44 protein-coding genes and 1 tRNA gene (1 of these 45 only partly in view) are annotated in these 57,671 nt (G+C 43.0%); 16 read left to right on the top strand and 29 right to left on the bottom strand.

What is annotated here, in order from left to right; all coding sequences use genetic code 11:
- The first annotated feature begins 156 nt into the window (after positions 1–156).
- Positions 157–1,395: an alpha/beta hydrolase-fold protein gene (locus CLV59_RS20340; RefSeq protein ID WP_170137839.1), complete on the top strand. Its 1,239-nt coding sequence runs from the start codon at positions 157–159 to the stop codon at positions 1,393–1,395.
- A gap of 304 nt (positions 1,396–1,699) precedes the next feature.
- Here CLV59_RS20340 and CLV59_RS20330 read toward each other — a convergent pair whose 3' ends face one another.
- Together CLV59_RS20330 and CLV59_RS20325 are read right to left on the bottom strand one after the other, a co-directional pair.
- Positions 1,700–3,340: an alpha-L-fucosidase gene (locus tag CLV59_RS20330; protein ID WP_111593919.1), complete on the bottom strand. Its 1,641-nt coding sequence runs from the start codon at positions 3,338–3,340 to the stop codon at positions 1,700–1,702.
- Positions 3,341–3,541: 201 nt separating this feature from the next.
- Positions 3,542–4,552 (bottom strand): zinc-binding alcohol dehydrogenase family protein, encoded by a 1,011-nt coding sequence (locus CLV59_RS20325; RefSeq protein ID WP_111593918.1) that lies wholly within the window; start codon positions 4,550–4,552, stop codon positions 3,542–3,544.
- 335 nt (positions 4,553–4,887) lie between these two features.
- On the opposite strand from CLV59_RS20325, the gene CLV59_RS20320 reads away from it, so the two are divergent.
- Entirely contained in the window at positions 4,888–5,769 is an 882-nt protein-coding gene (locus CLV59_RS20320; RefSeq protein WP_111593917.1) for a helix-turn-helix domain-containing protein, read from the top strand.
- A gap of 13 nt (positions 5,770–5,782) precedes the next feature.
- Here the strand turns inward: CLV59_RS20320 and CLV59_RS20315 are convergent, their stop codons facing one another.
- On the bottom strand, positions 5,783–6,967 hold the full coding sequence (locus CLV59_RS20315) for a DJ-1/PfpI family protein (RefSeq protein WP_170137838.1): 1,185 nt from the start codon (positions 6,965–6,967) through the stop codon (positions 5,783–5,785).
- Complete coding sequence (locus tag CLV59_RS20310; protein ID WP_111593915.1) at positions 6,957–7,889, bottom strand: GlxA family transcriptional regulator; 933 nt, start codon at positions 7,887–7,889, stop codon at positions 6,957–6,959. Before CLV59_RS20310 ends, CLV59_RS20315 begins: the two co-directional genes overlap by 11 nt.
- A 279-nt stretch (positions 7,890–8,168) precedes the next feature.
- Here CLV59_RS20310 and CLV59_RS20305 point away from each other — a divergent pair, with 279 nt between their 5' ends.
- The 6 genes from CLV59_RS20305 to CLV59_RS20280 all read left to right on the top strand — a co-directional run bounded on the left by CLV59_RS20305 (position 8,169) and on the right by CLV59_RS20280 (position 12,567).
- A complete protein-coding gene (locus tag CLV59_RS20305; protein ID WP_111593914.1) occupies positions 8,169–9,047 on the top strand; it encodes a helix-turn-helix domain-containing protein in 879 nt (292 codons plus the stop codon).
- An 87-nt stretch (positions 9,048–9,134) separates the two neighbouring features.
- Positions 9,135–10,193: an alpha/beta hydrolase gene (locus CLV59_RS20300; protein ID WP_111593913.1), complete on the top strand. Its 1,059-nt coding sequence runs from the start codon at positions 9,135–9,137 to the stop codon at positions 10,191–10,193.
- A 22-nt stretch (positions 10,194–10,215) separates the two neighbouring features.
- On the top strand, positions 10,216–10,614 hold the full coding sequence (locus CLV59_RS20295) for a (R)-mandelonitrile lyase (protein WP_111593912.1): 399 nt from the start codon (positions 10,216–10,218) through the stop codon (positions 10,612–10,614).
- Positions 10,611–11,192, top strand: coding sequence for a DapH/DapD/GlmU-related protein (locus tag CLV59_RS29375; protein ID WP_111593911.1), 582 nt, complete (start codon positions 10,611–10,613; stop codon positions 11,190–11,192). The genes CLV59_RS20295 and CLV59_RS29375 overlap by 4 nt, the downstream gene beginning before the upstream one ends.
- The gene (locus CLV59_RS20285; protein WP_111593910.1) at positions 11,189–11,665 is read left to right on the top strand and encodes a cyclophilin-like fold protein; all 477 of its coding nucleotides are present in this window, start codon (positions 11,189–11,191) and stop codon (positions 11,663–11,665) included. Before CLV59_RS29375 ends, CLV59_RS20285 begins: the two co-directional genes overlap by 4 nt.
- A gap of 215 nt (positions 11,666–11,880) precedes the next feature.
- Positions 11,881–12,567 carry a type 1 glutamine amidotransferase domain-containing protein gene (locus CLV59_RS20280; RefSeq protein WP_111593909.1) on the top strand — a complete coding sequence of 229 codons (687 nt, stop codon included), beginning with the start codon at positions 11,881–11,883 and terminating at the stop codon, positions 12,565–12,567.
- A gap of 56 nt (positions 12,568–12,623) precedes the next feature.
- On the opposite strand, the gene CLV59_RS20275 is transcribed toward CLV59_RS20280, so the two are convergent.
- The 7 genes from CLV59_RS20275 to CLV59_RS20245 form a co-directional block, all read right to left on the bottom strand.
- Positions 12,624–13,088 carry an immunity 26/phosphotriesterase HocA family protein gene (locus tag CLV59_RS20275; RefSeq protein WP_170137837.1) on the bottom strand — a complete coding sequence of 155 codons (465 nt, stop codon included), beginning with the start codon at positions 13,086–13,088 and terminating at the stop codon, positions 12,624–12,626.
- 10 nt (positions 13,089–13,098) lie between these two features.
- Complete coding sequence (locus CLV59_RS20270; RefSeq protein WP_111593907.1) at positions 13,099–17,520, bottom strand: DUF6443 domain-containing protein; 4,422 nt, start codon at positions 17,518–17,520, stop codon at positions 13,099–13,101.
- Positions 17,521–17,573: 53 nt separating this feature from the next.
- A complete protein-coding gene (locus CLV59_RS20265; protein ID WP_111593906.1) occupies positions 17,574–20,810 on the bottom strand; it encodes an RHS repeat domain-containing protein in 3,237 nt (1,078 codons plus the stop codon).
- Positions 20,811–20,958: 148 nt separating this feature from the next.
- A tRNA-Lys gene (locus tag CLV59_RS20260) sits at positions 20,959–21,031 on the bottom strand.
- Positions 21,032–21,107: 76 nt separating this feature from the next.
- Positions 21,108–22,154, bottom strand: a complete 1,047-nt coding sequence (locus tag CLV59_RS20255) for a sialidase family protein (protein ID WP_111594200.1) — start codon at positions 22,152–22,154, stop codon at positions 21,108–21,110.
- Between the two features lie 10 nt (positions 22,155–22,164).
- Positions 22,165–22,839 (bottom strand): class I SAM-dependent methyltransferase, encoded by a 675-nt coding sequence (locus CLV59_RS20250; RefSeq protein ID WP_111593905.1) that lies wholly within the window; start codon positions 22,837–22,839, stop codon positions 22,165–22,167.
- 32 nt (positions 22,840–22,871) lie between these two features.
- Positions 22,872–24,569, bottom strand: a complete 1,698-nt coding sequence (locus CLV59_RS20245; protein ID WP_111593904.1) for a hypothetical protein — start codon at positions 24,567–24,569, stop codon at positions 22,872–22,874.
- 230 nt (positions 24,570–24,799) lie between these two features.
- On the opposite strand from CLV59_RS20245, the gene CLV59_RS20240 reads away from it, so the two are divergent.
- Entirely contained in the window at positions 24,800–27,928 is a 3,129-nt protein-coding gene (locus CLV59_RS20240) for an AsmA family protein (RefSeq protein ID WP_111593903.1), read from the top strand.
- 36 nt (positions 27,929–27,964) lie between these two features.
- On the opposite strand, the gene CLV59_RS20235 is transcribed toward CLV59_RS20240, so the two are convergent.
- Together CLV59_RS20235 and CLV59_RS20230 are read right to left on the bottom strand one after the other, a co-directional pair.
- Positions 27,965–29,206: an RNA polymerase sigma factor gene (locus CLV59_RS20235; protein ID WP_211323991.1), complete on the bottom strand. Its 1,242-nt coding sequence runs from the start codon at positions 29,204–29,206 to the stop codon at positions 27,965–27,967.
- 3 nt (positions 29,207–29,209) lie between these two features.
- Positions 29,210–29,545 (bottom strand): YciI family protein, encoded by a 336-nt coding sequence (locus CLV59_RS20230; RefSeq protein WP_111593902.1) that lies wholly within the window; start codon positions 29,543–29,545, stop codon positions 29,210–29,212.
- 167 nt (positions 29,546–29,712) lie between these two features.
- Between CLV59_RS20230 and CLV59_RS28980 the strand changes: the two genes are divergently transcribed.
- On the top strand, positions 29,713–29,850 hold the full coding sequence (locus tag CLV59_RS28980) for a hypothetical protein (RefSeq protein ID WP_170137835.1): 138 nt from the start codon (positions 29,713–29,715) through the stop codon (positions 29,848–29,850).
- 76 nt (positions 29,851–29,926) lie between these two features.
- On the opposite strand, the gene CLV59_RS20225 is transcribed toward CLV59_RS28980, so the two are convergent.
- Genes CLV59_RS20225 through CLV59_RS20210 form a run of 4 tightly spaced genes read right to left on the bottom strand, consistent with a single transcriptional unit; the run spans position 29,927 to position 39,086 of the window.
- Entirely contained in the window at positions 29,927–33,196 is a 3,270-nt protein-coding gene (locus CLV59_RS20225) for an efflux RND transporter permease subunit (protein WP_111593901.1), read from the bottom strand.
- Complete coding sequence (locus tag CLV59_RS20220; RefSeq protein ID WP_111593900.1) at positions 33,193–36,453, bottom strand: efflux RND transporter permease subunit; 3,261 nt, start codon at positions 36,451–36,453, stop codon at positions 33,193–33,195. The genes CLV59_RS20225 and CLV59_RS20220 overlap by 4 nt, the downstream gene beginning before the upstream one ends.
- A 28-nt stretch (positions 36,454–36,481) precedes the next feature.
- Positions 36,482–37,684 (bottom strand): efflux RND transporter periplasmic adaptor subunit, encoded by a 1,203-nt coding sequence (locus CLV59_RS20215; RefSeq protein ID WP_111593899.1) that lies wholly within the window; start codon positions 37,682–37,684, stop codon positions 36,482–36,484.
- 28 nt (positions 37,685–37,712) lie between these two features.
- Positions 37,713–39,086: a TolC family protein gene (locus tag CLV59_RS20210; RefSeq protein WP_170137834.1), complete on the bottom strand. Its 1,374-nt coding sequence runs from the start codon at positions 39,084–39,086 to the stop codon at positions 37,713–37,715.
- A gap of 337 nt (positions 39,087–39,423) precedes the next feature.
- On the opposite strand from CLV59_RS20210, the gene CLV59_RS20205 reads away from it, so the two are divergent.
- Positions 39,424–39,861 carry an RrF2 family transcriptional regulator gene (locus CLV59_RS20205; RefSeq protein WP_111593897.1) on the top strand — a complete coding sequence of 146 codons (438 nt, stop codon included), beginning with the start codon at positions 39,424–39,426 and terminating at the stop codon, positions 39,859–39,861.
- A 247-nt stretch (positions 39,862–40,108) separates the two neighbouring features.
- Positions 40,109–41,617, top strand: coding sequence for a c-type cytochrome (locus tag CLV59_RS20200; protein WP_111593896.1), 1,509 nt, complete (start codon positions 40,109–40,111; stop codon positions 41,615–41,617).
- A 29-nt stretch (positions 41,618–41,646) separates the two neighbouring features.
- On the opposite strand, the gene CLV59_RS20195 is transcribed toward CLV59_RS20200, so the two are convergent.
- Positions 41,647–42,933: an MgtC/SapB family protein gene (locus CLV59_RS20195; RefSeq protein WP_111593895.1), complete on the bottom strand. Its 1,287-nt coding sequence runs from the start codon at positions 42,931–42,933 to the stop codon at positions 41,647–41,649.
- 180 nt (positions 42,934–43,113) lie between these two features.
- On the opposite strand from CLV59_RS20195, the gene CLV59_RS20190 reads away from it, so the two are divergent.
- Positions 43,114–43,542: a DUF2147 domain-containing protein gene (locus CLV59_RS20190; protein WP_111593894.1), complete on the top strand. Its 429-nt coding sequence runs from the start codon at positions 43,114–43,116 to the stop codon at positions 43,540–43,542.
- Positions 43,543–43,560: 18 nt separating this feature from the next.
- Here the strand turns inward: CLV59_RS20190 and CLV59_RS20185 are convergent, their stop codons facing one another.
- Both CLV59_RS20185 and CLV59_RS20180 read right to left on the bottom strand, forming a co-directional pair.
- Complete coding sequence (locus tag CLV59_RS20185; RefSeq protein ID WP_111593893.1) at positions 43,561–44,493, bottom strand: NAD-dependent epimerase/dehydratase family protein; 933 nt, start codon at positions 44,491–44,493, stop codon at positions 43,561–43,563.
- 84 nt (positions 44,494–44,577) lie between these two features.
- Complete coding sequence (locus tag CLV59_RS20180) at positions 44,578–45,147, bottom strand: Crp/Fnr family transcriptional regulator (protein WP_111593892.1); 570 nt, start codon at positions 45,145–45,147, stop codon at positions 44,578–44,580.
- A 137-nt stretch (positions 45,148–45,284) separates the two neighbouring features.
- Between CLV59_RS20180 and CLV59_RS20175 the strand changes: the two genes are divergently transcribed.
- Positions 45,285–45,626 carry a HopJ type III effector protein gene (locus CLV59_RS20175; RefSeq protein ID WP_111593891.1) on the top strand — a complete coding sequence of 114 codons (342 nt, stop codon included), beginning with the start codon at positions 45,285–45,287 and terminating at the stop codon, positions 45,624–45,626.
- Positions 45,627–45,720: 94 nt separating this feature from the next.
- On the opposite strand, the gene CLV59_RS20170 is transcribed toward CLV59_RS20175, so the two are convergent.
- The gene (locus CLV59_RS20170; protein WP_111593890.1) at positions 45,721–48,030 is read right to left on the bottom strand and encodes a T9SS type B sorting domain-containing protein; all 2,310 of its coding nucleotides are present in this window, start codon (positions 48,028–48,030) and stop codon (positions 45,721–45,723) included.
- Positions 48,031–48,282: 252 nt separating this feature from the next.
- On the opposite strand from CLV59_RS20170, the gene CLV59_RS20165 reads away from it, so the two are divergent.
- Entirely contained in the window at positions 48,283–48,729 is a 447-nt protein-coding gene (locus CLV59_RS20165) for a GNAT family N-acetyltransferase (protein WP_111593889.1), read from the top strand.
- A 55-nt stretch (positions 48,730–48,784) separates the two neighbouring features.
- On the opposite strand, the gene CLV59_RS20160 is transcribed toward CLV59_RS20165, so the two are convergent.
- From CLV59_RS20160 to CLV59_RS20135, 6 genes are all read right to left on the bottom strand, one after another.
- Entirely contained in the window at positions 48,785–49,426 is a 642-nt protein-coding gene (locus CLV59_RS20160) for a response regulator (RefSeq protein ID WP_111593888.1), read from the bottom strand.
- Entirely contained in the window at positions 49,423–51,426 is a 2,004-nt protein-coding gene (locus CLV59_RS20155) for a tetratricopeptide repeat-containing sensor histidine kinase (RefSeq protein WP_170137833.1), read from the bottom strand. The genes CLV59_RS20160 and CLV59_RS20155 overlap by 4 nt, the downstream gene beginning before the upstream one ends.
- 487 nt (positions 51,427–51,913) lie before the next feature.
- Positions 51,914–52,348 carry a hypothetical protein gene (locus tag CLV59_RS20150; protein ID WP_111593886.1) on the bottom strand — a complete coding sequence of 145 codons (435 nt, stop codon included), beginning with the start codon at positions 52,346–52,348 and terminating at the stop codon, positions 51,914–51,916.
- A 65-nt stretch (positions 52,349–52,413) separates the two neighbouring features.
- Positions 52,414–53,286, bottom strand: a complete 873-nt coding sequence (locus CLV59_RS20145; RefSeq protein WP_111593885.1) for a DMT family transporter — start codon at positions 53,284–53,286, stop codon at positions 52,414–52,416.
- A gap of 254 nt (positions 53,287–53,540) precedes the next feature.
- Positions 53,541–54,101, bottom strand: a complete 561-nt coding sequence (locus tag CLV59_RS20140) for a hypothetical protein (RefSeq protein ID WP_111593884.1) — start codon at positions 54,099–54,101, stop codon at positions 53,541–53,543.
- A 266-nt stretch (positions 54,102–54,367) separates the two neighbouring features.
- Complete coding sequence (locus CLV59_RS20135; protein WP_111594198.1) at positions 54,368–55,045, bottom strand: ArsR/SmtB family transcription factor; 678 nt, start codon at positions 55,043–55,045, stop codon at positions 54,368–54,370.
- A 117-nt stretch (positions 55,046–55,162) separates the two neighbouring features.
- On the opposite strand from CLV59_RS20135, the gene CLV59_RS28975 reads away from it, so the two are divergent.
- Positions 55,163–56,470: an alpha/beta fold hydrolase gene (locus CLV59_RS28975; protein ID WP_170137832.1), complete on the top strand. Its 1,308-nt coding sequence runs from the start codon at positions 55,163–55,165 to the stop codon at positions 56,468–56,470.
- A 150-nt stretch (positions 56,471–56,620) separates the two neighbouring features.
- Here CLV59_RS28975 and CLV59_RS20125 read toward each other — a convergent pair whose 3' ends face one another.
- Together CLV59_RS20125 and CLV59_RS20120 are read right to left on the bottom strand one after the other, a co-directional pair.
- A complete protein-coding gene (locus tag CLV59_RS20125) occupies positions 56,621–56,992 on the bottom strand; it encodes a hypothetical protein (RefSeq protein WP_111593883.1) in 372 nt (123 codons plus the stop codon).
- A gap of 86 nt (positions 56,993–57,078) precedes the next feature.
- A protein-coding gene (locus tag CLV59_RS20120; RefSeq protein ID WP_170137831.1) for a universal stress protein crosses the window boundary here: on the bottom strand, positions 57,079–57,671 show its 3' portion. It continues 220 nt past the right edge of the window; the window shows 593 of its 813 coding nt (coding positions 221–813); the start codon falls outside the window, past its right edge — the gene reads right to left on this strand; its stop codon occupies positions 57,079–57,081.

Genomic DNA, 57,671 nt, shown 5'->3' with positions numbered 1-57,671 from the left:
AACAATTCGCTTAAAAAATAATATTTTTAATAGGCGCTTATGCCGATCCATAAATACATTTCCTTTCTGTTGAGAATTTGGGGGCACATGTTTCCGGAATACAAATACGGTCGGCAAAAGCCAACATCTGCGGACATACTACAATCCTTTATTAGCATGATTTTCAGCAATCTATTAAAGCGTTATCTCAGCAATAACATTATATTTATTTCCATAATATTATCCATACCCAAAAGCCTGGTTGCTCAAACTGATCCGGTATTCAACCCCATTTCGGCAGATATTATTAAGCTTTCATCTAAGGTTTTGGGAGAAGAGCGGAAAATTTATATTTATGTACCGCCCGCAGATACTTTACAGCCCAATAAGCGTTATCCTGTACTATATGTATTGGACGGGGATAATCATTTTAGCATAGTGGCAGAATATTGCAAATATCTTAGTCGCCAGGATGTAAATATCGTGCCTGAAATGATTATAGTCGGTATTCCAAATACCAATCGCACAAGGGATCTTACTCCTACCAAGAGTATTTTTGACTATGAAGGGAAAGCGGATACCAGCGCAAACTTCCGGTATAAGTCGAGCGGCGGCGGCAATAATTTTTTGAAGTTCATTGGTACTGAACTAATCCCATATATCGACCTACACTACAGAACAGAACCTTTTAAAATTTTTGCAGGACATTCATTCGGTGGTATCACTACGATCAATTGCCTGTTAACGCAGCCAGATCTATTTGGGGCGTATATAGCCATTAGTCCGTCCTTTTGGTGGGATAAAGGCTATTTACTTAGTCTGGCTGATGAGAAGCTGAAAAAAGATCGGGTAATTAACAAAATGATCTTTTATAGTGATGCCAACGAAGGATTATCAGGCAATGAATCATTCTTCCATACCGATCTTTTAAAGTTCGACGCCATCATCACTCAAAGAAAGATATCGGGATTAGACCATAAGTATGTTTGTTATCCTGAAGACACGCACATGACGGAACCTATAAAAGCCTATTATGACGCTTTACGGTTCATTTTCAGGCAATGGGATCTGCCACTCACAGATATGAAATCCTTGAATGCTAAACATGTAAAGCAACACTATCAGCAATTATCTCAACGGTATGGATATACTATTACACCGCCAGAAGTAAACATCAGCAATTTAGCGATGTATTTAATATCCGAGTATGGAGCGTTGGATAATGCAATAAGTTTACTGGAAATGAACACCCAAAACTATCCTGCATCCGCCACCGCCTATAGCCAGTTAGGCGATACATACCTGAAAAAAGGTGATCGCTCCAAAGCGGTGACTTGCTACAGGCAGGCACTTGAGTTAAACCCTGGATTACAAAATGTAAAAGCCCAATTAGCAGAAATTTTAAAAGTCCAGTAATAGCTTGTCTATACAGGAGAGCAGAGAGATGCTCTCCCTTCTAATGCTTATTATGAAGTCAGGACTACAGTCAGTCGTACTTGATGGTCACCAGAAAAGTTATCCATCTACTGCTTACCTATAACGCTTTTCAGAAAAGCTGTCACTAATTTGTGCGGGGCTTCCTGGGTTGAGTTATCTTGCGGAACAAAAAGCGTCGCAATGAAAAAGCGATGGTCTTTCAATTCCAAAATTCTGGCTTCTATTAATCGGCAGGGCACTCCTGAGAATATTACGCGCTATTACATAATTCGACAAACCAAATTTACTGGGTAATCTTAAATACCATTGCAATATCATTTGGGACTGTCTTTGGTTTGAGAATAACCAAAGCGTCCTCCTGCTGTTGCCACTTAATTTTCTCTTTGCTACCCAGGAGTATGATACTTTTAATTTGTTTTCTCTCTGTCTTTTTTCCAAGCGACTTTATTTGTAGATCTTCAATTGGAATACCCATTACAGTCGCGTATAAGATATCTCCCTTTTTATTGAAGCGGATATCCTTGCCGGAGTATTTCAGTTTCCCCTCATTAAAACCTTGTGCATTAACAGGATTGGCTGTTTCTGTGGACGGTCCTTCTCCATATGTAGTCCAGGGTCGGGTACCGAAAATACTTTCCTTATTGATATCCATCCAGGCTGCAATTCCTTCCAAAACATGCACTTCTTTATCATCAATAGTACCATCCCCACGGACAGGAATATTTAGGAGCAGATTACCATTTTTACTAACAATATCTACCAACATATGAATCACATCCTTAGCAGATTTATAGCGATCTTCGTCATAAACATTTCTGTTGTAATGCCAATCGCCAATGCAGCTGCATGTTTGCCAAGGCAAATCTTGTATCTTATCAGGCGCGCCTCTTTCTACATCCCATACCAGGCTTTTCTTCTGTTCTGCTGTTAAGACTTTTCCAAAAAGAATGGCATTAAGTTTCCCACTGTGGGTAGTCATGTTATGGTTATAGTAATGAGCTGCAATTTTTAGTCCTGCATCACTGACTGGATACAAAGGCAAAGCCGTATCATCAAAGTAGAGGAGATCCGGATTAAATTTATTTATCAGATCTACTGTGCGATTGTAAAACTTTGTACAATACTCCTGTGACGGTATGCTGGCATTATTGCCCCAATCCCATTGACCAAAGAGGGCATGGTTGTTCCAACTATCTTTACTGAGGGGGTGGTTTTGTGCATATAACTCCTGAGGATCAAGTCCCTCCCACCATGTACCCGTTCCACTATCGGCGGGGAGCATACCATCATATGGTACACCTGCCATGGGACCGGTTTTATCTGAGCGTTGGGCGGTTTCGTACCATGTCCATGCATGAGATGCATGTACACTCAGACCAAAGGGCAGGTTATTCTTTCTGGCAGCTTTTGCCCAGCCTTCCAAAATATCTTTCTTAGGGCCTACCCGTACCGTATTCCACTGTTGATACTTGCTGTTCCACATATCCAGGTTATCATGATGATTGGCCATAGCCATGAAGTACTGAGCGCCCGCCCTTTTATAAAGAGCTACCAGTTTCTCGGGATTCCAATGCTGTGCTTTCCAGTCATGAATTACTTCCTTGAATCCGGATTTGGAGGGATGTCCAAAATGGGCGAGGTGTGATTTGTATTGGCCACTACCTTCCATATACATGTTTCTGGCGTACCAATCGCCTTGCTCCGCCTGGCATTGAGGGCCCCAGTGTGCCCATATACCAAACTTAGCATTTCTGAACCAGTCCGGTACCTTATATTGACTGAGAGAACTCCATTCGGGGGCGAATTTCCCTTTCGCTATCGGCTCTGCTGTTGTATTTACAACTACATTAAAGGTTTCCTGCGCATGCAATTGGGTTGCCATGAATATCAGGCTTGCCGACAAAATTTTTGTAAATGTTCTCATATACCTATGTAAACTTGATTACGTTTAATGTATTACCACAAATGCTTTCATGATCACAGGAATCCCTTTATCAATGAACGTGGACTTCATTCAGTCAATGGCGGTAAAGGTTGATTATTTACCAAAAAAAGTAGCGTTTAGGAGAGCCAGATGCTACATTCGTCTTATGTCAATAAATCTTCCGAAATCATCCTACAGTACTTAATCTAAACGGACAATAGCCTTAACAAGACCAGGTTCATTCACCAAGTGTGGGAACTGATCTACCAGTTCATCAAAATGTATAAAATGGGTGATGTAATTTTCTGGACTAATTCTTCCCATACGGATGCACTCCAGTACATGTTCAAAGTCTTCTCGGGTAGCATTACGGCTACTCATCAGGGTACCTTCGCGTTTATGGAATTCCGGATGGTTAAATTCAATCATACCTTTCTGAATCCCCACCAGGATAAATCGACCGGAATGGGCCATAAAACGGAAAGCATCATTGATGGCATTTCTGTTTCCGGTGGCATCAAGCACCACAGTAGGCATATCTCCATTCGTTGCTTCCCGAATCTGCTCCTCCAGGTTCACCGCTTTACCATCAAATACCTCCTTAGCACCGGCAACATGCTTTGCCCAGCCCATACGGTTCTCATTGATATCTATCGCCATTACCTTCGCACCAGCTATAGTGGCCATTTCTATTATGGCCAGCCCAATAGGTCCTACACCAATTACCAAAACATTATCAGCGGGCGTTATTCCAGCCCGGCGAACAGCATGTGCAGCTATAGCAAAGGGTTCCACCAATGCGACCTGGTTAAGATCCAATCCTTCAGCCGACAGTAGTAAGTGAGAGGGTACCTGTAAGAACTCCGCCATTCCTCCATCCGAGTGGACGCCTATAACATTCATGTGCTGACAGCAGTTAGTGTAACCACCTCGACAAGCGACACAGGTATTACAGTGCTGATAGGGTATCATGGTGACAACATCTCCCTTGCGGAGGCCGGGAGTATCTCCTGACACAAACTCACCTGCAAGCTCATGACCTAAAACACGTGGATAACTAAAGTATGGCTGATTACCCTCAAAAGCGTGAATATCCGTCCCACATATGCCAACACGTTTAACCCTGATTAAAGAATATCCTGGTAAACAATCCGGTTTGGATACATCTAAACATTTCAATTTTCCAGGCTCAATACATGCAATTAAATTCATTCAACTTTATTTATAAGATGCCCCCATGTAAAACAACCTCTAACTGACTTCCGGCAATTTCACAGATAGTCAATAGAATACACCGCAGATAATCAGCTTAGTATTAAATTTGAATATCGGCAGGCATTTCAAAAAATCGGCAACAGGAAGAAATAAAAATATTGGATACAAACGGTATCTTGTAAGGATTACAATGCTTTATTTTCCTTTACTATCAATAGATTTACTTCTATTATATTCGTATTCCAAAAGTACCTATAGTACCAATTTTACACTTTACTCATATCGATAAAATATTTCACTATATCGATATTTTCTCCTTAAATTCACCTATAATGAACAGAGCAACGGTACCTCCAAACTTTATCTTGCTGAATGTGGGCCGGGCAGTCCATCATGGAGACTGGAACTGGAGAAATGTGTGCAGTCCTTTTATCCGATTGCATTTTGTAGAAAGTGGCGCCGCCAAATTAGTCAGGGAAAACAAAGTCTATAGCCTTGAGAAAAACCACCTGTATCTTACGCCTGCTTATATTAATCATTCCTACAAGTGTGACGGACCTCTCACGCTGTATTATATTCATATTTATGAGGAGCTGAGCAATCAGCCCAGTATTTTTGAATTGATGGATTTTCCCGTTGAAATGAAAGCCGACGATTTGGCCATCCAGCTAATCAAGCGACTTGCAGAGATTAATCCTGAGCGGGAGCTTCCATATTTTGATCCATGGGCTTATGATAACTATCCAACACTGGTCAAAAACATTGCCCGACAGAAAACAGTGCCACTTGCTTACGAAATGGAAATAGAAGGTATTATCAAGCAGTTGTTGTCCAGGTTTCTTTTACAGGCTTCGGATAAAAATGTCAATATAGACAACCGTATTATGCAATCGCTAACCTATATCCGTAGCCATCTGCATCAACCCATTAGCATAGATGTTTTAGCAGAAATCTGTTTTCTTACCAAGGACCATTTCATCCGTCTCTTCAAAAAGAACATAGGATGTACTCCCGGAAAATACATCAATGAGAAAAAAATTGAAAAGGCACAACGCATTATGATGACGGAGGATATTTCCATCAAAGACCTTGCTTATACTCTTGGTTTTGAAAACGACTCCTATTTCAACAGGTTCTTCCGAAAGATGACAGGAGAAAATCCAGGCGAACATAAGAAAAACATGCGTATGATGGCCAAAAGTGGCGACTCCTGAAGGCCGGTACTCATTAGTTATAGTCAAGTAGCCGTTTCACCACTTCAGTATATCTTAGGCCATATTGCAGGCGTATTCGGCTCAGACAGACGTCAATAATGTACTGTGATGATTGTTGCTCATACTTCACCAGTATGGAAGGATCGAATAAGTGGTGAGAAGTGGATGGAAGTTTGTCTGGACATAAGACATGGAGCTCCGTAGGATGGAATTTATCCAGACTGGCCGTAGGAAATAAGGTGAGGCCATAGCCTGTCCTTATACTCTGGTTGGTCAATGATATGCTTTCCAGCGATTTAGGGAAGGTACGATTATAGGTATCAAGGACTGCAGCCAGCTCCAACTCATTTGCTCCATCCTGCAACAGTACACCCACCTGTCGGTTTTTCCCAAACAATACTTTCTTTCCAATAGCCGCCTTATCACCAAAGTCAATAGCTATACTCTTATGGGCGTTCCTATCTGCAGAAAGTGCGTAATGGATCATTTTGCTCACTCGCAACATAGTTGGTCGTCCAAAAAGCGTATCGATAATGGATAATGCTCCATCAGTGGCATTGGAAACCCCTGCGGTGCTAAATAGCCTCCCACTCTGGGTGACGCGGATATTATTTACCCATAATGGTTTATTAAATTGTTTACTGATGGCAGCAAAGTCAGATGCGTGAGTAGTAAGTGGTTTGCCGTCATAGATGCCTGTCGCTGCCGCGGTTAAGGCTCCATCACAAACTGAAAGTACGAAAGTCGTATCACGGTATTGCTTCTTAATCCAACCAAGAATCTCCTGATTTTGGTGTCGGGCATCCATCGCCGATAAGTTAGGGATAACGATCACTTGTGGATGAATACCCATGGAATCAAACTCTCCGAATGAAAAATCAGGCATCAGGAAAAGGCCTTTTCTTAGAATGACGGGGGTTTTATCTCTGGCAACTATATATACATTTGCCTTTTCCGTAGCGTTAAATAAATAATAGGGCGCCATCAGGTCAAAAATTTCTGTACCCTCATTATCTGCGATAATTATTACTGTTTTCTTAGCAGGGTTGAACGCTGGTCTCCCGCCATTGATGGAGGCAATGCCATTAAAGGTTTTCCAGTGCATAAACTCCCGGACAGGAGCACAAGCATGAAACAGCCACATAACTATCATACCAATCATAAGAAGGACGCAGTAGGTCATTTTTCTATTTCTCACTTTCGTCATGTTTTTTTAGTATTCGTTGTAACTGCCGGGCTGATTTGAACCCACATTCCGCGGCTATTTTAGTCATGGTATAATCTGGGTTATTGCGTAAGGTACCTGCCTTTTCCAGCCTTAGGCGGGTGAGGTATTCATTCATCGTTATACCTGTTGCTTCCTTAAAGACCCTGGTAAGATTTCTTGGGCTGCTGTTAAAAAGGTCTGATAATTTCTCTACCGTCAGGGATTGGTGCAGATGTGTTATCATATAATCCTGGATCTGGTGAATCCTAGGATCAATATGGTTTCTGTAATCCAGATAAATATGATGCTGGCCGTGTTTGGCGCTCCTGCGATGATATATCAGTAATCCCCTGGAGACCTGGTTAGCCAATAATGGCCCCTCCCATTCCTCCAGGATAGATAAAGCCATATCTATCCCTGAACTAATACCGGCGCTGGTATAGATATTCCCACTCTTAACAAACAATACGTTGGTTTGTACCTTAGCTGTTGGGAACATGTTTTGTAACAGTTCCATACTTCTCCAATGAGTAGTACATTCCCGGTTATCCAATAGTCCTGCACTTCCCAGTATGAAGGCCGCATTACAGACAGAACAGATATTGATCTTTCTGGCCGCATGGTCGCTCAGCCATTTAAAAAATGGCATTTCAATATCAGGGCGTCTTTTCAGGCCTTCAAAATAAAAACCGGGAATGAACAGAAAATCGCCCTCATGCAATACGGCTTTCCGGTAATTATCCAGTTTCCCGAATGGGAGCCCCACCGCACTGACCGGGTATTGCTCCATAGCATAGAATGCTATTTCAAGATCAAGTCCCTGCAAGGCCGCCTCCCGGAATACCTGGACAGGACCAGCCAAGTCCAACAGCTCCACATCCGGCGGTATAATAAATGCAATTCTTCTTCTCATCTCTGCAAAAGTAACCCATGAAAGCTTTTCTATGAAGGACAACAATGCGTCATATTGGGCCATTAAAGATTAGGCTTAAATAGGAATAGAAACAGTAAAAATTACTACCATTAATACTGTAATATGCGGAGCATGCTTCAATAGAGTTCAAACAGCTGAAGAGTGCGACGCAAGGATGCTCAATAGTATTTCTGTGGCTGGGCTCATAAATATTTCTCCTATAAAACACCTCATAGTTGGTCTCCCACCCAAATGATTTGAATTTCTTAACTTTGCTTAATGGGAAAGAAAATATTGCGATCCGTTTCTGAATATAACAGCCAGTTAAAGTTAAAGGGGTTCAACGCCTTTGCTATTGAGGCCGACTCCAACGCAACCCGTATGTACAGCAGAAAGGACTTTTTTAAAATCTGCCTGACAACAGGCAATAGTGCCATACATTACGCAGACCGGACATTTGAAACAACGGGAACAATATTATTCTTTGGTAATCCTCATATTCCCTATTCCTGGGAAACACGGTCAACCACTTATGTTGGCTATACCTGCCTATTTTCAGAGGATTTCATTAGCAGATCTGAACGCAGTGAAAGCCTGCAAAATTCACCTTTTTTCAAAATCGGAGGCACCCCGGTTTTAAATATCAGTGAGGAACAACGGCTGTATCTTAATTCGATTTTTCTGAAAATGATTGAAGAGCAACAAAGCCAATATCTGTATAAAGATGATTTAATACGCAATTACATTCATCTCATTATCCACGAAGCTTTAAAACTACAACCCTCTGAACACAGCCACCAACATAATAATGCCGCCTCCCGACTTACCGCCGTATTCCTGGAACTACTGGAGCGACAGTTCCCGATTGAAAGCACCGACTTTCCCCTGCAATTAAAGACGGCCCAGGATTACGCCAAAGAACTAAATGTACATGTCAACTACCTGAACCGGGCAGTAAAAGAAGTTACCGGCAAGTCTACCACTACCCATATCACAGAACGCATTGTCAGCGAGGCCAAAGCGCTGCTGCAACATACCAATTGGAACATTGCGGATATTGCCTATGCCCTTGGCTTTGACTACCCTACCTATTTTAATAACTTTTTCAAACGGCTTACTGGCACCAATCCGAAATCATACCGGGAACAAGAAGTTTGAAATTCTTAATTTTTGGTTTGACAATCGTTAACGAAAGGCCCCATTCCCACATTAGCTTTGTACCTGCTATTTAATGCATAAACAGGTATGAAACTTATTACAATACTGGCATTCATCTCCCTAATAATTTGTGGGCAGACTTATGCCCAGCAGTTAACTACAACGTCATTCCAAAAAGAAGAGAATATGAAAGATCAGGACCATTATACTTTCCAGTTAAGCGATCAGGTGACACGCGAGAAAGTACATTACCGGAACAGATATGGCATTGCTATAACAGCAGATTTATATATTCCGAAAAAACATGGCACGGTTCCAATGGCTGCAATTGCGATCAGTGGCCCTTTTGGCGCCGTAAAGGAACAAGCATCCGGACTGTATGCGCAAACTATGGCCGAACGCGGTTTCGTTACGCTGGCATTCGACCCTTCTTATACTGGGGAAAGCGGAGGCGAACCCCGTAACATTGCATCACCAGAGATTAACACAGAAGATTTCAGTGCAGCAGTAGATTTCCTCGGCCTGCTACCGCTCGTGGACAGGAACCGTATCGGTATTATCGGCATTTGTGGTTTTGCTGGCATGGGCCTCAATGCTGCCTCCGTAGATAAACGTATCAAAGCCGTTGCTACTACCAGTATGTACGATATGTCGCGGGTAATGGCCAAAGGTTACTATGATAAATTAACCGCAGCAGAACGAACTAACATGCTGGAAAAGATGAGCCAGCAACGTTGGGAAGACGCCAGTAATGGTACACCGGCCGCCGGCCCTCGCAATTTACCGGAAAAACTATCAGGTAATGAACCACAATTTGTAGTGGACTATTTCAACTATTACCGTACTCCGAGAGGATTTCACCCCAATTCGCTCAACTCTAACGGGGCATGGATGGCCACCAATGCGCTTTCATTCATGAATATGCCTCTGCTTACTTACATCAAAGAAATATCGCCACGTCCGGTCTTATTAATTGCCGGAGAAAATGCCCACTCCCGTTATTTTAGTGAGGATGCTTACAAAGCGGCAGCCGAACCTAAAGAACTGCTGATTATTCCTAATGCCGTTCATGTGGACCTGTACGATAAAACAGACATTATTCCTTTTGATAAACTTACTACATTCTTTAACAACAACCTGCAATAAGCAGGCGTAAAATATCTGAAACATGGAAATTACAAGATTAGGTGAAAGATCCTCCGTAAAAGGCCCTGACGACTGGTTTACAGGAGCGGTAAGGATTGATCCGCTGTTTGATGCCAATGAAGCAAGACGAGGCGCAGCAGCCAGCGTAACGTTCGAACCGGGAGCAAGAACCGCCTGGCATACCCACCCACTGGGACAAACACTAATTGTAACCGCAGGATGCGGCTGGGTACAACGGGAAGGTGGTCCTATAGAAACCATTCGTCCAGGCGATGTGGTTTGGTTTGAGCCCAATGAAAAGCACTGGCATGGAGCCACTGCGACCACCGGGATGACGCATATTGCCATTCAGGAGAACCTGAACGGGAAAGTGGTGGATTGGTTGGAGAAAGTCACTGACCAGCAATACAGAAGTCAATGACAGCTATTAAACATGATATTCTTTCCAGGTTGAAAGCCGGAGTGCCTATCCGATTGGATGACCCGGAATACTTCAAAATACAATGGATAGTTGAGCGTACTATTCAGTTGTCGGCCGCCTTAAATACCGCTACAAACATCCAGGAGATACGTACACGCCTGGGGGATATTATCGGCCAAACGATCGATGAAAGCACAACAGTGTTTGTGCCATTCTATACCAACTTCGGCCAGTTCATCCGGCTTGGTAAGCAGGTCTTTATCAATCACGCCTGCTCCTTCCTGGATATGGGAGGCATTACTATTGAAGATCATGCACTAATAGGCCCCAAAGTAAACCTGATTACAGAAAATCACCCATTAGATCCTTCAGACAGAAGGGCGCTGGTGACAAAACCAATCCTGATAAAACGTAATGCCTGGATAGGCGCAGCAGCTACGATTCTACCTGGGGTCACTATTGGAGAAAACGCAGTGGTGGCGGCAGGATCAGTTGTTTCAAAAGATGTTCCGGATAATGTTGTTGTTGCGGGTGTTCCGGCAAAAATTATAAAGACAATAAAAACCGGAGCAATATGAATCAGCTCCTATTCATTTTTATCGGTGTATTTTCACTATCGACGATTGGTGCATCCTGCGGTAAAGCAGGTGCACCAATTGTTTCAGAGAAGTACGACACGATCACATATCCAACAAAAAGTAAAATGAAAATAACTATCGGGAATCATTCATTCACGGCAACGCTAGATGATAATGCCGCAGCAACTGAATTGAAGGCCATGTTGCCCATGACCATAAACATGACAGAATTAAATGCCAATGAAAAATACGCGGAATTACCGCGTAGTCTGCCCACCTATGCGACGAATCCAGGAACTATTCAGGCAGGGGATTTAATGTTGTATGGCAGTTCAACATTGGTACTCTTTTACAAGACATTCCGCACTTCCTACAGTTACACCAAGCTGGGGCATATTGATGATATCAACGGATTTCAGGGCGCGGTTGGTACTGGCAGTGTGAGCGTAACGTATGAATCTGAAAGTTTCTGAAAAATGGCTGCTCATTAGCCCCCCATGCCCTTCCCCCCTCTATTGACGCATTAAAATTTCAGCCTGCGCTGCAGGCCCAATTACTTCTTCCCCCGGATGCTTAGGTAAGGAACTTTCCTAAAGAAATACTGTTATAATCTCCATTGATACAAAGACTAAGGTATAGCATAATTAATAGACCTTTGTTGGGCAAAAGACAATAAAAATCATAAAAAATGAAGAAGATTTTGCTAATAGTTACCAATGTAAGCATGTATGCAAGTGGCAGGTTAAAAACAGGCTTATGGCTTAGTGAACTGACGCATATCTATCATAGTGCGAAGCAGCAAGGCTGGGAAATAACCATTGCGAGTCCTAAAGGAGGTAGTGTACCTATCGACCCAGAAAGCCTGAAACCATTGGTGTTAGATAAAATTTCAAAAGACTATTATGGAAGTCCCGCTTTTATGGATGAATTAAATCATTCAAAAACGCTGGAAGAAATAAAAAACACTTCTTTTGATTGTGTCTATTTAGCGGGCGGGCATGCCACCATGTACGATTTTCCGGACAATACCCTGTTACAAACCATCCTTAAAAACCAATTCGAAAGCAACAAAATGGTAGCCGCCATTTGCCACGGCGTAGGCGGATTAATCAATGTAAAACTATCCAATGGGGAGTACTTAATCAAAGATAAATCGATGACAGGTTTCGATTGGTTTGAAGAAACCATTGCCAGACGGAAAAAAGAAGTCCCCTTCAATCTTGAAGCTGCTATCAAGGAAAGAGGAGCTAATCTTATCAAAGCATTTATTCCAATGACGTCTAATGTAGTGGTAGATGGAAAGCTTATTACAGGACAAAACCCTTTCAGTTCAAAAGAAATGGCGAGAGTGGTGATGAAGGAGCTGCTGCAATAGTTTCCATAAGCCGCAGATAACCTGCGGCTTACATCATAGTTAATGAATAGTCTATCTTATAACTTTATACGCATTTCTTCAAAAATATCATTGGGAACTCCATTAAAATGGTCACATAACCTTTGTTCTACATTATAAGGCTCCCATACTGCAGCCCTTTCTAAGTCAATACATTCACTTACATCTGTTGGTCTTGTATCACCAGTGTTCGGATCGTAAATTTCAAACTTAGCAGGATTCAACTTATCTTGAATAAACTTCATTGGTAATAGTTTTAGAGCTTCCTCCAAATCTTTTTTCCCAATCTTTTTCCACCTTCCATTAGTTATCGCATCATTATATACCGCCACAATAAATAATATTCGGGAATCTAAAATACAAGATAAATCTGTCTCTTCATGATCAGTATAATAATCGTAAAAACCATAATTTGCCTTGCCTAAAATTCTACCATACCCAATTTTTCCACATGGTAAATCTATCTTGATTATCGACCCAATTGTAATCCGTTGTACTCCCATGATATTTTTTTTATTCACCAAATTCTTTTTTCGCAGCATTCATATATTGAGCCTTCTTCTTATTTGAAGGAGAAATGCTATTGATAGCATTTCCTGAAGTTCCGCCCTGCGACTTAGCTCCTCCATTTTTATCAATTAAGTATTGCTCTCTGCCCCGAATAGCTTTTTTACTTTTTGATGTTTTATCTAATTGAGCAGGTTTGTAATCTTGGTCATTCATATGATGACCTCTATCCCTTTTTGCGATATTTTGCTCGGGTGTTCCATCTCCACTTGTTTTTCCCGAATAAATTTCACCATTGGGACCTTCTTTTGTATATGTTTGATAGGTTTTCCCTTGTGCATTTCGAATTGGATTGGAAAATAAATTCTTTATCCCTAATCCAGATGTTACCGTCCCATGTAAAACAAGAGGAGCAGTCACTGGAATAGCAGCTCCATCAGTCAGAACAGTTGCTGCCCCTCCACCAAGCCCTTCAACAAATCCAGATATTGCAGCACCAGCGTCTCCTATTTTCTGTCCAATCTGGTATGCAATCGCATTCTTTCCGGTATAATTAGTTTGCTCAACATCTACCCGACCTATCCCTCCTAAATTATTGGACACATACGAGTTTCTTAATCCATCTCCTGCAGTAAGGATCTGTGCACCGGTCTCCAAAACAGCATCCTTCAACATGGACCAAAAACCAGGATTATCGCCAGGCTCATCACCTAAAAAGTCCTGATACCTAATGGGATTATCATAATTTGAAGTATAAGGAGACCACATCTCCATATCATCTATCTTCGGATCTATCTGATTCCACCTTCCTATCTGCGGGTCCAATGTCCTATAAAATGCATCGTACTGATTAAGATCAAGATCTGTCGTATGTTCTATACCATTGTACTCCTTCCTGTTCTTTGGGTAATTAGTCCCCACTAACGCATTAGAGCTTATCCCCGCCATCGTCAACCCAAACGGATAATAATGCGTCTCCTCCAATACTGGGCCATCTGCATGTGCCACTACCAGATCATCGAAGTAGACATCCTGTGCGGTTTCGTTGCTGGTATAAATATACATAAAACCGCTCTTTTCCATGACCATATTATCCTGGGCAAGGGTTTGAATCTGGTCTGGTACTGCTTTTACCTGTTTTACACCACTATTCTCCTGTACCATATTGAACTGATCATCAAAAAGTACATAGTTCAGGTAGGCTTTAGGCCGGTCAAGATCAGGATTCTCCGGATACTTCTCTTTCAGTTGTCTGTAATCGTTATTATAAAAATTGGCGTTAAATGGCGTACCATTAGCTTCAGAAGAAATTCCATGAGTACCGGGTGTGGATGCTTTGCCTCCGAAAGCTTGCACGAGATCTGCCAGCATATTCTCTACTGGGGCAGTACCCGCCTTTTTATCGCCAGGCCCGGTTGATTTGTAGAACGCTTTGACACCCAACTGAATCGTGTCTCCCGCCATTACCCGCAACACGATAGATGGACCAATTTTTTTACCTCCATCTTTCGCACTTAGTTTGGATACTGATTTATTTGCTGCATCAGTAGACGGATATCCAGCAGGTTTAACTGCCCGGGTCACATCAATATTACTGAATAAGGCTGTTTCTTTTGCTGCAACCGGCGTTTCCATGGTAGCGGCATAGATATTCCGACTGGAATTTTCTGTCAGTACCAGCCTCGTATTACCCAGGTGGTCTTTCACAAAATAGTCATATATATAGGTTGGAGCCTGACCCGCTACTGTTGCCACCCTGATCCGCCCTTCTTCATGTAGCATGAACTGAAGGGAATCATTCTGATAAACAAATCCAGAAATATAATCGGTTACTACCGTTTTCTCCGGACTGACAGTTCTATCAGTTACCGTTTTCTTCAGTTTATTACCGGCAGCATCATAGGTATAAACAATAGCACCTTTTTGATATATGTCAATACGTACTGGCAGATTCAAATGATTATAAGTAATACTGGATATCCCTTTATTTCCATCTGCTACCATGTTACCCATCAGATCGTAGGTATAGTCGTCTCCAATATTCTGACCATTTTTGAAATCACCCAATTGAGCACTGACTGTAGAACTGTCAAAAACAGCTGCCAACTTATTACTATTAGGCAGGTAGGAGTATGCCAGTTTATCCATTGGTTGAATAGCGGTTCCTTCCATGCCCTGCTGCGCCATATTCAGGATATTTCCATTGGCATCATAGGAGATCCACTTTACAGAATAGTCTTCCCTATTATTATTCCATTGGCCAGATTCAAATTGGGAAAATGCTCCGCTTAAGAGACGATTCACCTTATCGTACTCATAACCATAAGACCTTGGGGTTTTATCATTCCATCCTTTCCAACGGATACCTGAAATATTGCCGTTATAGGAAGGCGTACGATAACCGTAATCATAACTGAGCTCCTGACCAAAATGTGCCGTGGTATTTTGATTATTCAGATAGTCCTTACTGATGCCGCTCAGCCATCCTCGGATGTTATAGTCGAACGTCATTTCTTCCAGTGCCGGGTTGTTACCGTTGATACCCAACTTCTTTCCAGTGAGCCTTCCCATTTCATCATAAGTGTTCAATGTAATGGTTCTTTCCAGGTCAGGATTATCGTTTAGTCGCTTTTTCACGGAGGCTATATTCCCTGCATCGTCATAGTTGGTGATGGTTAACAGAGACGTCTTGGGATGTTGCGTACTTTTATTATTGGCATGACGGAGGTAGGTACTCAACAACTGTCCTTTAAAATTATACAGGCTGGTTAAAGTACTTCTTCCTCCTGAGGCATTATCATCAATTGTCTGGATAACACGTCCTTTTTCATCATAGTAATTGGTAGTAGTCAGCCATTGATCTGTATCCAATACCCTGATACGTATTCCGGTGGCTAAACCTTTGGTGTTAGTGGCGCTTCCGGCATTCCATTCCGGGTATACATTCGCCCCTACTTCTGGCTTATTCAGGTCAGCGCTTACCAGGGAATGTGCTCCTGGAAAATTATAATTATCATAAAAGGCAAAAGTCAATGGTGTCAGCGCTCCTGCCGGGATATTTGGCAGCGGATTGGTGACTTCGAGATTTACCATTCCACCGTCACTTTGCGGATTAATGCTGAATTCCTGCGTTGCGCCATCATTGGTATCAAAACCAGGAAGTAATTCAATACTGTTTCCCGCTTCGTAATTAGTCCGATCATTTACCGCAGTGATGAGATTTTCAACGCCTGCAAATACATAGGATTGTGTGCTGTTGCTACCTCCTGTCGTATTCATACTGGATTGCAATTCATCTCTTGTGGCAGCACTGTTATAAAAGGCAGTTTCTACCGGTCGGTTCAGCGCATCGTAGAATGTTACCAGCCATTTCCCCTTTATTTTAAGGTTACCATCCCTGGTAAACGCTGCACGATCTCTCACATCATACACCATTTCAACTATAGCAGCACCGGGTAATTTCTTTTCAATTAACCGTTTACGGCTATCATAACGATATTGAAAGCACAAGCCGTTTTCCACTCCGGATACATCCCAGTTGTTAGTGATCTTCTGCACCGCAAGTGGGGGGAGCACGAAGCGAAGATCTCCCTGATCGTCATATACATAGTAGGTGTTCAACCACCCCATATGAGCGGTACCTGGGTTAGTCAGCTCCTGAACTCTTTTACAGATAGTCCTTCCATTTTTATCTATAAATGTGATTACCTGATTCCCGGCTTCATCAATTATCACATTTTTGAAGAGCTGGCCAGCATTATATATGGCTGTTGTTGTGGGAAGATTATTCCCCATTACCCATATACGAACAGAATCACTGATCGCATTTACCTGATATTTCTGCTGTACAGGATGATTTCCGCTATTACTGGTACTGGCCCAGCTATTTCCTGGGGAATAGGAATTCAAAACCCGGCCTAATGGCGAAGTCTCCACTACCTGCTGAGAATAGAAGATTTTCTCTCCAACTAAATTCTTATTCAAAACAGGGTTTTCATAAAATGCCTTTTGTGCATTAAATGGATCCTGTTTAAATTCGCCATCATTTGTATTGGCTGTGGTCTGCGTATACGGGAGATACTTGTACATTTCCCTTCCAAGATCATCATATAATACAGTTGAAACCTGGTCTTTACCAGTTGGGCTAATACCTTTGACAACGGTTTGCACCGGCCGGCCCAGACCATCCAGGAATACGGTGGATTGTTTAACTTCCTTTACGGTTTTACCTTTACTACTGACAGCTGCTGAATCCTGCAGTGGTTGACTAGTTTCCCAGGTACGTACATAGTTTAGGTTAATACCATTATAACTGCCGGGGGTAGGCACAGGTGTGGCGCCAGGTACTCCTGTGCCGGTCGGGATATTCTGGGCTCCTGCTCTCATTGTACCGATAAGGAGCAACAGGGTATATATAGACTTCTTCAAGATCGTAAGTATTTAAATGGATAGTTAAACTGTTTTAACCAAAGCATGCAATGCTACTGTTGCTTAAGGACGTACTCATATTTTTTAAGGATATTGCCGTCTTTGTCTCTGATTAATAATAATCTTCCGAATCCATCATATTCATAGGTCATCAAATTGCCTCTGGTATCGGTTTCACTGGTAATACCGACCAAGGGCTTATAGGTATAAGTTGTTACCTGTGCATTTGTATTGGCCAACCCTTTCCGGATTTTGTCCAGTTCAGCTCTCATGACAATATCTGTCGTAGCAGGATTATTAAGTACATTGGGATCGATAAAACTCTTTACAGTATTATAATCACTGTTTATAACTTTTGCCACAGGGTATAGGTCACCATAGCCCCAGATATACACTTCCATAGCATCATTTCTCTTACGCTGTTGCAGGATATTACCGAAGGTATCATATGAGATATAATCCAATGCCACAATATCAGTGGAGTTACTCCTGTTCATTTCCATACTACGGAGCCTTACGCCAGAAGAGGTAACCTGGAAATTACTATTAACGGTAGATAGTAATTTGGTACTTAGATAGTTCTCCTTCTTTAGTTCCACACCAATGATATTGTTTAATATCATTGCCTGGCGGGCAGTTTCATCTGCGCCTGTCAGTGTAAGCTCATAAGGGTAATACGACACAACCCGGTTAAGCTCTCCAGTACTTGCTGGCGAAGTAACTTCCTTTACATGTTGATGGTCATTATATAAATAGGTAGTAGGTGTTTCTGCATATTTGGAGACATCATCCAGGTCATAGATACGTTCTGTTTTTGAACTAATGGCCGACCAGGTAGGGATAATTGCATAAGATGCACTCACCGGATACTTAATAACATTATTGGCCCAGGCGATGACCATCGCTTCCGGATCAGTTTTAATACCATAAGTTGTCAGATCATTGGCAGAGATATTCTTATAATCATAATCTACTGTTTTGACCAATTGAAATGCATTATTTATAAACTGAAAATCCTTCTGACTTTTTAATTGTCCTCTGAAATCCTCCATGCTGAAGGCCGGCGGATAGGGGATTTCATAACTCTGGCTTAAATCCTTTGCAAAGGTATAGGTGTAATTAGTCATTCCCGTCTGCTGAGGATCCGCTGTAATAATATATACATTCTTATATCCAACTAGAGAGCCTGCAAAATTCACCTGCTGTTGCGTACTGAAGGATTGTAATCTGGCAACGTTATAATGACATGTAATATATTTATTTCCACTAGGATCACTAAATTGATTCTTGACCTCTATATTGTCCGCATAGTTTAACCTGTTGTCTGAGAAGATATCACCAGAGGACGTATCAGAATTAGGTCCTACAGCATATTTATACTTTACGGTAAGTGGTACACTTCCTGCGTGTTCGAAAGTCTTAATCTCATTAATTCGTAATCCGCCAGCATACGTATTGATTTGAGATTTATCAATAACTTTCCAGGAAGCCATCGCAAAAAAATTTTGATAATTGGGTGGGTTTTGATTGAATACGGCAGTGACAGTGTATGTACCATTCGGTAAATAGTGACTGGTAAATGAAGTCGTAATATTGAAAAGATTATATGGAGGTTCTGTGCGCTGCATATATATATTCGCTCCTGCAGATCCCGGAGGTACGCCCAATCCGTCTATATCCATATCGAGGAAAGCTCCTCCATTCGGATTATTACTATTCAGGATTTTATCTGGGGGATTATTGATAGTTAACTGCATTTCATACCTGCCATTTATTGGCAAGTTCTGGTCCCCTTCAGGAAACTCTCCATTATCAACCTGTATTGTAGCGTATTCTTTTTTATACCTTGGTGGTAAATCTGGTGAATACACCTCGTTATTCCCATATACAAACTCCCGATAGCCACCTGTGGGAAATACCATCTTTTTCAGGATTCCAAATTGACTATAATAAGGATCTACCTCTCTATCTGCACCTGGTATCTCCAACGGGCTATTATCCGGCTTTAATAAAGTTACAGTGGGGATCAGCGAACTATTACTGTTTTTTCCATTATAAAAACCCCAGTTATCCTGTGACAATGAGGTTCTGCAACCAGGGATATAAAATTCGTCATACTCAAATGAATAGGAATTATTCTTTTTATCATTGCTGATCTCTTTATAGCCAGACAGGAGGAGCCATTTGTTGGTACGATAATTTACCGCGCCATTACAACCAAACCCTGTACCAGAACCAGTCATATACTTATGGATAAGTACACTCTGTTTTATTACCTCTCCTTTCTTATTCAGTACAATGATGCTATCTAATGCATATCCCCCAATCAGGTCCTGCCTATCAGTGGCAGCAGCAACAAACTTCACCGAGCCCCCTCGAAAATTAATCTTTGTCAGTCTTTTAGTATGCATAGATACAACTCCAATAGAAATCCCTGGATATGGGGCAGGGCCATTGGGGCCTTCACAAATATCGCCACTGATAAATTGGAATTTGGTGTCACTCTGTATAGACTGGTTGATCTGCGATTCATCTGTGTAATCGAAGCTGATCGTTTCTGTTTTGGATGCATTCTGTATGGAGGAAATCATCCACGAAGTTATAAGAGGCGCCGAGCTACTACCTCCGGTGGTTTCCGCATCGAATCCATTGAAGTTGTAGATAACGCCATCCTCTCCCACAATAGTAAAAGAATTACCACTGAAGGTAATCTTCACATTGCTCAACGGAGAAGTTACAAACCTGTTTAAATCCTGATTATAGTAGAATTTCCCGCTGGCTCCATTAATACTATAGGAAAAAATATCGGGCGCGTTATCAGCTATGCCACTTTTCATATCTGCCAGGAAATTCTTGTACTGATTTTGCCCAGTCAGACCAGCTGACAGCAAGTCGTACCACTGCTTAAAAGATTTATTACCATATTTCTGAAAAGCACCACCGGGGTCCTCATCCGCAATACCATTGACAGACCTGGAAATACTCGGCAGGTTTCCCAGACTCCAGGACAATCCCACCCAGGTAGCCAGTCCTTCCACCTTATTTCCTCCGGCATGGTAACTAAGCGCCAGTGGCAAAGACAAATCACCGGCACTAACATTGTAGACCGGAATACTGATAGAAGGAATCCCGGTAAAATTATTTACAGGGGCTTCAATGTACTTTTGGATCTCAGCGGCAGTAGGACTTAAAGGTACTACCTTGCGTAATTCCAGCTGCGCAAAACAATTCAGATGGCATCCAAGGAATACTAACAAAAGAGAAAGAAGAGCAATAAATTTCTTGTTCATATTTAATATTGAACTGGTACAGGATATTATTTAGCGTTCGACAATAGGTTAACCTTTCAAATACTATCAACTATTAATAACATGCTACAATTAAAGGTATTTACATAGTCTTAAAATCAAAAAAGCTACTCAGTGAGTAGCTTTTCAGTGATCCCGCTGGGACTCGAACCCAGGGCCCATACATTAAAAGTGTATTGCTCTACCAACTGAGCTACGGAATCATTCCCTTGAAGGGAGCGCAAAGATAGAGAAAAAGGAATTGATTTTCAAAGGGTTTTCAAAAAAAATTTAAACCTTTTATTTTGAACGCCCTTTCTTTAACACAATATGTTTGATGTTTTTCCGATCATACGTATAGGTTATATGCACCTGTCCATCCGCAGTTTGAATAATAGCGGGGTAGCTGAACTCCGCACCAGGCTTATCTTCCAGCGTCATGATATTTTCCCAGTCACGCCCGTTTTCAGAACTGGCGATGCATAACTTTCCTCTCCCATTATACCATTCCTTTCCTGGAACATCCGGGTTGTAAACAATCAACTGGATACCATCTTTGAGCGTTACGGCATCAGTGCCCGCATTAGGATTTAATAATCCTTCTATGGCCGACAAGCCCGACCAACTGCGGCCATTGTCATAAGACCAGGCCTGTACCACTCTCCCCTGTTTACTTCTGCAAACCAGCTGCAATGTGTCCTTTCCATAAGATAATATACTTGGCTGAATCGCATCAAATGCTCCCTGAGCATCTACAGGTATGGTCTTCCAATGCGTTAATGTCTGATCTGTTTGCTCTATTTGTATCCACCATTTTCCATTCGGTTCTTCTATACTTGACGGACATAAAATAGTTCCATCCTTCAATATCACCGGTTTATTTTTTATTGGACCCAATACATGTTCGGGTAACCGCATTGCTGCCGACCAGCTCCTCCCATTGTCCACAGAGGTTTTCATCATTCCCCACCATTCCCTTGGATTAGGGCCAACTTTATAGAATAGTACCAGTTTCCCGGAATTCATGTTAAACAATACCGGGTTCCAACAAGGATATTGTAATGTGTCATTCTCTTTTCCAGTAGCCACTGCTGAAGGAATCACCTTTCCATTCTTCCCTACTACTCCTGCCCAGATCACTACATCTTTACTCCCTTCATACGCTCCTCCAAAACAAGCTACCAGTACCTTCCCTTTCGCAATTTCTGTTATCGTGGAGGCATGGCAGGCTTTAAAAGGCGGAGCATCAAATAACAATTCTTCTCTTACTTTTATCCAGGGCGACTGGCATTCCGCTATATGCACCGAGAAAATAAAACCAGCCAGTAATAACAATAATCTATACATATTAAACATCCTATTTTACACGCAATACAAATATCAATGATATCGGGGCTTCCGTCTCCGGATGCACAGGCTCCTCCAACTGAACAACCTCCAAACCAGCCAGAGAAAAGAGTCTCACCCAATCTCCCATCGTTCTGAAATACCATTGATAAGGCTGTACAAAATCCCGTTTCATTCCATTCCAACTCCCCTCCTTCCATCCTGAAACGTATGGCTCCTGCCCCGCTATCACCAATGGATGCAGGGTTTGAATGAATACAAATCCTCTTTCTTTAACCACTATCCGGATACGTTGTAATAACGATTCCGTCTCTTCCTCATCCAGCAATGCAAAATTGATTACTGCAGCGTCGTAGTGTTGTGAGATGGGATAGGCGCCCGTGACTATACTTTGGAAACTCGCTACAGCGTAATGATTCCCTCCTTTCTGAAGGGCATTTTCTATTAAAGCGGGAATAGCATCTACACCGAAGGCCGACTTCCCCTGCTCCTGTAAGGCCCTTGTCAGCCAGCCCTCACCGCAGCCTATGTCCAGGATGCTTTCAATGGGATAGTGAAGAATAGTTTGAACAATAGCGGCATTGGTCACCAATATCCGGGAAGCAATCTCCCCATGATCAATGGTGGCAATCCAGTTGGCAGCATTCGCCTGCCAGGAATCCAGAATGGAAGTAGCACGGTCCATGGTAGTCGATTTAACTACCTACAAGATATCATTTAAAAATTAAACTCCCTCGGCTGTATATTCATCCTGATACCGAAAGTGTAAAAGAAGGTATTACTCTTAGGCTGATCCTTGACATTATAGGTCCGGTAGGTCGCGTTCCAATCCAGGAACAAATTCTCAAATAACTCCCAGGACACCGCCAACGAAGCCATGGTACTGTTTACGGGTGTACCCGTTCCAATATAAAACCCATAGTCACGCGGACGCGTATCATAACTCCGGGAAATATCACTACCCATATTCACACCGGCAGAGTCCAAGCCCTGCAAATGATGCATCAGTTTAGCTGTTAGGTATAACTTAGGCAACGGCTGATAACGCGCCAAACCTATAAACTCTCTGAAATTCGCGCCCAGCGGATGCGCCAGCGGTTGGTTGTAATGGTTAAAATTGGTAATACTATCGTAGTTGGTATACGTATACGGACGTACGAAATTAGCCTCCGCCTGTAAATCCAGGTTCTTTATATGTAAGGCATCTATGTATTTTACGCCAAGCTGCAAGCCCTGTTTGTTGGCATAGTTACCGCGACTATAATGGAATACTTCTTTTGTAACAAATTCATTTATCAGTAACTGCCCATACAACTGTACAGATCTTGCCACATTCGCTTTCACCTCAAATCCAATATTCGCCTTACCAGCAGCTCCTAACTGCTGCTCCACAGAACGATAGAATATAACAGGATTCAGATAAGCCAACTGCAAACCATTCTTTCCATCCTCCATGATATTCTCATAGAATCCCAAGTTCAACCAACGGGTTGCCTGGAGCGACAAATGATGTATCATCATGTAATTCTGCGGACGTATGTCTCTCTTACCATCCTGTGCAAACGGCGGAAAAGGCCCTATTGTCTGCGAGAAAATGTTTTCATAATCAAACTTCCAGATCCTTGTACTGATACGCAAAAACAGGAAATTATTACTGAAATCACTCAGGAACAAACTCCGAAAGCCATTCCCTATAAAGAGTTTATCATACGCAAACTGAATATCGAAATATTTGGCAGCGTTAAAGGAGATACCTCCCCTCGCATCAAAATAATCATAACCATTCTTGTTATATGCCTTATAAAAACCAGCCCCTGGTACCGCATCATGCTTCGTCACAAAGTCCCGTACATACGCAGGGTCCCGCTCCTGGTTATCCGTAAGCACCGTATAAAATCCCACCTTGTTAGCTATATTACCACGAAGCGTAATCCCCCTGGTATTAACGAAAATACTCCCCGTACCATCATTTGTATGACCATACTGCAAGTTCAGCACAGGATTTATCACCAATTTGAAATCAGGTACATTTACCGCATACAAAGCCCCCGGCTGCTGATAAAAGACACCCAGCAACGGCTTCCTGGTAGTCATACCCTGATAACCACCAGCCCACTCCCAGTTGTCGGACAGCAAACAACGTATATTATATCTGTCTACATTAGTCAAAGCAAAAGGCAACTCCCCCTTTTTATCCAGAGAATCTATCCATAATACCCGCTCCGTCACTTTTTTGCGACTATAAGGCTTCACATCCGTGAATCCCAGCAAGGTATCATTCTTCGTACGGATATCCAGCCGATCCAATAACTGATATTGCTTATTGCCTAAATTAATGTAGTCCGACTGCCCACGGCCAGTCACATAATACAACAGGAATACAAATAGGAAAATTACCCTACGGTGGTTTTGCATAGACATTCAACTTTGATGATGGGCCACCAAAGGTAATACTTAGCCCCATGCACGGAGATTATAAGAACATTAGAAAAATAGGGAGAAACACGTCTCCCAATAGCATAAAAAATGGCCAGACTTAAAAAAGAATTACCTTCGCACCGTAACGATAATAAAAATGCCAGTCATTTGAAACCCTCTTCTATAGGGCATATGCTGGCTTCGATTTAATATATACTCGGATTGCTATGCGTAATGCCTTCATTAAAAAAGCTGCATTAAAAACATTAAAAATAACCTCAATATCTTTGGCCGCAATTATTGCGTTGTTGTTTCTGCTCCCCATCTTATTCCCGGGCGCAGTGGCCAACAAAATCAAGACCTGGGCCAATAACAGTATCACAGGTGAACTGAATTTTTCGAAAGCAAGATTATCTTTCTTCAATCATTTCCCCTCTCTAACGCTGACACTATACGATTTCAGCCTGAAAGGCGGCGCGCCTTTCCAACAAGATACGCTCATCGCTGCCAACGAAATTGCACTAGGCGTCAACCTCAAAAGCGTTTTCTCCGATGCCATCACCATCGACGAAATATATCTGACCAAAGGAAAAATCCATATCATGGTGGATTCCGCAGGCCATCCGAACTATAACGTGTATAAGTCGGCCCCCACTACCACTTCCAGTAAATCCGATAGCGGCAGCGCCTCCATGAAGATTGAAAGGATACAAATTGAACATTGCCACCTGATCTATGATGATCAGTCGCTCCCCATGTACGTTCAAGCCCAGGAAGTAAATTATATGGGTAAGGGAGACCTCAGCAAAGCCATCTTCGATCTCTACTCTAAAATTGATATCGGATCACTGGATTTCACATATGATAAAACTTCCTATATCTTATCCAAGAAACTCAATGGGGAACTCATCACGAAGATCAATACCAATTCCCTGGATTTTGTATTCGAAAGAAATGACCTGAAGATCAATGAGCTGCCAGTAAGACTGAAAGGGGCTTTTGCCTTCATGAAAAACGGTTATAAGATGGATTTCCGTTTAAGTTCCATGGAATCAAGTCTGCACGCGATTTTCGGGGCATTGCCACCAGAATATCTTACCTGGATGCAGCATACCAATATGGAAGGAACTGCGGATCTGAATGCAAGTCTGATCGGGGAATATATCGCAGAAACCAACACCATGCCGGACCTTACGTTCAACATGCAGGTACGCGATGGCGTGATCAGCAATGCTAAAGCCCCGGCGCCTATCAAAAATCTGTTTCTCAATTTCCAATCGAAACTCGCACAGTTAAATACAGATAGTTTATATGTAAATGTAGACTCGATCTACTTTAATATCGACAAAGATTATTTTAGCTCCATAATAAAAATCAAAGGTCTGAAAACGCCGGATATCCATGTAAAATTGAATACCGACATTGACCTGGAAAAATGGAGTAAAGCAATGGGCTGGCAGTCTTTCGACCTCAAAGGCCGTTTACAGGCACACCTGCTGGCCGACGGTCCGTATGCTACCACTGTCGTTAACCGTGGCAAAGACCATCATCCGGATACGGTGATCAGCAGTATTCCTGCCTTTAATCTACAGGCCAACTTTAAAGACGGCTTCTTTAAACTCGCCGCATTACCAGAAGGACTTAAAAATATCAGCTTCCAGGTTGAAGCCAACTGCCCGGATAACAACTACGCACACACGCACTTCAACATTGAAAATATCAATGCGAACCTGTTAAGCAATTATATCAAAGGGTACTTTAAGTTTGCCAATGCCCAGGCTCCTGTAATAGACGGACAACTGGCTGCCGTTCTCCAACTGGCAGATATCAAACAATTCTATCCGATGGATAGTCTGGATGTCACCGGCGCACTGCACATGGATATCAATACCAAAGGTAGCTACATCCCCGCCAAACGCTTATTCCCGGTTACTACAGCCAAACTGACCATGAACGATGGCACCTTGCAAACGAAGTACTACCCGCATCCTATTCAGAAAATTAATATAGACGCCACCGTTAGTAACACTACCGGTACTATGCGCTCCATGAACGTAGACCTGAAACCTGTTGCATTTGAGTTCGAAGGACAACCATTTGTCCTCAAAGCCGACCTGAATAACTTCGATAACATCCGGTATAATGTAACCTCCAATGGTACTATCAATCTGGGCGCTATCTATAAAGTATTTGCTATACAAGGCTATGACCTGAAAGGATTCATCAAAACCAACCTGGCACTCAGCGGCACCCAGGCGGATGCGACTGCAGGCCGGTATAATAAATTAAACAATAAAGGAACCATGATCGTGAGAGACATCGTGCTCAACACAGATATGTTCCCCCTGCCCTTCTATATCAATAATGGCCTTTTCCGGTTCGACCAGGATAAGATGTGGTTTGATACTTTTGTAGCTACCTACGGGAAATCTAAATTAACCATGAATGGCTTCCTAAGTAACGTGATTGGCTATCTCACACAAAAGAATTCCATCCTCCATGGCACATTCGATTTCAAAAGCAATTATGTACTGGCGGATGAACTAATGACCAGCGCCAGCACCACTACCACCGCTACGTCTAAGGCATCCTCAACGCCTTCCGGGGTCATTATGCTACCCACCAACCTGGCGCTCACTCTGAATGCGGCCGCCGCCAAAATTCAGTTCAAAGGCATGAATATCGATAGTTTCCACGGACAACTCTTACTCGACAGCGGAAAAGTTGCCCTCAACAAAACAGGTTTTAAAATCATCGGCGCACCGGTGGAAATGGATGCCACCTACACTTGTATACAGCCACAACGGGCTGCATTCAACTACCACATTACCGCCAATGAATTCGATATCAAAAGAGCCTATAATGAAATTAAAATCTTCCATGATATCGCCAGTTCCGCAGGCAGCGCCAGCGGTATTGTAGGACTGGACTACCAACTCAGCGGTAAACTGGATGGCAACATGAACCCGATATACCCTTCTCTAAAAGGAGGTGGTGTACTGTCTGTCAAGAAAATAAAACTGAAAGGCTTCAAAATGTTGAATGCAGTTAGTCAGTCTACCGGCAAATCCGAAGTCAAAGATCCGGATCTTTCCAAAGTGGAAATCAAAACTACCATCAACAATAATATCATCACTATCGAGAGAACGAAACTTCGTATAGCCGGCTTCCGCCCGCGATTTGAAGGACAAGTTAGTCTGGATGGCCGACTGAATATGAAAGGCCGACTGGGGCTACCGCCATTCGGTATTTTTGGGATACCATTCAACGTTACAGGTACCCAAAGCAAACCAATCGTAAAATTAAAACGCGGTACAGATAAGGACTTGGAAGAAACACCTGATACCGAAGAATAAAAAATACCAGCGTTCATCTCATAGGTGAACGCTTTTTTATTTCAGGGAAAGCTTATCCAACGCTCTTTGCAGGGTTTTCTTTTCTGTGGCAGATGTGGTGAGATGTATCGCCTGCTGATAATAACCCATTGCTTTTTCAGTATCGATGGTTGTCCAGAGATAAGCCAGCAACGCATGATAGCTGCTATTTGCCGTAAGTTGTAATTTTTCTGCTTCCGCAATTCCCTGTTCATTGCCATATACCTGCGCATAGGCAAAAGTTCGGTTTAAAGCGGTCATGGGAGAATATTCCAACAGTATGAGCTGGTTGTACAGTTGTAGTATATGTTCCCATTTCTTTGTAGCGGAAGTCGTATGCCAATAGGCAATACCCGCTTCCAGATGATACTTGGACACTGCGTCTCCAGTACAGGCATTCACGAGATATTGATTTCCTTTATCAATGAGCTCCTGGCTCCAAAGGTCTCGGTCTTGCTGCTCAAACAGGATGCTCTCTCCGGCTTCATTCTCCCGCGCTTCCAGCCGCGAGCTTTGATAACACATCAAAGCCAGTAGCGCATTGGTTTCCGTGGTATTCGTCAATTTATTATCTGTGAGGATCAACGCCAGACGCAATGCTTCTGAACAAAGATCTTTACGAATCAACTGACTCCCGGAGGCCGAAAAATACCCTTCATTGAACAACAGGTAGATAGTCCGCAGTACAGTAGGTAATCTTTCTGCAATTGCTTTTTCTTGCAATACCGTGATCTGGAACTGATCCTGTCGTAATTTCTCCCGCGCTCTTAGTAGTCTTTTCTTAATGGTCTCCGTTTTAGCCAGGAAAGCGGCTGCTATTTCCGCGACACTGAATCCACAAAGGATCTGAAGCGCCAGACATATCTGTGCTTCCGGAGGATTACTGGGATTGCATACGGCGAAGATCATCGCTAGCTGGCTATCCTGGATGATCTGGGGCGTAAACCCTACGGCTGCTGCTTCCTGGGTCCCCGGCGTTTTTATGGCGCCTTTGATCTTTTTTTCGAAGAGTTGTTCCCGCCGCAGATAGTCTTTCGTTTTGTTCTTCGCAACCGTATACAGCCATGCAGCAGGATTCTCCGGAACTCCGTTTATACCCCATGATTCCATTGCTTTCAGGAAGGTCTCGCTGGCAATATCTTCTGCAATTTCCATATGCTGCAAGCCAAAATGACGACATAATACTGCCGTCATTTTGGTATACTCCAACCTGAAAAGGTGAGGCAACAGTTCCGGGTATGCAGCGGAATTATCTTGCATTATTTAACTCCTTTTTACCACTTCCCTCACTTCAATATTCCCTCCCAGCTTGAAGATGGGATTAGCTTTAGCAATTTCCACCGCCTCTTCGATAGTATCTGTTTTCACCACAATATAGCCACTGATGAACTCTTTAATTTCAGTGTAAGGCCCATCGGTAACAATATTGCCCGGCTTAACGGTTCTGCCATTGGTAACAGACAAGGTATTACCCTGATCGGCCAGTTTGTTTTGGGCGGCAATACCAGCCAGCCAGTTCATTCTTTCCTGCATTTGTTCAGGAGAGGGCTTTACGTTTTCGGTGTCATTCAGTCGGAAAATTAATACGAACTCTTTCATTGCTTTTAAATTTAGATTCATCCTCATGACGAATGAATATTGCCGGAGGGGACAACTAAAGGTAACTATTTTTAAAGGGAGGAATAAGTAGAAGGTAATTTAGGGAGACACGGTTCTGCCTGGACGAGCGCCCATGATAATTCAAATATTTTCAATAACTTAAATGCATGGATATACTATCGATTATCACCGGCTTTGTGGTGAATCTTTTGTCTAGCTGGACATATGAGATGCTCGCCATTTTTAAAAATGTATCCATCGTGGAGAGCACAGCGCTCGAACCGCATATTGCAAATCCTTACTGAACAACAGTTCCAGCGGCCATTAACTTCATCCGCAATTCGATATAGACAAATTCGTCATATCGATTATTCAACCTCCTTATGGCAATGGGTCCTTCTGCTCTCCTTTCTCTTCTCTTGCCTGCGCAATATCATATTCCAACTCCGGATCTATACTGAGGGATTCTACTTTGCGTTCCTTTTCCATGAGGAGTTCGTGATTCGCTTTCAGCCAGGCCAGTTTCTTTTTGCCATAGCTCAACCGGGTAAATATTACAAATAATACTGGTACAATGAAGATAGCAATACAGGAAGACGCCACCATTCCACCCTGTACGGTTACGCCAATCGTCTTACGCGATTGCGCGCCGGCGCCAGTTGCCAGTACCATCGGCATTACGCCAAGTATAAAGGCCAGCGAAGTCATGATAATGGGACGCAAACGGAGTCGTACCGCCTCAATAGTAGATTGAATCAGGTCTTCCCCACGATCCACGCGTACTTTGGCAAATTCCACGATCAATATGGCATTCTTGGCAGACAATCCAATCAACGTAATCAATCCTATCTGCGCATATACGTTATTGGATAAGGCAGGCATGGTGGTCAACGCAAAAATGGCCCCAAATGCACTGATAGGAACCGCCAGCATCACGGATAACGGAACCGACCAGCTTTCGTACAATGCCGCCAGGAAAAGGAATACGAAGATGATGGAGAACAGGAAGATATAGATTGTCATAGACCCTGCCTGTATCTCCTGGTAACTCAATCCCGAAAATTCGTAGGTGTATCCCCGTGGTAAAACCCTCGCTGCCACTTCTTTTAAAGTCTCTAAACCCTGACCGGTACTATATCCTGCCGGCGTAGAGCCATCCACCTCCGCAGAACGGAAGATGTTGAAATGCGTAATCAGGGGCGCTGTGGAAATAGGCTTATAGTTAACCAGCGTACTCAATGGCAGCATTTCTCCTGCTGAATTGCGTACATAGTATTTCTCCAAATCGCCGATAAGGGCGCGGGTGCTGGTATCCGCCTGCACGATAGCTCTGTAGGTACGGTTATACAGCGTGAAGTTGCCTACCAGTCGGCTTCCCATAAAACCTTGTAAGGTACTGAACACATCTGCTACGTTCACACCCAGCTTCTGGCATTTCTCTCTGTCGAGCGACAACTCAAATGCCGGCGTATGCGCCGAGTAATTGCAATAGGCTGTAGACGTGGCAGGTTCCTTTTTCAGCGCCGCCACAAATTTATTCATCACCGTCTCAAAAGCATGGATATCATCGTTGGTATTTCCTTGCTCCACCTGCATGCTGAAACCTGCCGCTGTACCCAATCCCCTGATGGCGGGAGAGGCATTCACGGTGATACTCGCATTCTTGATACCGGCAGCGGCTATACGTTTTTTGATAACTCCCATGATACCAGGAATCTGCGTTTCCGGTGTGGTACGTTCATCCCAGGGTTTCAACATACAGAAGATGCTGGCCCCATTGGAAGTAGCGCCTCCACTCAATACGTTCATTCCTGAGATCGCATTGTAATGCAGCACGCCAGGCGTTTCTGCCACAATCTTCATCACTTTCTCCAACACGGCCTCTGTCTGAATAGTAGACGTACCTTCCGGTAGCTGAATGCCCATTAGCACCCTTCCTCCGTCTTCGGAGGGAATGAAGCCGGAAGGCTTCTGTTTGAAAAGGAAAATAGCGGCCACACAAATGGCAGCCAACGTCAGCACAACCAATACGGAATGTTTGATACATTTTTTCACCCCATCAGAATACCGGAGCGTGATGCGATCAAACCAACTGTTAAAACGGAAGAAGAACTTCTTTACACCTTTGGATTTATCATCCACATGAGAAGGACGGAGTAATAAGGTACACAGTGCTGGCGTCAGTGATAAAGCAGTAAATGCAGATAATACCACTGATATCGCGATGGTAATCGCAAATTGCTGATAGAGCTTTCCTGTAATTCCCGGAATAAACCCTACTGGTACAAATACGGAGGCCAGAATCAACGCGATGGCCACTACTGGTGCAGATATCTCCTTCATGGCGCGGTAGGTGGCCTCTTTGGGCGACATACCCTCTTTATCGATGAAATGCTGTACCGCTTCCACCACAATAATGGCGTCGTCCACCACAATCCCAATGGCCAACACAAACCCAAACAGGGTAAGCGTATTAATGGTAAAGCCCAGCGGGATAAACAAGATGAAGGTACTGATGATAGATACCGGTATGGCAATGATAGGAATGATGGCGGAGCGCCAGTTTTGTAAAAACAGGAATACCACCAGTACCACCAGCCCTAATGCTTCAAAAAGCGTTTTAACCACTTCCTGGATGGATACCTGGATAATGGTTACGTTCTCAAAAGGGATGGCATAGTCTACATCCGGCGGAAACGATTTTTTCAGTTGCGCTAACGTGGCATATACGTTTTCGGCAGTCTGCAATGCGTTACTGGTGGGCGATTGATACACCATTACTGTAGTAGCTTGCTTACCGTCTGCAAAACCTTTATTACCATAGCTAAACTGCCCCAGCGAAACCCGGGCTATATCTTTCAGGTAAACCAGTTCTCCCGTGGCAGGAATCGTTTTCACTATCACTTTCTCATACTGCTCTGGCTTACTCAGCATACTATTCACCAGCAGAGTATACTCCCTGGTTTGAGTAGTGGGCTGCGGTGGAGATCCCACTGCGCCGGCAGCAATGTAGACATTCTGATGCTGTAAAGCGGTAATCACATCGCCGGGCATTAATCCGTAGGAAGCCATTTTCTTGGGGTCCATCCAGATACGCATACTGAAGGGGTTACCGCGCGACTGCACATCCCCGACGCCAGGTACACGCAACAGCGCATCCACAATAAAAGTAGAAGTATAGTTGTCCAGGAAGGTAATATCATGGGTCCCTTTAGGAGAATAGATCGCCAGGTTCATGAGCTGATCCGGGTTGCGCGCACGCACCGTTACTCCAAGCTGACTCACCACAGAAGGTAAGATAGGCGCTGCCAGTCCCACCCTGTTTTGCACATTCAGCGTAGCTATATTAACGTTAGTACCTACATTAAAGGTGACACTGATATTTGCAGATCCCGACTGGGTATTGGTGCTCTGCATATACATCATTCCCGGTACCCCGTTTACCTGCTCTTCAATGGGAACGGTCACCGTTTGTTCCACGGTCTGCGCATCTGCTCCGGTATAAGTGGCTGATATACTCACCCCTGGAGGCGTAATTTTGGGAAACTGATCCAACGGCAGGTTGTACATGCAAATAAGCCCTGAAATCGTGAGTACAATAGATATCACGATAGCAGTCACCGGCCTTTTTATGAATGTACTGGCAATCATTCGCTGTCTGGTTTATTAAAATCCCTGGATCGTTTTATTTCAAATTCCAGCTCCGGGTCAATATCCTGTTGTTCAATTTTCTTCGCTTTTTCCATCAGTCCTTCATGGTTTGCTTTCAGCCATTCCAGTTTCTTCTTACCATATGACAACCGGGTAATCGCTACAAACAATACTGGGACAACAAAGATGGCAATAGTGGATGCGGCAATCATACCACCCAGTACGGTGAAACCAATCGTTCTGCGGGATACCGCGCCTGCACCGGTAGCCAATACCAATGGTAATACCCCTAAAATAAAGGCCATGGATGTCATCACGATAGGTCTTAAACGCAGTCCTACCGCCTCCAGCGTGGATTGTATCAGGTCTTCTCCCCTGTCTACTCTCACTTTTGCGAATTCCACGATCAGGATAGCATTCTTCGCCGCCAATCCGATCAGCGTGATCATACCAATTTGCGCATATACGTTGTTCGTAATGCTAGGCACCAGCCATAAAGTGAAGATCGCCCCAAATACGCCAATAGGCACCGCCAGCAATACAGAGAACGGTACCGACCAGCTCTCATATAAGGCCGACAGGAAGAGGAATACAAACGTGATGGAGAAGATGAAGATATAAATAGTAGTAGACCCCGCCTTGATCTCCTCATGGCTTAACCCTGAAAACTCATAGGCATAGCCATCTGGCAATACTTTCCTGGCCACATCCTGCAAGGCAGCAATCGTTTCTGTGGTACTGTAACCTGCCCCGGAAGTACCATCTATTTCCGCAGAGCGGAAGATATTGAAATGGGAAATGAGCGGCGATGTTTCTACTGTTTTATAACTCACCAATGTTCCCAATGGGATCATTTGTCCGGCGGAATTACGGACATAATATTTATTCAGATCAGATATTACATTCCGATAGGCCGTGTCTGCCTGTACCACCACATGGAACGTACGATTATAAACCGTAAAATCATTGATGTACATACTGCCCATAAATGCCTGAATCGTCGTAAAAACATCTCCGATATCCGCACCCAGTTTTTCGCATTTTTCTCTGTCTACCGTAACGCTGAAGCCCGGCGTATGCGCATTATAAAAACTGTAAGCGCCTGATATGGCGGGGTTCTTATTCGCCTCTGTGATAAACTTATTGACCACGGTTTCAAATGCATGCAGATCGTCGTTTGTACTGCGTTGTTCTATCTGCATACTGAAGCCAACGGTGGCGCCTACGCCTGGTAACGGCGACGGCTGTACGACTTCCACATTGGCATCGTTGATACCCGCATCCGCAATTCTTTTGCGCAAAACGGCAATAATGCCCGGCACTTTCTCACTCTTTTTGGTACGTTCATCCCAGGGACTTAATTGCAGATAGATGGTACCACTATTAGAGTTGGAGGCATTATTGATCACGTTCAGACCGGAGAGCGCCGCATAGTGGGCTACTCCTGGTGTTGTTGTCACTACTTTCATCAAGCGGTTCATCACTTCTACGGAACGGGCCGTGGAAGCGGCCGGTGGCAGCTGGAAGGTCACATATAAGTTACCGTCATCTTCTGAAGGAATGAAGCCGGATGATTTATGATTAAACAGGAAATAAGCCGCACCACAAATGATCAGGAGTAACACAATGATGACGGCAGATCTTTTGATGCTTTTATCTACACCACGGACATAACTTTTTGTAAGTCGATCGAACCAGTTATTGAACCGGGTAAACATCTTTGCGACGCCCCTTTCTTTTCGCGCAGGATCGCTGGGGCGAAGTAACAACGTGCAAAGTGCCGGTGTGAGTGACAATGCCACAAAGGCCGAAATAATCACAGAAATCGCAATGGTAATCGCAAATTGCTGATAGAGCCTTCCTACTATCCCGGGAATAAATCCAACCGGCACAAACACCGCCGCCAGAATAAGCGCGATGGCTATAACGGGGGCGGATATATCTTTCATGGCGTAATAGGTGGCCTCTTTGGGCGACATCCCCTTTTCATCCATATAATGCTGTACCGCTTCCACCACAATAATTGCGTCGTCTACCACAATCCCAATAGCCAGCACAAAACCGAACATCGTGAGGGTATTGATGGTAAAGCCCAGTGGTATAAAGAAGCAGAAGGTACCAAATATAGAAACCGGGATTGCCAGCACGGGAATGAGCGTAGATCGGAAATTTTGCAGGAAGATGAAAACTACTATAGCCACCAATGCTAATGTCATCAGCAAGGTAATCACCACATCGCTCATAGATACCTTCACTACTGTAACAGATTCAAAGGGCACCTTATATTCCACATCAGAGGGGAAGAACTGTTTCAGGTTTTCCAGCTCCTTATAAATGCCGTCTGCCGTTTTCAGGGCATTACTGCCAGGGGCCTGATAGATACGGAGGTAAGAAGCCCGGTGCCCATCCACAAAGGAATTGCTGGAGAAACTGAATTTACCTAATTCCACTCTCGCTACATCTTTAAGGTATACCAGTGCGCCAGTAGTGGGTATCGTCTTCACAATAATATTTTCAAACTCAGATACTTTACTGAGTCTTCCGTTTACGAGAATGCCCAATTCGAAAGTCTGCACATTTGATTGGGGCGGCACACCGGCAGATCCGGCTGCTACCTGCACGTTCTGTGCGTTCAGTGCATTTATGATATCCTGGGGAGTAATACTGTAAGACGCCATTTTCTCCGGATTCATCCAGACCCTCATACTGAAGTTATCGGCGAAACTATTGATGGTACCTACACCTGGCACACGTAACAAGGCATCTTGTATGAAAATATTAGTGTAGTTATCCAGAAAGGTAATATCGTGTGTTCCTTTAGGAGAGTAGATGGCCACCATCATCAGCATGCTGGGATTCACGGCGCGCACGGTCAGTCCCAGTCGCGTAGCTGCACTAGGTACCAGCGGGGAGGCAATACTAACGCGGTTCTGTACATCCAGTGTAGCGATATCAATATTGGTACCTATGCTATAGGTAACAGTGGCTTGCATGTTGCCGTTATTGGAGCTGTTACTCTGCATGTATTCCATACCGGGAGTACCATTCACCTGTTGCTCTATAGGAGTGGCGACTGTCTGTTCTACGGTCTGCGCATCCGCCCCGATATATTGAGCATTGATTTGGACAACGGGCGGAGTGATATCGGGATATTGATCCACAGGCAGATTAAGGATACAGACACTACCTGTCAGTACCAATAAAATGGATACAACTATTGCTGTTACCGGCCTTTTAATGAATGTATTTGCAATCATGCGCTGCCTGGGTCTTTATGCCGAATATTTATTTCGTTTTAGTAGAATCAGCTCCTGGCTTTTTCCCTGCAAGAGAAATGGCGGAGCCATCATGAATAGACTGTATACCGTCTACGACTATACGCTCTCCATCTTCTACACCGGATAATACAATAACATTGGCGCCTATTGTTTGTCCCAGTTTCACTTTCTTCTGGATAGCGTGTAAGCGGGGCTTATTCGCATTTTCTTCTTCCTGTGCAGATGCAGGCCCATTAGTCCCTTTATGTGCGATCACCGTATCTTTGGCTACATAGAGGAAGTACTCTCCCATTTGTTCAATCACAGCTTTTCCCGGCACCACCATTTGCGGTGTTGTTTCCGTATTGCGTACGCGTACCACGCAGCTCATGCCCACTTTTAGAAGATGTTTTGCATTGGGGAATACGAGTCGTACTATGATAGTACCTGTTTGCGAATCTACGGCTCTGTCGATCACCGAAATCCTTCCAGGATAGGGATACATAGAGTTATCTGGCAGCAGCAAGGTGAATAGCGAATCCGGCATTGTTTTACTATCTGCCTTATAGCGTTCAAAATCCAGCACCTGTTTTTCATTTACCAGGAAATCCACCGCCATGGGGTCGTTGGTGGAGATGGTATTTAATATCGTTGTGCCGCCCACTACCACAGTTCCCAATCGCACCTGGCTAATACCGATGGTACCATCAAAGGGAGCGTATATACTGGCAAAGTTCAGGTTTGTCTGGGCCGATTTAACGGTTTCTTCTGCTGCTTTGGTTTGGCTTTTGGCTGTTTCCAGGGCAATGATGGCGTGGTCATACAACTGTTTGGCCACGGCATTATTCTTATTTAGATAAATGTACCTGTCGGCATCCTGTTGTTGTTGTACCTGGTTTGCCTGGGCGACTTTAAGGTTTGCCACTGCCTGGTCGTATGCTGCCTTGTAAATTCGTTTATCTATTTCGTATAGTAATTGTCCTTTGTGTACATCGCTGCCATCAGGAGCGGCAATAGCCGTCACATAACCCTGGATAGCAGAAGGAATAATATTCACCTGGTTCAGGGCTTGTACGGTAGAAGGATATTTATCGTAATACCGGACTACCTGACTTTGCACAGTGTATAGGTTGACCGGCGTAGGGGGATTGGACGCAGGCGGTTTCTGCTGACAGGCAACAAAACCGGATGCGCTCAGAATAATAATGCCATATCGTGATACTCTATTCATAGAGTGGATTTTACTTTAACAGATGATATTAATACTTGATATCCCCCATGGCCTTCTGCCAGTCAATTTTGCTGGAAAGGGTCTGGAACAGGGCATTGAGATATGTCAGCTCGGCGGTCCGCAGGTTGGTTTCCGCTGTAATGACATTCAGATAAGGCACGATACCTTGTTTATATTGTAGGTCCACTACAAAGTATACACGCCGGGCTAATGTCACGTTATCTTTCATCTGGCGCATGTTGTAGAAATTACCTCTGTAACTTGCCAATGCGGTAGCGTATTGGGAGTAGATAGTAGATTTGAGATTCGTTTCGCTCCAGTCCAGTATTTGTTCTACAAACCTCGAGCGGCGGGCATTCTGGACGCGGGCAAATCCAGTGAATACAGGGAGACTTAAAGTCAGCCCCACGATTGAGTTAGGATACGCAACATTATATAGTTGAGTAAATACATTATTCTGGAATGCCGCGTTATAATTGAAAAATCCGGATAATGTAGGGAAGATGGACGTTCGCTGGTAATACCGTGTCAGTTCATGTTGCATGTCTTTCTGCGTCGCGAGTTGTTTCATCTCTATACGTTTATCGTACTGCAGTTCTTCCGACACATCAATTTCAATATCGTTGAGCATGGAGGTACTGTCGTACGCCACATTGAATTGCTGATTCTGTGGGAAGCCCATTAATTGCTTGAGTGCAGCATATTGGGGCCATACATTTTCCTGGGCTTGTACCAACTGCCCCAGAGAAGTGTTTAAAGTAATCTGTGCTTGTTCATAATCTGTTTCATCCACGATGCCGCCTACATACTGATGATAGGCGGTACGCAAGCTTTCGCCCAGCCTGGCCGTATCTTCTTTCAGCACACCTATTTGCTGTAGTGTGAGCAACAGCGTATAGAACGACAGGCTCACATCGGCTACCAGTTCAATTTTGCTGCTATCCACCGCTTGTTGCGCCGCTTTTGTATTGAGAGGCGCAATGCGGGTAGCGTAAATAAGACTGGGATTAAATATGTTTTGGGTGACGCCTAAAGCAGGCGTAGAGGAATTGGTAACGCTGGTTTTAATCGGGGTTTCTACACCATTAATACTAGATAAAGTAGTAGGCTGTTGCAGATAGTGATTCAAATTGGCCGTAACACCCACCTGAGGGTACCATCCCGACAAGTTAATAGCATTCGTAGCTTTGGCAATATTTGTTCGGATGATGGTTTGCTGCAGGGCAGGCTGATGCTGTAATGCATAGTCAATGCACTGCTTCAGTGACAGCGAGGATACGGTATCACGCCCCTGGCTATACGTAGTTCGGGATCCTAAAATGCAGATAATCAGAAAACAGGCGCCAAATAAATAGGGCTTACCAATTATTCCTTTCTGTTGTGCCTTCATTAAATGAATCATGCAGTATATCATCTATAGACTTATAGTTAGACAATGGACTAAGCATTATGTTTAAAGCTGGCAAGATTATTTCTGGAAAAAACGGAATGCTGCAACATCCGACAGGAAAAAAATCCGGTAGTAGCCGGACGATTGAATAGTCTAATTTATGATAAATCAGGAAATTATGCAATTAATAAAATCTATCGTATCCCAATAATGATTTTAAATACATAATTTTCATATACTGTATTTATACAATTCAATATCAGCAATTACCAGTATTAATAAACGATATTTTTATCTTTTATCTCCCGGCCTATATATTTGTGTCGTAAATAAACTTTCAGGTAATCATATGGCCATCTTTTCAAAAACTTGTGAATATGCATTGCGCGCGGTGTTTTATGTCGCGCAGCGTTCACATGAAGGGTACAAGGTGGGCATAAAAGAAATTGCCGAGCAAATCAATTCTCCTGAACCATTCCTGGCAAAAATTCTGCAACGACTCCGCAAAGAAGGGTTGATCCAATCTGTAAAAGGTCCTAGTGGCGGCTTTTATTTTGATGCGGCCTCCCTCAATCGTCCACTTGCTGATATCGTAACCGCAGTAGATGGCGATGCCATCTTTACCGGATGCGGATTAGGCCTCACCGACTGCTCCGAAAGCAATCCATGTCCCCTCCATGAAGATTTCAAAAAGGTGAGGAACCAGATTACCTCCATGCTGAACCACACCCCTATCGGAAAATTCAATCTGGGATTGATCAAAGGAAAGTTCTCCCTCAACAAGTAGTTTTTTTATAATAATAAAGGACACAAAAGTCTTTTATTATTATAAAAACATATGGCTTTCTAGTTGAAAATGGAATCGATAAGTCAGTTATTCATTTTTGAGGAACTTGTACCAGCATTACTAAAGGGAATTTCGGTTCCCTTTTTAGTTTACCCGTTACCGTTATCAGTCATTTTACTAAGTACAAAATATTCATCTCTTATAACGCTCCCTGCCGTAATTTTACTTCATTATCAAATCTATCCCTATGTTACGGCTATACGTAGTTGCTTTGTTCTGTATTTTCACTTGTTTTGCCTGTCAGACTATAGAAAGAACGCCAGTTTTCACCCCAGATACGCTACCGACGGAATATTTCACGATCAACACCAACCTTGATACCGTTTTGCATACTAGTCGAGGCGCTCATATAATGATCCCCGCCCACGCTATTGAAACCGCCGGCGGCAGCTTGCGGCTGGCGGTCACGGAAGCCTATACGATCAGTGATATGATCAGTGCGGGCTTATTAACGGTGAGCAATGGAGAGCCTATGAGTAGTGGAGGCATGATTCATATCCGACCGGCGGATAACATGGCAGCCAAAATCGTACAGCCTATTAAAATAGCGATACCTACAGATTATATCCGGGAAGGAATGAAATTATATAAGGGAGAAAAGGATAAAAATGGTAATCTCAACTGGGTCAATCCACAACCTTTGCCGATGGAACAGGTTACACAGCGTTTCGCCAACGCCCGGAACATAATGCAACAAAATTGCGCTCCCTGTCATGCACTTGAAAAGAGAGTAACAGGTCCTGCATTAATGTATGTAACAGCCGTCCGCGACCATAAATGGTTGTTTGACTTCATAAGGAACAATGCAGCATTACTGGCAAGCGGCGATCGGGAAGCTAATTGCTTATTCAATGAATACAATAAGACGGCCATGACGCTATTTCCCAACTTAAGTGACGCCGATATAGAAGATATCATTGCATATATTGATAACTACGGCAAGGAAAAAGACCCGGAAACACATAATAAGTTACGCCTGGCTAAAGATAGTTGCAAGCAATACTTTAAAGAATTCGCGGCTTTAAAGGTCAAAGAAAAGGAACTTATCGCATCAAATGGAGAATTTGTAGCAGCGCATCGGACCTATTCCGCTCCCATGGTACCTGTAACACTAAACACTGTCGTTCCAAATACCAATAAGAGCGTTTACTATTCCTTTAATATCGATTCTTTCGACTGGTACAATGTGGATATTCTCCTTAAAAACCTTTCTGGCATTGTTGATGGCGAACTACGTGTATCCATTTCCGGTGACTATAAAGAAAACTTACATGTATTCATCATCATACCTGACATTCGGATGTTCGCGGAAGGCGGATTACTGGATGGCGAAAAACATAAATACGGGTTCTATACTGCGGATGGCAAAATTCCGATGATGCTCAATAAAAAAGCCTGGATCATCGCCACCGGAGAGCAGAAAGATCAGTTACTCTTTGCGCAGCAAGTATTTATTACCAAACAGAAACTGGAGTTGGCAATTTCCCCTGCACTTAGTACCAAGGCCGCTATCAATGAATTTATTAAGGGGCTCGATCTGAAAGATCTTAAAATGGAGATGACTGACAGTCGAAATGCGAACAGTATTCGTGAAATCGATTCCCTCACGAAGATAGTGCAAGGCAAAAAGCCTAAAAACTGGGATTGCGGATGTAATGAGACGTGGCCATCACCAGCTCCTGTGCAATCACTATAACAAATATCAGCAAGTAATCCCATATGGGATTACTTGTTTACAAATAACTCTGAAATCATAAATATACGGTCGGCCACTACGGCGAGGACGCCCACCAGCAAGATACTGACCATTTCTATGGTGAGTCTTTTGACCATTGTTTTATCATGAATGGTTCTCCATACGATGGGTAGGTTAATAGCCGCACTGGATAGGGAAGTGAGCACAATAGCACTACCAGCCAGCGAAGGGGTTATTTTACCATGCATCGCCATAGTGGCCGCTGCTGCGGTGGTACTGGCACTGCTCACCAAGCCCCCGAAAACGCCTGTAGCCAATATACCATAGCTTCCTAGGAGTCGCGTCAGCAAAGTACCTCCTACCTGTATAAGTATAAAAAGTAAGGCAAAACGGGCTACTTTAGGCACCGAGACCGGCGAACTGAGATTCAGCGCTGGCGGCATTGCAGCAGCAGGTGTTACATGGTTTTTACGCAGATCTTTCCAGATCCAAAACCCAGCTACACCAGACATAGCCAGCAAGGGTAATAAAGTGGCGGCAAGGGTATCAGGAGAAAAGAAAGTGGCCAGCACCAGGTTTCTGACAAACATAGCAATAGTGGTCAGCAGACATAAGATAGAAATACTGGATTTCATCCCCGAGCTCTGCGCACGATCGCTTAACTCCGCCACCGTAGCGCTACTGTTCACCAATCCTCCGAAAACGGCGCCCAAATAGAGCCCCTGCGTACTGAATGCTCGCAGCAACACATAGTTCACAAATCCGATACCGGCAATAGCAATCACTGAAATCCAGGCATCGCTGAGGTTCAGTAATTCCCAGGGATCAATATATTTATTGGGAAGCAGCGGGTAAATGACGAAGCCTATCAGTCCCAACAGAATAGCGCTTCGAATCTCTGAAGGTTTAAGTCCGCCTGCAAATTTGTTCAACTCTGTTTTCCACGCCAGTAACATGGTAGTGATAATAGCGCCTGCCACCGGCGTAAAGATATGCCCCAATCCTACCAACACGCCCAGTATATAATTCAGGATCAATACCGTGGAAGTAGTGATCTCCAGTGTGCGGTTTACTAGCATACTCCGCGTGTTAGTAATTACAATCAACACCAATACGCCCACCAGCGCAGCTATGACGAAATTGGGCCCCAGCACGGAGGCCAGCATCCCCATTAATGCAATGACCGCAAAAGTACGAATGCCGATATCTTTATTAGACCATTCCCGCTCCAGACCAATCAACATGCCTATACCAACGGAAACGCCCATCTTTAAAGCTACAGGACCAACGGGTAAACGGAGAAAGTCCTCATTCATACGCACGCAGTTTATATAGTGAAAATTATTTGATTGAAGTAGCTGCTGTATTTAAATATAATACATTTCATGATAACGCATTCATCTCCCATTCCTAACAAATCTCTCCCACTGTTTTTTTAATCTATCTTCAAAAATATACCTGCTGAATGCATTTCCTTTACAGCAAAGTTGAAATTTATGAAGCAATTAGCATTAGTAGTAGGATTCATTTTAGCCAGCATGACGGGTTTCGCGCAAACGGCCGATGCAATTAAAGGCGTATGGTTTAACCCGGAAAAAGATGGGAAAGTAGAGATTTACGAAGCCTCCGGGAAATATTATGGAAAGCTGATATGGATTAAATCTCCATTTGAGGCAGATGGGAAAACCCCGCGTAAAGACAGTAAAAACAAGGATAGCAAGCTAAGAGATCGTCCTGTATTGAATATGGTGATACTAACCGGCTTCAGATTCGAAAATGGAAAGTGGACCGATGGGGAAATATACGATCCCAAAAGTGGAAAGACTTACAACAGCGTAATGACCCTGAAAGACTGTCAGCTGGAAATCAGAGGATATGTAGGCACTCCTTTATTTGGGAAGACAGTCATTTTTACAAGGCCATAAAATAATGACAGGAGTGGATTAATTCCGCTCCTGTTCTGCTTTAATCAGTCTTATTCCCTCTTCATAAGAGGTTATATGAAATGCCGGAAATCGTTGTTTAAACCGGGAGGAGTCAAATATATTATTGTGCGCATACCTTGGTAATAGCTCCTTGATTTCTTTCAACTGCCGGTTAAAGAGGGCGCCTGTTTTTAACACCCAACCTGGTATTACTTTATAAGGAAGTTCCCTTTGATAAATCTCCGCCGCTGTGGCAATGAAAGATTTATAAGTTATCTGCTGATCATCACAAGGTAGATGCCAGGTCTGATCATAAGCATCCGGCGTATTGCCGATTAATGCTGTAGCACGACTCGCATCAGGCGTCCAGATGAGGGTTCGGATCGTATCATCTCTCCAAAGTACCCGAGCCGTTTTATGTTGCCTGATCTTATCAAAAATGAGCGAATTGGTAATACTTTGCGTTTTGCCAGGCCCATAAAATTCAGGAGCCCTGCATATGACTGCATTAATTTGGTGAGACGCGATTTCCTCCAGCAGCATATTGGCCATCTGGCCCCGTATTCGCCCTTTTGTTCCCACCGGGGCAAAAGGTGTATCTTCTGTTAAAACATCATCGTTCTGAGGATACATATAGGTGTTATCGAAGAATACCAGCTTTGCCTGATGTTGTTTGCAAGCATCGATTACATTACGCATGATAATGGGAAACTGCGCCACCCAGAGTGGCGTGTCCATTGGTAATCCTACCGTGAAGTATACGATATCACTACCGGCTACGGCTTTCGCTGTCAGCACAGGGTCCATCAAATCTGCGGGAAACAGCGTATCGGTGCTATTGATTTTTACAGGATGCCGACTCACCAGCCGTATATCATCCGTATAATGTTGTATTAGTTCCTGTGCCAAAGCGATGGCAATCTGACCATTTGCTCCTAATATTGTTTGCATAACAGAAAGTATAATGGTACAAAGAAAGAAAACAGTGGACAGTAATTTTTGAAGGTATCTTAAAAAATATGCTGTTGCTAATCGCTATCTCGACTTCACCGTAGACCTTATCACGCTTAGCGTTTGCTGGGTAATGCCGAGGTAGGAGGCAATATGCCCCAGGGAGACTTTCAACAGAATATCCGGATGGGAGATCAACAAGGATTCATATCTTTCCCTTGCAGATTGGAACTGGATGGAATGCAGTCTGTCGGACGACTCTTTCAGTAACTCTGCCAGCAACATCCTGGAGAACTTCTGTAAGGAAGGGCTTTGATCTATATGCTGTTCCACTTCCATATAATCCGCAATGCGCACCACACTTTTCTCCAATAGTTCAAATGCATATGGAGAAGCCGTACTATTGAAGATGTTATGAATCGGAAAATAGAATTTATTTTCTCCCAAAAACAGATGTGTAATATCTTTCTGATCTTTAAAATAATAACTCCTGCCTAGTCCGCTTTCAATAAAAAACAGTAACCTCGACTGGTTATCCACCGGCAAGAGCTGATGCCCTTTATTGAACTCTTTCCTGACAAACAAGCTGTCAATTCTCATGTTCACATCCTTGCTGCAACTAATACTCTGATGAAGAAACTGACCAAGTTCCATAGAAAACGGTTATTAAAATGAATCTGAGTAAGTAAAGATACGTTATCCATTCCGATCCCAGTCAACAGCCAACAAGGGTAAATAATGATTTTAATTGCTATTTTTGGGCATTCATATAATAAATATTACAATTATTCATGAACGAGCAGGTAACCGCATTAATAGGTAGTTTGAAAAACAACGCGATCTCTTTTAAAGAGGTCATTACATTCATAGAAAGTAAATATGATCATCAGCCTACAGCTTTTAAGAATGGCGAGGCATATAATGAGGCTACCCAGAATCAGGGTAGTGCAAAGGTTTTTGCGTTTGCACAGCTGAATAATTTATCAAAAGAAGATACGCTGTATCTGTTTGCAGAGCATTACCAGGCAGTGTTGAATACTCCTGATGGAACAGATCATCAGAATATCAGGCAGTTTATAGCAAATGGATGGTCTGGAGTGGCGTTTGAAGGACAGGCATTACATGCCAAATAATAATGGGGATACAGAAAGCCTTTTTAGGCAGAGGATATGTTGTCTCCCTAAATAAAAATCCTGGCAGATGATCACTGCCAGGATTTTTTATGATCTACCGAATCAATAAAACGGAACCAGTTTTAGTGATCAGTTCATCTGTTTGATAGGTTCGATAATTAAGTTGCCAAATATAGCTACCTGCTGGTAGTGGCAGATTTCCCAGTTTTCCATCCCATCCTATACGCGGATCATTGGAAACAAACACCCGGTTGCCCCATCTGGAATATACCTGCAATAAGTATCCATTTATGGTACCTTTGAAAACAGGCCGGAATAAATCGTTTTTCCCATCATGATTTGGCGTAAATGCAGTAGGGAGCATAAAATATCCTTCGCAGTCTTTTTCCACCACTTTCAGGGTATCTGAAACCATACCGCATTTATTTCTTGCAGTCATATAATATCGGCCTGGACGTACGATTTTATAAGTAGAGGCATGCGATCCGTCCTGCCAGGTATATTCAGGAAAGTGGTGGCTGGATAGATCCAATAATATTGAACTACCAGTACATAGCTCCATTTTACCTCCCAGAGAAAAGTGAGGCAAAGTATCCTCTTCCACCTGGAAACTGCCTGTTGTTTCACATTCATCCAATGCGACGCTGATCTTATAAGTACCCGCTTTTTTGATGTCTAATATTGGTCCTTGTTCTACGCCCTGTAAATAGTATTTGGCGCCGGGATGATCTGAAGTAATATCCAGTTGCACTGGCTTTTTATCACATAGGAAAATATCCGGCAAAGCTTTCAATACAGGATAAGGTTTGAACAAAACCTGGATAGTACTTCGGACTTTGCAGCCTTTTGCATCCTGGATCTCCAACCAGTATTGCCCTGATGAGGAAACGGACAATGTTTGTCCAGTGCTGCCATCATTCCATAAATAACTGACATCAGGTTGATCCCCTTTCAGCAGTAATGGTTGCCCTTCGCAAAGGGCAATATCATTGCCAAGACTTAATTTCAACACCTTAATGTCAATGCTTTTAGTAAGCGTATCAGAATAACAGGGATAAAATCGAATCAGGGAAACCAGATATTTATCTTCTTTAGTATAAGTATAGGCGCCAGCGGGAATCCGTGTGGTATCGCCTTCGCCAAAATGCCAGTGAACGGAGTCTACCCCCGATAAATCCGTACAACCATAAGTAATGGATTGGTCAGTACAGGATTGTTTTATAACAATATCTCCTAATTGTGTGGCCGTTTTTGCATTTCCTGCGATAATATTGGGTAATCCCAAAGTAGCATTTCCGGAATTATACCTGATAACACCGTTGACATAGCCTGGATTACTCCGGTTATTGGGATTAGTGAGTACGCTGGTGTAATTATTAGTTGTTTTCTCTGCAATATAAATTTTGTTATCCGGGCCCAGACAAAGGCTGAAAACTTCCCTGTATTCATCCCAGGGTAATATTTGGATAACAGAACTTCTCATAGCAGTAGCATTTTGCATGCTCACATCCATACTAAATAATTCCCCTCCATAGGCAGGAACAGCGGAGCCCAGATAAAGTGTCTTACTATCTGGGGAGAATTCAAGTCCATATGGCGTCAAATAGGTTCCACCCGGAATTTCGTAGTAATACAGGAAAACGGAGTTGCTTATTTTTCCTGTCATATTATCAAAGTCGGCTATCTGGAAAGAGGTATCAAAATAGGCAAGTGCAATTTTTTTACCGTTGGGAGAATATCGGATATACCCTACCGTTCTTTCTACGGGCAGGTAACCAGCCATTCCCCCCACCTGACCAGGTCCGCTGTATACTGATTGGGTGGTTACTCCATTTGGAGTGACAAGGAAAGATAGAATGGAATTCGTTCGTAACTGATAAGTGGTCACCCAAACATCCCGGTTATTGCAGTGTTTCACAGCTGCTACCTTCTCATAACAATCGGTGACCAAAGGCGTATTTTTGTTGATCGTAATACCACCTTTGCCATTATCCATACGCATATCCACCTCCGAATATCTTAACCCTATGGCGGCCGGATCTCCCCTGTATGGAATTGTAAAAATGTAATAGATATTTTTGTCTCCCGGTTTAGGAACAATCAATGCCGATTGGGTGCTGGATGAATGGCCCATTAATCCTGTCCCATTCATCATTACCTGATGGAATCTGTTATAAACGGTTACACCGTCAGTATAGAACAGTAGTTGACCAGCATCATCTGAAATAGAGGCAGAACCCTCCATTTGATTCATACTACTATTATTCAGTGCAACAGGTTGGCTACCATTAAAATCTATTCCAACGCCATTCCCAAAATACCAGGTATTCCATTGCTTTTGACCATAGGCAGAAAAAACAGAAACACATAACAGTATAACAGCCAGGGATAATTTCTTCGACATATCACTCAAAAATAGAATTAATTTTCCTGGCTGTAGAATTAAGTATTCTGCTGGATAAGTTAATCAGGCGGATCGATTTCCCTTATATAGAATTCAGTACCACGGAGATCTATATACGCAACCTGGTCAAAATACTACCTATCATCCTCCACTTTAATCCTATCTGGACCAGCTATTATGTTAAAATCTGGACCAGACATCTGGTCCTGCGATCCAATACTTTTGTATTGCAATTCAAAAAACGCTGACATAATGAACTACAAAATCAAAAAAGCAAGTTTGGAAGATCTGGATGAAACAGCCGTATTATTCAATCTGTACCGCATTTTTTATCGCCAGGAATCAGATGTAGAAAAGGGAAAGGCTTTTCTGAAAGAGAGATTCCTGAATAGCGAATCCGATATTTTCCTCGCCATCGCTGATGGGAAAGCCGTGGGGTTTGTACAATTGTATAAACTATTTCATTATACCAAACTGCAAAAACAATGGTTGCTGAGCGACTTGTTTGTACATCCCGATTTCAGGGGAAAAGGATTGTCTATAGCATTGATAGACCGCAGTAAACAGTGGTGTGAAGAAACAGACGCTTGTGGATTAATGCTTGAAACAGAGAAAACCAATGACATTGGTAACAGCCTGTATCCCCGGACTGGATTTGAATATGATGGGATGCATAATTATTATCACTGGTGGAAATAAAAAAACAGGCGGACCTTGGTCCGCCTGATAATAGCTATATGGATGGAGGATTAATCTATTCAATTAACCCTCTTTTCATCGCTTCTTTTACCAGTCCCACCGTATTTTTCACATCCAGTTTCTGATTGATATTCATACGGTGTGTTTCAACAGTACGCAGATTGATAAAAAGTTTATCTGCAATCTCCTGGCTGGTAAAGCCTTCTGCCACCAGTTTCAAAATCTCTTTTTCTCTTTTGGTGAGTGGCACATCAAAAATGGATCTCCGTTGCCCGGTAATACTTTCCTGCAACAGGATCTTCTTGATGGTTTCATCCATATACTCCTCTCCTTCCATAACAGCCTCAATGGCTTTCACGATAGTATGTTTATCACTGTTCTTTAATAAATAGCCTTTAGCGCCATTACGGAAAATCTGTTTTACATAATTGGAGTCATCAAAACTGCTGAAGGCAATAATCTTTACGCCCGGGTACTTTCGTACTACTTGCTTACATAGATCAATGCCATCCATATCTGGCATCTGTATATCCATGAGCAGCACATCCGGCGTTTCCTGCTCCAGGTAATGGAGTAGCGCTGTTCCTGACTGGGTCGCATATACGATTTCCAAATGCATAAACGTACCCAGCATGGTTTTCAACCCGTCCAGTACTACTATATGATCATCAACCAACACTAATTTGCATTTATTCATACGATCGTATTTTCCGTTTTTTCAGTAGTGATTTCAAACTCCAGATAAGCGCAGACACCGCTCTCTTCTGACGTTTGGATATCCATTTTCCCATTTAATGCCAGGACCCGACTTTTCAAACTTTTAAGGCCCATTCCATCTTTTGCATCATCTGTAATAAAACCGATACCGTTATCCTCAATGGAAACAGAGAGCAAATTTTGCTGTGCCGATACTTGTACATTTGCCACTGTGGCTCGTGAATGTTTGACAATATTATTGATCAGCTCTTGAACAATCCGGTATACAGATAGTTCAAAGCCGTCCGGATACCGGCTGATATCTCCCCAGGAATCATACACTATCTGCATAGATTTGCTGTTGTTCACACGATTACAGTAACGGCGCAATGCCTCATCCAATCCATATTGTAAGAGTACTTCCGGCATCAGGTTATGGGATGTCTTACGGATTTCCGTTGTAGCCTCATTGAGTAACTTCATCCCTTGTTGGTATCCTTCTGTATTCACCAGATCATCTGCATCAGGTATGCTGCTGAAATGCATCTTGGTAGCTGCCAGCATACCGGCTACTCCGTCATGCAGGTCTTTGGCAATGCGGCTACGCTCCCTTTCCTCTCCCTGCATCAGCGCCTGCAGCAAATGCAGCTCTTTTTGTTGCTGGATGGTTTCCAATTTTCTTTCATGCAACTTACGTTTACTGCTGCGTTGAATAATCAATATGACCACGAGTAGTAGTGCAACGATCAAACCAGCGATGGCGAAGTACATGTAATTGCGGTGCTGCTGCAACTGCAGATCTTTTTGCGCCAGTTCTTTCTCTTTCATGGCCGTTTTATACTGCGATTCCAGATTCGCTATAGCATCTCTGTTTTCTTTACTCATCAGGGAGTCTTTATAGTTGTTGGCCTTTCCGAGGTATTCATAGGCATGTCGGTAATTGCCCAACGCGTATTGGGTATTAGCTAATTTTTCATACAGGTGTCTTCCAAAGAAAGCGCTGTGGTTTACAACATTCAGCTCTTTTATGCCTGCAAGCAAGATAGCTTCCTCCTGTTTATATGCTTCTTTCAGATGGTAGGCATCGGCAATATCTATGAACGACGACAAATACCCGTGGGCATCCATTCCTTTTGTATAGGCCATTACCTTCTTGCTGGCCAGTATCGCCGAATCTGGCAACTTGAGTCCAGTGTAACAAACTGCTATCAAATGAAATATCTTCGAGGATACGAGGGGATTATTCAGGGTGGCGGATAAGGCCAATGCCTCTCTGGCGTAATTCATTCCTATACTAAACTGTTTTTCTCCTTCATATACATGGCCCGTGCAGACCAATGCTACTGTCAATTGTAGCGTATCGTGCACGCTGCCGGCTATACGAATGGCCTTCTGCCCATATTCCATGGCTTTAGAGAAATTTTGCATATTACAATACAGGGACGTAATGTTCGTATGTAACATAGCGTAGGTAGCAGTAACATCTCCTTTTGTCACCTGTTGATCGTTTGTCAATTTCGCGTTCTCCACCGCTTGAATTCCCTGTAAATAGTAGGCAATGGCACTATCCACCTTATCCATTTGCCGGAAGGCATGTCCAATGTTATTACAGGCAGCCACGGTGGTTGTCAGCTGTTTTTGTTGAATTGCGTAATGTAATGCCATTTTATTTGCGGCAATAGATGCGGGGTAGTCGTCCCGATTGATTTTAATATAACCGATACGCCGGTAGGCCAAGGCCATTCCATCCATATAATGCAATTGTTCGCTGAGCCTTAGTCCTTGTTCAGAAAGCTGCAATGCAGTGGAATCATCTTTAGCTAATATTTTGGTAGCATAGGCCAGTAACCGGTTTACTTTAGCCGTATCTGCTGGCATACGCTGAATACGCGACAATACACTATCTTGTCCAGAAGAACTAACAGTAACGCCTAAAAAAATGGCGATACTTATTATGCTTCGAAGTATTGGGTAATTGCTGACAGCTGCTACAATATTCATGGGGAATGGGATTAATTTTACGCTTATTAGGTCGGCATTGGGAGGCGGTAAGGCTATTGCCTCTAAATAAATACCAGATGCCATGGACATCCTGGCGAGGTATATTCTCACCCTTTGCATAAATATACGAAAATGTAACGCTTTCCTGGTAACCAATACAATGCAGGAGCAGTCTTGCGTTTTCCATCGGAAGTTCTTATGTACCAGGCTGAATAGTAAAGCGGGCGCCCGCTTTACTATCATAACAATTTTGAAATCGCCTGGCCCTATAATCCCCTATAGGTATGTTCATTAGCGGAACAATCAAGTTTGATATACAGCAAAGCTAGGTAGACTGACAGGCGATTTTCTAAGTAGAAATACGGAGTTTTTAAAACCAGTAGGGCTGGTTAAGGGGTAACTAGCCCCCGAGGCAGATGAGAAAGATTACGCTTAAACCTTTCCAATGCTTTTAAAATATAGCCAGTAATAAGAACCTGGAGTATTACTACAGGTTCGCTATGACGCTTTCATTTATGATGATATCGCCACTGATCATCAAATTAGCTTCGACAAAATTGGCCAGCTGCAATAACTCCCACAAATGTTCCTTAGTAGTCGTTTTTTGAATCTGGACATCGATATGACCGGAGCCATCCAAATAAAAGAGTATCATTTCATAATAGTCTCCTATCTGATTATAATCAGCGCATGCCTTCTTCTTATTATGCGCATTTAACACCCGCTCTCTGACAGAATCTGGATATTTATCAATAAGTTGTAATGCTTCGATCCCAGCTGATGTTTCTTCGACCCAGACGAAATAATCTGAATTGGTGATATACTGGACATATTTTGAATACGCTATTTTGTCTTCCGATCCCTTTGACCAATACTCCTTTTCTTTTGTAATTATCATGTCTTCGATATCTTCCAATTTCATAATTAACTCATTTACAAATCTTCAATTACTTTTATTTCGAATTCTTAATCTTATGCTGACCACAATTATTTAATCAAAGATCGCTTTGAAAAATTTATTTCTGCAATCAATGTTGCCGCAAATATTAAACTGCCTCCTAATAATAAACGAAAGGTCAATGGCTCGTCTAATATAAAATAAGCTGAGATAGCTGCAAATACAGGCTCAAACAGGTAAATTACGGCTACTCTTTCTGAGCTGATATATCGTTGTGCCATATTGGAAACAGTATACGTAAAAGCCGTAGAAAACAAGGAACAGTAGACAATGCCTGTCCAGAAGGAGGAACTTTGAGGATACCAGTCGGCCCCACTATCAAACAGGGCAACAATGGCGGTGATGATCGCACAACCGGCAAACATGGGCACAATAGTAGGTATGATACTTTTCAGGTGCGCTTGTTGTTCTACACGAATGAGATAAAGGGCAAACCCGGCAGCGCCGATCAATGTATACAGATCCCCGATATAGATAGTCATGGCCCCTTTAATAGATATGATAAATAACCCTGTCAATGCCACCAGCGCAGCCAACCACGTTTTAATTGGGATGGCAGATCGGTACAGTATTACTTTCAAAACTGGTACCATCACCACGCTCATACCCGCCACAAATGCGCATTGAGAGGCTGTTGTATACTGCATACCCACTGTGACCAGGTAGATACCGAAAGTGAGCGGCAAGGATAATCCTATTCCCGCCTTAATAGTCTTCCAGTCTGTTTGCCGGAAATACTTCGCAAAAACGATCGATAAAATTAATGTCGCCGCAATAAAACGATAACAGAGGAATGTAGAGGATGAACTACTAGTGATAGCCAATTTCGTAATGGGAAAAGATATTCCCCAAAATGCGGTTCCCAATACCAATAATAGTAAAAAGATAGTCTTTCTGTCCATGCTAATGAAATGCGATTGATTGCCAGATGCGTTGATATGCTACCTCGCGATTTTACAGAAAAATTAATCAATCTGATTGATTTCACTGCATAATCTTTTCCAGTTGCTAACAAGTGAAGATAAGATCGTCTGATTTCTTTCTTGCTCATCAGACTGTCTTAACAATTGCGTTAAGCAGATGGCCCTGATGTCTGCGACATCAGGGCCATCTGCTTATTTTTCACATAGAAATCTTTACTTCAATGATTATTTCATTAGTAATTAACTGCTTTCTGATATGCTGTCTCTTCTGCATCTTTGATCGCTTTCTTTGCTTTCCGGTACTTCCTTATCTCGGATATCCAGCCTAAAAGGCCCAGCACCCCAAAAGTTGCCCATCCTATACTCCAGTACAGGTTAGAATTGGAACTGGCATCGGATTGAATCTTTTTGATATCCGCTTCCGGATCAAAAGAACTGACATCTGGATCCGACTTCGCATAATATATCGGCATCTCTAAGCTGGTAGGCGGCTCCGACAAAGTCCTCGTGCCACTATGTGCCCCATCCGCCCAGTAAGTGTAGCTCACTTCATAATGCTTCATAGGCACATGCATGATCTTCACGGTAACTTCTTTATAGGAAGGGTTTATCTTCGCAATAGTGGCGGACTTATCAACTAACATCTGCTTTAACAAAGGTACATGACCCGACTCTGCATGATCAGATTTGTGACTGGAATAGCATCCTCTAGCAAGGCTAAAAAACACAATAAGACCAATTATTGGGCCTATCTTAATAGGATTCTCCAGTACAGGTTTTTCTGTATCGCTCATAGGTATAGGGATTTATTTTCGGCAAAATACATATAAAACTTAAACAACATACCTAAAATATCCCCAGTGAGTGTATTTCAGCGCCATTTATTTCTGGATTACACGTGATCGTCAAACTGAAAAGTCGCATAAATACTGGATTCATGCGACTTTTCTTATCAATGATATCGATCGGAATAAAATTGACGGAAGGCCTGCACCTTAACTTTACAAGTGCAGTACGCACTAACGGCGCCCCCACTACGAAAATCAAAAGAATTCTTCTGCTAGACTTCCACTTTAAATTGCTTATATAACGCTCCGCTGCCTGTAGACGTGATGATGATGGCTCTTGAATCTTTCTTTCTCCTGATCCAGTCGGCCTCCAGCATCTTATCCAACAACGCCGCCCCCAGTGCGCCTGCGAGATGATACCTACGTTCGCTCCAGTCCAGGCAAGGAATTGCCAAAGCGCGCCTTTTAGTTTTCAGCACATTAAAATCTATTCCCAAATCCTGAAAGAACCGGTCGCCCTTACGGGTAAGGATATACGATTTATCCTGTAGCGCAATGATATTATCAGCGGTTAATCTTTCTGTAATCAATACTCCTACTTTTCCGGCCAGATGATCGTAACATGTTCTGCAGTATTTTATATCTGTACTGATGTTGGCCAATATCTTAGCTTCTTTCTTATGAGGAATCAAATTGGCCAGCGCCTCAATAGCATAAGCCACTTCCTGCCTGGAAAAACGATAATATCTATGTCTACCCTGACTCTCCACCACCAATAAGTCCGCTTTCAACAACTTACTTAAATGCATGCTCATATTCTGCGCGGAGGTACCGGTGCAGGTAGCCAGTTCCATGGCAGTATAAGCTCTTCCATCCAGGAGCGTCCATAGCACCATACTGCGTATGGGATCGCCAATTAAGGAGGTTAAGTCGCTGAACTGATTTTCCATATTAACAATCATTGTTAAGCCGTGAATGAAGTATTAAAATTAACGAAAAACTAGCTTTGAGGCAACAATTGAAACGCATGAGAAGCAAAATAATCTTATGCAAAAAATTTATTCAAGATGAAAATATTAAAAACAGCAAGTCGCCTTTCAGGCCTGCAAATAGCTATTACACACCAATCTCCTGCTGTGCTTTCAAATGATTACCCTATATTATTCCTACATGGAAATTCATTTCCTTCCCAACTGGCCTTTGGGTTCAAAATGAATGGTCATTCCTGGATGGATCATTTATCTGAAAATGGTTATAATACTTATGCGCTCGATTTCCTCGGCTATGGCAACGCCGATCGTTACCCGGAGATGGAAGAGGAAAATGCCCATGGGAAAGTAGTTGGAAGCGCAAAAGAAGTATACCTGGATGTTGACAAAGCCGTCAACTACATTTTGCAGAAAACAGGGAAAGATAAAATTTACTTAATTGCCCACTCATGGGGAGGCTCCGTAGGCGCATTGTATGCGAGCAGATTCCCGGAGAAAATAGCCAGATTAGTATTGTTTGCCGCTATTACAGAAAGACACGATAACACAGTTGCGGAACATATCCCTGAAGCCTACAGGGAGATGACGCCACAACAAAGGATAGCGGACATGGCAGCTCTTACCCCTGCAGGGAACGACTGCGTACTGGAAAAAGAAATAATTGAAACCTGGGGCTGTCAATGGTTACAATCAGATCCGCTGGCGAATAAATACCAGTCGGACAGCGTGCGTTTTCCCGCTGGATCTTTCCAGGATGTGGCAGATCTAATGCACGGAAAGTCCTATTATAATCCTGCCGAAATAAAAGCCCCCACCTTAATCATCAGAGGAGAATGGGATGCGTACCCTAATCATACCGATGCTGAAAAACTATTCACCTCGCTGGAACATACCAGCGAAAAGCGATACGTTGTTATTGGAAAAGGTACCCATGTGATGCATTTAGAAAATAATCGCTTTCAACTATACCAGGAAGTACTCACCTTCCTTCAAAATGGCCACAACAGGCACTCTGCCAATAGCCATCCCATTGCGGTGATATTTGAAGTGATACCATCCAATAGCGATACTAAAGCCGAATACCTGAACATCGCGGCCAGCCTGAAACCGGAGCTGGAGAAGATGCCAGGTTTCATTTCCATAGAAAGGTTTCAAAGCATTTATCATCCTGAAAAAATATTATCGTTATCCTTCTGGTCAGATGAAAAAGCCATTCAGCAATGGAGAAACTTAGAGCTACACAGAGCAGCACAGGCAAAAGGAAGGAATTCTGTTTTCAAGGATTATCATCTGCGCATTGCGCAGGTAGTCAGGGATTATGGCATGTTCGACAGAAAAGAAGCGCCATCAGATAGTATTGTATACCATACCGAAAAGACACATTGAATCTAGCGTTGCTATTAACATCCATTCCTGCACGGGAACTCCGCGTCTCTTTATTATCTGTATTTACATATAACGTATTATACAACATTTCTTTCCTTCACAGCTATTGCAGAGATGCATCTTGAATTTTCGTAGCAGGAATGGGTGCCGCTAGTCGGAGTCTTCATTTGTATCACAATGAGGTAATCTCAAATCTATTTTATCATCCAGCCTTCCCAGCCTCATCAAACCTCCTTTTAACTGTGGGTCCCATCCCGTAGCCAGTGCGTACAGAATTACCTGTCGAACAACATATCCCGTAATAGTCAAACCTTCCAAATGAGATGTGATACTGATCCTATTTGGCAGTACCTTACTATTCTTCGGCACTGAATGGTAATCAAATGCGGCAGTTAATAGATTATCTTGCCGGCTACGTGGAATAATACTGAGTGATAATCCGCCATCTGTTCCGGTAACGCTATAAGCATACTTCCTTCTTTCCACGGTAATGTTGCGTAATCCTTTCTTAGGCAATGTCATAAGTTATACTAGCTGGTGTTCTTGTGGGAGAACCATGATTTGTCATGAGCGTAAACATATGACTTTTTTCATAACCATCTGCCGTCTTATTGCAGCGCCAGTAGCGGCGCCGGACAACGCATCGTCAAATGTCGTGTATGGCTTTTATGTGCCAGAGAATCCAGCAAATGATGATGTTGAGGTAACACTATCAGGAGCTGGATATCATTCTTCACTGTGACCTCCATGAGCGCTTCATCTATATGCTTATTCTTAACATAATGATACTGGGGTTCCAATTCTCCAAACAGATTGATTAATCTGAAAGATGCCACCAGAGAATCATGTAAAGCCTGATGTTTCCCTTCAATATTAAGGATATGGAGTTCGGCATGAAAATCATTCAATAGCGCTTTAATCCGTTCTACAGGTATAGATGCAGGCTTACTGAGATCGCATGCCAGCCCGACATTTCTTATATCCGTAAAATGGGCATTGACAGGAACAGCCATTACAGGCCATTTGAGATGTCGCATGGTGTAGACAGTATGTCCTCCTAAAAGTAAACGTTCCGCAGCAGTAGAGCCCTGGCTGCCCATGATTACCATGTACGGTTGCAGACGATCACACACATCCTGGAGGCCGGAATAAAATGTCCCTATACTTTCTTCCATTTCAATACTTATTTTCCCCTGTGCTT

The organism is Chitinophaga dinghuensis (assembly GCF_003259435.1).
In the GTDB taxonomy this organism is placed as follows: domain Bacteria; phylum Bacteroidota; class Bacteroidia; order Chitinophagales; family Chitinophagaceae; genus Chitinophaga; species Chitinophaga dinghuensis.
The sequence above is the reverse complement of the archived record's forward strand: the minus strand, read 5'-3'. Positions and strand labels throughout refer to the sequence as shown.

What these genes read in the sequence shown, in the direction of transcription:
- CLV59_RS20250 (WP_111593905.1), bottom strand. Translation starts at nt 22,839, where the DNA reads ATGGACCGTGCTACTTCCATTCTGGATTCCTGGCAGGCGAATGCTGCC.
- CLV59_RS20320 (WP_111593917.1), top strand. Translation starts at nt 4,888, where the DNA reads ATGAACAGAGCAACGGTACCTCCAAACTTTATCTTGCTGAATGTGGGC.
- CLV59_RS20190 (WP_111593894.1), top strand. Translation starts at nt 43,114, where the DNA reads ATGAAGCAATTAGCATTAGTAGTAGGATTCATTTTAGCCAGCATGACG.
- CLV59_RS20205 (WP_111593897.1), top strand. Translation starts at nt 39,424, where the DNA reads ATGGCCATCTTTTCAAAAACTTGTGAATATGCATTGCGCGCGGTGTTT.
- CLV59_RS20325 (WP_111593918.1), bottom strand. Translation starts at nt 4,552, where the DNA reads ATGAATTTAATTGCATGTATTGAGCCTGGAAAATTGAAATGTTTAGAT.
- CLV59_RS20240 (WP_111593903.1), top strand. Translation starts at nt 24,800, where the DNA reads ATGCGTAATGCCTTCATTAAAAAAGCTGCATTAAAAACATTAAAAATA.
- CLV59_RS20175 (WP_111593891.1), top strand. Translation starts at nt 45,285, where the DNA reads ATGAACGAGCAGGTAACCGCATTAATAGGTAGTTTGAAAAACAACGCG.
- CLV59_RS20185 (WP_111593893.1), bottom strand. Translation starts at nt 44,493, where the DNA reads ATGCAAACAATATTAGGAGCAAATGGTCAGATTGCCATCGCTTTGGCA.
- CLV59_RS28980 (WP_170137835.1), top strand. Translation starts at nt 29,713, where the DNA reads ATGGATATACTATCGATTATCACCGGCTTTGTGGTGAATCTTTTGTCT.
- CLV59_RS20225 (WP_111593901.1), bottom strand. Translation starts at nt 33,196, where the DNA reads ATGATTGCCAGTACATTCATAAAAAGGCCGGTGACTGCTATCGTGATA.
- CLV59_RS20140 (WP_111593884.1), bottom strand. Translation starts at nt 54,101, where the DNA reads ATGAGCGATACAGAAAAACCTGTACTGGAGAATCCTATTAAGATAGGC.
- CLV59_RS20235 (WP_211323991.1), bottom strand. Translation starts at nt 29,206, where the DNA reads ATGCAAGATAATTCCGCTGCATACCCGGAACTGTTGCCTCACCTTTTC.
- CLV59_RS20160 (WP_111593888.1), bottom strand. Translation starts at nt 49,426, where the DNA reads ATGAATAAATGCAAATTAGTGTTGGTTGATGATCATATAGTAGTACTG.
- CLV59_RS20195 (WP_111593895.1), bottom strand. Translation starts at nt 42,933, where the DNA reads ATGAATGAGGACTTTCTCCGTTTACCCGTTGGTCCTGTAGCTTTAAAG.
- CLV59_RS20275 (WP_170137837.1), bottom strand. Translation starts at nt 13,088, where the DNA reads ATGGGAGTACAACGGATTACAATTGGGTCGATAATCAAGATAGATTTA.
- CLV59_RS20150 (WP_111593886.1), bottom strand. Translation starts at nt 52,348, where the DNA reads ATGAAATTGGAAGATATCGAAGACATGATAATTACAAAAGAAAAGGAG.
- CLV59_RS20220 (WP_111593900.1), bottom strand. Translation starts at nt 36,453, where the DNA reads ATGATTGCAAATACATTCATTAAAAGGCCGGTAACAGCAATAGTTGTA.
- CLV59_RS20330 (WP_111593919.1), bottom strand. Translation starts at nt 3,340, where the DNA reads ATGAGAACATTTACAAAAATTTTGTCGGCAAGCCTGATATTCATGGCA.
- CLV59_RS20310 (WP_111593915.1), bottom strand. Translation starts at nt 7,889, where the DNA reads ATGAGAAGAAGAATTGCATTTATTATACCGCCGGATGTGGAGCTGTTG.
- CLV59_RS20200 (WP_111593896.1), top strand. Translation starts at nt 40,109, where the DNA reads ATGTTACGGCTATACGTAGTTGCTTTGTTCTGTATTTTCACTTGTTTT.
- CLV59_RS20305 (WP_111593914.1), top strand. Translation starts at nt 8,169, where the DNA reads ATGGGAAAGAAAATATTGCGATCCGTTTCTGAATATAACAGCCAGTTA.
- CLV59_RS20135 (WP_111594198.1), bottom strand. Translation starts at nt 55,045, where the DNA reads ATGGAAAATCAGTTCAGCGACTTAACCTCCTTAATTGGCGATCCCATA.
- CLV59_RS20285 (WP_111593910.1), top strand. Translation starts at nt 11,189, where the DNA reads ATGAATCAGCTCCTATTCATTTTTATCGGTGTATTTTCACTATCGACG.
- CLV59_RS20215 (WP_111593899.1), bottom strand. Translation starts at nt 37,684, where the DNA reads ATGAATAGAGTATCACGATATGGCATTATTATTCTGAGCGCATCCGGT.
- CLV59_RS20145 (WP_111593885.1), bottom strand. Translation starts at nt 53,286, where the DNA reads ATGGACAGAAAGACTATCTTTTTACTATTATTGGTATTGGGAACCGCA.
- CLV59_RS28975 (WP_170137832.1), top strand. Translation starts at nt 55,163, where the DNA reads ATGAAAATATTAAAAACAGCAAGTCGCCTTTCAGGCCTGCAAATAGCT.
- CLV59_RS29375 (WP_111593911.1), top strand. Translation starts at nt 10,611, where the DNA reads ATGACAGCTATTAAACATGATATTCTTTCCAGGTTGAAAGCCGGAGTG.
- CLV59_RS20300 (WP_111593913.1), top strand. Translation starts at nt 9,135, where the DNA reads ATGAAACTTATTACAATACTGGCATTCATCTCCCTAATAATTTGTGGG.
- CLV59_RS20155 (WP_170137833.1), bottom strand. Translation starts at nt 51,426, where the DNA reads ATGAATATTGTAGCAGCTGTCAGCAATTACCCAATACTTCGAAGCATA.
- CLV59_RS20165 (WP_111593889.1), top strand. Translation starts at nt 48,283, where the DNA reads ATGAACTACAAAATCAAAAAAGCAAGTTTGGAAGATCTGGATGAAACA.
- CLV59_RS20245 (WP_111593904.1), bottom strand. Translation starts at nt 24,569, where the DNA reads ATGCAAAACCACCGTAGGGTAATTTTCCTATTTGTATTCCTGTTGTAT.
- CLV59_RS20170 (WP_111593890.1), bottom strand. Translation starts at nt 48,030, where the DNA reads ATGTCGAAGAAATTATCCCTGGCTGTTATACTGTTATGTGTTTCTGTT.
- CLV59_RS20265 (WP_111593906.1), bottom strand. Translation starts at nt 20,810, where the DNA reads ATGAACAAGAAATTTATTGCTCTTCTTTCTCTTTTGTTAGTATTCCTT.
- CLV59_RS20180 (WP_111593892.1), bottom strand. Translation starts at nt 45,147, where the DNA reads ATGGAACTTGGTCAGTTTCTTCATCAGAGTATTAGTTGCAGCAAGGAT.
- CLV59_RS20230 (WP_111593902.1), bottom strand. Translation starts at nt 29,545, where the DNA reads ATGAAAGAGTTCGTATTAATTTTCCGACTGAATGACACCGAAAACGTA.
- CLV59_RS20125 (WP_111593883.1), bottom strand. Translation starts at nt 56,992, where the DNA reads ATGACATTGCCTAAGAAAGGATTACGCAACATTACCGTGGAAAGAAGG.
- CLV59_RS20210 (WP_170137834.1), bottom strand. Translation starts at nt 39,086, where the DNA reads ATGATTCATTTAATGAAGGCACAACAGAAAGGAATAATTGGTAAGCCC.
- CLV59_RS20295 (WP_111593912.1), top strand. Translation starts at nt 10,216, where the DNA reads ATGGAAATTACAAGATTAGGTGAAAGATCCTCCGTAAAAGGCCCTGAC.
- CLV59_RS20280 (WP_111593909.1), top strand. Translation starts at nt 11,881, where the DNA reads ATGAAGAAGATTTTGCTAATAGTTACCAATGTAAGCATGTATGCAAGT.
- CLV59_RS20340 (WP_170137839.1), top strand. Translation starts at nt 157, where the DNA reads ATGATTTTCAGCAATCTATTAAAGCGTTATCTCAGCAATAACATTATA.
- CLV59_RS20255 (WP_111594200.1), bottom strand. Translation starts at nt 22,154, where the DNA reads ATGTATAGATTATTGTTATTACTGGCTGGTTTTATTTTCTCGGTGCAT.